The following is a 57,671-nucleotide window of genomic DNA, read 5'->3' as shown; positions in this document are numbered from 1 at the left end:
TGAGGCCAAACCCATAACAGGCGCACAACGTCGCATGCTTTCACGCTCAGCCACGCTCCAGTGACGTACAAGCTCCCAAGCATCATTGAGACTTTGCTCATCATATAATAAGCCAACCCAGAAGGCAGGCAGCGCACAAATTTGTCCCCAAGGACCAGAATCAGCGCCTCGCATTTCAAGAAATTGTTTCAGACGCACTTCTGGAAACAGTGTCGACATATGATCGTCAAAATCATCCATTGTTGGTTTGTCACCAGGAATTATGTCTAGATTTCCGTCTAGAAAATCACGGAAAGACTTTCCAGATGCATCCATATATTCACCATTTCGACGAACAAAATACATAGGTGTATCAAGGACGTAATCTACATATCGTTCAAATCCATAGCCTTCTTCAAAGGCAAATGGCAGCATGCCCGTGCGGTCAGGGTCAGTGTCTGTCCACACATGCGCGCGATAGGATTGAAACCCGTTTGTACGCCCTTCATTAAAAGGGGAATTAGCAAACAAAGCCGTCGCCACAGGTTGAAGCGCCAGCGATACCCGCATCTTCTTCACCATGTCGGCTTCTGATGAATAATCTAAATTTGTTTGCACAGTACAGGAACGAAACATCATTTGACGCCCAAGACGCCCGACTTTCATCATATAGTCACGCATAATTTTATAACGCCCTTTTGGCATCATAGGCGTTTCTTCTAATGACCATGTTGGTGAAAAACCAAGACCGAGAAATGCAACACCAATTTCATCTGCAATTTCACGCACTTCCTTTAAGTGAACACCAACTTCATTACATGTCTGATGAATGTGCTCTAGCGGTGCACCCGACAGCTCAAATTGACCACCCGGCTCTAAACTTACCGAAGCACCATCTTTTTTAAGGCCGATAATGCGACCATCTTCTTCAATTGGCTCCCAATTAAAGCGATCTCTAAGCCCTTCAAGCATTGAGCGCACTGAAGCATGACCGTCATAAGGAACAGGCTGATTACCATCTTTCAGAAAGCCGAATTTCTCGTGTTCCGTTCCAATCCGCCATTCTTCGCGGGGCTTACATCCTTTCGCAAGATGCGCGATCAGCTCATCCTTTGACTCAATTCGAGGCGCATTTGAATCGATTGGTTTAGTCGGCGTAGACATGGAAACTGCCCCTGCATGAATCGCCACAAAATTTGTGCAGCTATTGATATTAAACTTAGTCGCAAATAGGTGCTTGTGTGTCTCTAGCCAAGACCTGAACGTTGAAATAACGATAATTTTACTTCAAAATTCAAATGTCGGACATGTTTACCAAATTCTGACTGTATCTAAAAATGATTAGCCAGATTGCCAAAACACTCCAGTTATAGTGTGAATAAGCTCCAGCTATGATGCTCGCCAATCCCCACGTACGGCCTGCCACAAAGTCAGCGCCGACACAGCAGCCGTCTCAGCGCGCAAGATACGCGGCCCCAAAGTAACGGGTATGACACAATCTTGCTGACGCAGATATTTGCGTTCTTCTGGTGAAAAACCACCCTCTGGCCCGATCAGTATTGCAGCCAAACCATCTTTCAGTTCAGATATCGCTTCCATCATAGGACGAGCGCGCCCAACATCGCCGCCCCAGTTTTCTGTTGGATCATCACCGGCTTCATCACAAAAGACCAACCGCCGATTCTTATCCCACTTCCCTAAAGCTTCCAGCAATTGAATTGGTTCCTGAACAAGTGGAATATCCAATCTTTCGGTTTGCTCGGCTGCTTCTTCAACAATTTTCTCGAGCCGAGACACACGCACTGTGCTGGTTTGTGTTCGCTTGGTAATCACTGGCTGAATCATTGTCACACCAAGCTCGGTAGCTTTCTCAACCACAAAGTCCGTGCAGGTCTTTTTCAAAGGAGCAAACAATAACTGTAAATCACCAATAACAGCTTGCGGGATAATCAACTCCTCCAAACACAAAAAACCAGCAGAGCGCATAACTTCTGTAACGCTCGCCCGCCATTCACCGTCACGTCCATTAAAAACGCGCACAGCGTCATTCTTTGACAAACGCAAAACGCGAAAAAGGTAATTGGCCTGCTCAGAGGTCAAAGCGATTGGGGCGCCAAGGGTTAAATCGGCCTTGACGAAAAGGCGTGGGATCGTGCTCATAGGGCAAGTTTATGGGCAAATTTGCGCAAAGGCTCAACACTCGAATGAAAGTCTTCTCCAGATATGAAGAAAAAATTCAGTTTCACCTCGTTATTTCTAGCATTGGCCTGTTCAAGCTTGATAGCTTGTGAGGCTCAAATAGAAAATTGCAAATCAGTTGGTGGTAAGTTTGATTATGAACTCAAAGAGTGTCGTTGCTATCAAGACAACCAATCCGGTGAATGTGATATTTTCATAGAACGCGCGCCTAACGCACGAACACACACAGCCTCTGACACAGAGATAGGCCAATGAACCAGAGCTCGCCTCTTATCCCTAAAGATGCCCAACCCACGTCTTGGGTCGATAAAATGCCAAATTGGTTTGAACCATATTGCCGTTTGTCACGCTATGATCGCCCTATTGGCATTTGGTTGCTCGCCATCCCAGGATGGGTCGCAATTGCATTTACGCGTTTAAATGAGCTGCCACACTGGAGCGATTTGCAATTAGCTATCCTTATTTTTATAGGTGCAATTGCCATGCGCGGAGCCGGTTGCACCTATAATGATATTCTCGATAAAGACTTTGATGCAAAAGTTGATCGCACGGCTGGACGCCCAATTCCTGCAGGCCGCGTCAGTGTCAAAAAGGCTTGGATCTGGACATTAATTCAATGCTCCATCGGATTATGTGTTTTGCTCACCTTGCCAAGAACCGCACAAATTGTCTCCCTTTTATCAATCCCGCTCATTGCAGCCTATCCGCTCATGAAGCGGATCACATGGTGGCCGCAAGCATGGTTAGGTTTCACTTTTAATTGGGCAATTCTGGTCGCTATTGCTGCAGTGAACCAGCGCATTGAAATGCCTGACATGATTTTATATCTAGGATTCGTCTTCTGGACGATTGGGTATGATACAATATACGCGCTTCAAGACATTGAAGATGACGCTATGATTGGCGTAAAATCGACCGCCCGCCGCTTTGGCGCAAAAGTGCAATCAGCAACCTTCATCCTTTATGGCCTGTCTGTGATTTTAATCTCAACAGCCTGCCTTTTAAAGCAAGCGCCTATTGGCCTGCTCGGTGTTGCAATTTTCGGTGGCCATTTAATGTTACAGGCGATAAAGACATCTCCAGAAATGGGTGATAGAGCGCTGATTTTGTTTAAATCAAACAGAGAAGCTTCTTTATTGCTTTTAGCCGGGTTTGGATTGTCGTCTATATTTCTAATCTAAACGGACGTGCACACTACAAACTGCAAAAGCAGATCTATAGGAATAAAAAATGGCTGTGAAAAAATCCAAAGGCTTGTTCGGCGATGAAGCTCTGTCCATAACGATTGCAATCTCGACAGCTTTAATCACAGCTCTGTTTACAATTATTGGCGGTGCTTCTAACGGTGCTCATCAGCTGCACACCGGCCCCACTATTGAAACTGATAAAGACAGCACGATAGCGACTTCCGGCAAGACAAACACGCAAACAACACCCGAAAAGCCGGTGCAAAACGTCACGCCTTCATCGGTTGTTCCCAAAACAGACGATAAAGATGCTGCAGAAGCAACACCTTCAATAGAAGCCACCCCTATTGCACCCCGCCCCGGAGCAAACCGATATGCGGAAAATATGCGGCTGGATTTACCCGAAATTGAATTTGAAGCACGGTTTCCAACAGGAAGCAGTGAAGAACCAGCCTATCTTCCTATAATGAAAAAAATAGGAAGCTATCGCGATCGCCTCAAAGCCGATGCAATCGAAGCAAAAGAAACGGCACTTGCAAATGACCTGACATTTCACCCTTGGGATGTCGATATTCAATTTGCTGAAATTCAGCGCAGCGGCAATATCGTCTCAGCCAAAGGGCGCGAATATAGCTATACTGGCGGTGCCCACCCCAATTTGAATTGGCAAGGACTTATCGCTGAAATAGATACCGGAAAATCAATAAATCTGGAAAATCTGTTTCATCCACGAATCGGTATTTCACCCGCATTGGCTATTGCCGCTTGTGAGCAATTGAAACAAGCTAAAATTGAACGCATAGGCGAAACCACCATTGATGGAGAGCCAATTGAATGTGCTTCCAACAGAATGAAAGAACGCATTTTTGGTGCTGAAATCGCACTGACAAGTTCAGATATTGATCAAAAATTTGGCGGTATATTATTCATGTTCGCCCCCTACACGCTTGGACCATATGTTGAGGGGCCATATACAATCATTGTTGAACAGGAAATTTTCCATCTCGATCTACGTCCTGAGTATCAAGAATTATTCGGCGGCAACGCCTTAAGGCTGCACGTAGAATAAGCGCAATTGGATCACTTTAGCCCATTCACAATCAATTGTTTGGAAGTTTACCAATAGATAAGTCATCATATTGGCATGACACATTCAGACAAAAATAAAGCCTTTTGGCTTTCCAGACGTAGTGCTTTTGTCTTTTTAGGCGGCGGCGCAGTCTTCACAAGCGGTGCACTCGTTGCAAACGGTTTTGGCAAAGACCCACAAACGACAGATGCAGATACCAGTCACGTAACGAGCGATGCTCCAGAAACCGCTCCAGGTTTTGACACACTTAGTCAAAATCAATGGCAAAATCTAACAAAAGCCGATTGGCGCGATAGACTTAGTGAAGACGCATACAAAATATTGCGCAATGAAGCCACCGAGCGCCCTTTCTCAAGCTCTTTAAACGACGAGAAACGGGATGGTTGGTTTGCTTGTGCAGGATGCGGGCAAATATTGTTCACCTCTGACCAAAAATATAATTCAGGCACAGGATGGCCAAGTTTCTCAGATGCCATTCCTGGCCGTTTAAAGACCAAAGCAGATCGCAAATTATTCTATACACGAACAGAATACCATTGCTCTCGCTGCGGCGGCCACCAAGGACATGTCTTTGATGACGGACCCAAGCCAACCGGCAAACGTTGGTGCAATAATGGTGACGCGCTTGTGTTTGTACCCGAAGCTGACCTTTCTTGATCGCCTCTATATTTGTGCGCTTATTCAACGGCGCACAAATACTCATCATTGCTAACTTCACGGCCGGCTTCACAGCCGATAGCACTAAGATTATTAGCCGCTTCTCCTAACCATTGAGAGCGCGCTTCATATTCTATGAGTGAGGTGACAGTATTTGGCGGAGTTGCGGCCCATTCAGGAATTTCAATCGCCACACATGTCTCAATTGGCTTTTCATTTGCCAAACATAGTGCATCACGCAACTCTAACAGGTCGCGCACCCCTGCACGAAGCGCCAAATCAATTCGAACCAAATCATCCTCAGAAGGAGTAGAATGTTTTAGCTCAAGCGCAGATCTCGCTTTACCGATAATGACATTCCAACGCTCAGCACCTATCGCCACAGTAAAAGGATCCAAATTGCTTCTTAGACCGACAGCGCGCACTTTTTCGGGCTTATCTTGAAACATGACACGTTCGGATTGCTTCGCCTCAGTGCCGCAAGCAATAAGCGATGTTAGACAAATAGTACTCAAAAAAGCCAATAAAAACGACCGCATGACTAATCCTCTCTTGGAAATAGGCTTCAGAACGCTATATCTTTTCTTGATACGCTACGCGTCAAATTCTCTTTCGGAGGAAGCATTTTAACCATTCCTCTTGCTTGTTCGAATTTTACTTTTCTACGGAAAAACCAAAGAAAAGTCCCCCAATCCGCTCGTTTATAGTTAACATGAAACGCTGAAATCCCCAATTTGTCTATCCTAGAAGGCCAAGAAATATGACAATTAATTTAGATATGGTGTCCGATGTCGTATGCCCATGGTGCTGGCTGGGACTGCGCCGCGTAGAGGCCGCGATTGAGATTTTTGGAAGTGATAAAGTCACGTTAAATATGCGTCCTTTCCAGCTCGATGCCAATGTTGCGCCAGAAGGTGTCGATTATGAGGAGTATATGCGCAACAAGTTTGGAGACACATCATCCGACAATAAATGGACCCAAATGCGCGAACACTTGGAAGCTGCAGGCCAAGCTGAAAACATCCCCTTTCGTTTTGATGGAATCCCCAAACGCGCAAACACATTTAACGCTCACCGCATTATCCGCTGGGCACAAGGTCAAAGTGTAGATGGGAAATCATTAGGCCCCAAAGCCGCCGAAGCATTTTTTCATGCATACTTCAAGCGCCACAAAGATCTCAACGACACGCAGACATTATTAAGCCTGTCAGAGCAAATCGGCCTCATTCCTGAAGTGATTGAAAAACTCCTTGGCGAAGACGCAGATGTAAAATCTCTGCAGGAAGAAGAAGCATTCTTCCGCAATCTTGGTGTTTCAGGTGTTCCAACCTTTATCGCAAATGGCAAATATGCGATCCAAGGCGCACAAGAAGTGTCCGCGCTCGTAATTTTCTTGGAGCAAGTTGAAGCAGGGCCAAATATTCCCGAAGAGCCTGCGTAATCTAGGATAATTGCAGTTTGACCAGCTCAGCATAAACTGCATTTTTCTGCATGAGGGTTTCGTGATCCCCCTCTTCGACCACACGGCCCTTATCAAGTACGAATATTTTATCGGCCGATCTCACCGTTGATAACCGGTGCGCAATAATCAGCGTTGTGCGCCCATGAGATAATGTTTCCAGTGCTTTTTGCACTTTGGCTTCTGATGAAGCATCCAATGCGCTCGTTGCTTCATCCAATAATAAAATAGGCGCGTCTTTTAACATAGCACGGGCTATTGCGATACGCTGTCTTTGGCCGCCGGAAAGATTACGACCACCTTCACCTGCGCGTGTATCTAATCCATCGGGCAAATCATGCACAAAGTCACAAGCGGCCCCCTCCATCGCAGCAATGATTTCAGCCTCACTTGCATCCATCTTCCCTAGCTTAATATTTGTTCTCAGCGTGTCATCAAACAAAAACGCATCTTGAGACACAAGCGACATATGAGACCGTAAATTATGCCGCTCTAAATGGCGCACATCGATATCATCCAGTAAAACATGACCATTGGCCGCATCATACAAACGAAGCGCCATATTAAAAACAGTCGATTTACCTGCCCCGGATGGGCCAACCAAAGCAATCGTCTGCCCCTTCTCAGCTGAAAAGCTCAAACCATTTAGAACTGGCTGATCACCATAAGAGAAAAATACATTGTCAAAAGCTATTCTGCCTTCAATGTTTTCAAGCTTTGTCGCATCGGCTTTATCTGCAACTTCATCGGGGGCGTCCAGCACAGCATAGATACGATCTAGTGCCGCCAACCCCTCATTTGTCACAGAATTTAGTGTCCCAAGTGCACGCACCTCAGGAGAAGCGGCACCAATAGCTGCGATAAATCCACCAAAATCACCTACTGTGGCTTCACCATTCATGATGCGCCAACCTGTAAAAGCAAACACTCCCGCTAATGCTGCCCCGCCAACGACCTCTAATAATGGATCAACAAGCGCTTTAGAGCGCAGCACTTTAAGGTATAATCTAGCTCGCTCAAGAAAGCCTGCATGAGCACGCGCATTCTGATAACCTTCAAGATTAAAAGCTTTAGAGGTTCGTCCCCCCTGAAAACCTTCATTGAGCAAAGCCGTCATTTCACCCGTTTGCTGCTGCGCAGCCTTGGAAACTTTACGAAGCCTATTACCAATCTGCACGACAGGCGCAAATGCAATCGGGTAGACCACCAAGACCATCAAAGCCAAAGCCCAATCATACCAAAACATGGTCGCAACACACGCCAGAACGGTAAGAATGCCCTTAATCAAGTTTGTCGCCACACGTAAAGACGCTTCACGAACAAGATTCATGTCATTGATAAATTGAGAAACAAATTCACCCGATGCAGCTGCGGTTAAGCGCTGATAATCACCTTCAATCAAACGACTGAACAGCGCATCCTGCACACTTACTAAGCCTTTTTGAACAGCGGAATTATTCAATATAGTTTGCGTGTACAATGAAATAGAACGTATCGTTGCAAAGCCCACAACAGCACACGGCAAAAGCCAGATCATTTTTCCAGATGGTACGGACAGATTGAGCAATGGAATTTTGACCATGCCCTGACCATGCTCACTTGCACTGAGCCAATCAAGCCCCGTCTTCACCATCAAACCATAACTGGCAACGGCAAGCGCTGTTATAGCCGAAAATAAAGCCCCTAAAGCGAACAAACGCCAATGCTTCGCCATCCAATCAGAGGCGAAGCGACGTAAGAGTTTATTGTCTGGTTTAGCCATAATAAGGCCCTTCAATTATAGGGCCGCACATCCTAAACGTCGTGTGAATGACCAGTTTCTGGGTCCATCAAACGGTGAGCATGCAGAATAAAGAAACGCATCTCGGCATTATCAACAGTACGTTGAGCTGCTGCTTTCCATGCATTGTAAGCCTCTTCATGCGACCCGAATGCACCCACAAATTCTACAGCTTTGAGATCTTCAAACTCGATACCGGTGACATCTTTTAATTCTCCACCGATGACCAGGTGCAATAATTGGGAACTGGATTTTGGTGCTGATGTGTTCATAGGATCCAACTTCGTTTTTGCTCGATTTATGTTTTGATGTGCCGTACCGACAAGCTTTTCCTCTTTAGGATCAGGTATCGGGGCGACTCGTACTTTGTCTATTAGCAATGGATGCAAGTTTTTGCCAGCGCCAACTACGCTTCTCTGGACCGGTATACGACCATTGAATACAAATTCGCGCCCTTTATGGTCAGTACACTGCCCACCTGCCTCTTTGAGTATCAATGTTGCCGCCGCTAAATCCCAATCACACTTATTGCTCAAAGCCACCACAGCATCCCATTGCCCACTTGCAACCAACGCTATTCTATAGGCGACGGCGTTTGGAATAGGATCGGCTAATTGCAATTTGGGCCAAAGCCAATCTGGATATTCAGGGTAAGGCTGAAACTGCGTTGGATGTCCAATCATCTTGCAATCAACAATTTCCTGTGCACCAGAAGCATAAATAGGCTCACCATTCAAAAATGCGCCGCCGCCCTTGCTAGCTTCAAACATTTCATCTGTGGAAGGATTGTAAATGACACCCGCAACGGATTCATCATTGTAAAGCAGCGCGATAGACACACAAAAATATGGCTGACCTGCAATGAACGCTTTTGTGCCATCAATAGGGTCGACAACGAACACGCGCCCCATATCACGATTATCAGAATCATCTTTCGTTTCTTCAGATAGCCATCCATAAGTTGGCCGTTGAGAAAGCAACCTAAGAGCTATGCGATCATTGACCTCAATATCCGCTTGCGTAACCGGATTATTGGGTGATTTGTCCCATTTTTTAGCGCCTTTTTGAAACCAAGTTAACGCCAACTCACCTGCTTCCTTCGCAACATCGCGCAAAAGATTGAGATCATCTTCTAAGGAAGCAGCAGTGTTTTTAGAGTCCGGCAAGCGACATCCCATCAATGAGAATACTTGGCGCATTTGTCGACCCACGGTTTTCAAGGTCTGAGCCAGGAATTAGTCTTTTAAACATGGATGGCAAATCACCCGCTATGGTTACTTCAGATACAGGATGAACAATATCACCACCTTCAAACCAGAAACCAGATACCCCAACAGAATAATCACCTGTATTTGAGTTGATCGAAGGACCAAACATATCTGTCACAAGCAAACCGCTTCCAGCTTGTTTCATTAATCCTGCCTGATCTAATTCACCAGCCGCAAGGTTTAAATTGGTTGTGGTCACACCCGGAGGGTCACCAAATCCAGAAGAAGCCATTCCATTGGGTTTCAATCCCAACTGTTTAGCTGATGGACCAGATAAGAGCCACTGGGTGAGCACACCATCATCAATTAATTTCTTTTTTGATACAGGTCGCCCTTCACCATCAAACCAACGAGACCCCCAACCAGAAATTTCCAGCGGATTATCAATGATATCAACCCCTGCAGCAAAAACCTGCTCGCCCATTTTATCTTTCAAGAAAGACACACCGCGTGCGACAGCAGGCCCAGATATAGCACTGACAAAAGATGATATTAGCCGACTGGAGAGACGGTTATCGTAAATAATTGCTGCGGTCTGAGACTTTATTTTTTGCGCACCCAATCGCGCAACAGCGCGCTGCCCTGCTGACAATCCCACAGAAGCTGGCGTTGGCATATCTGCATATTTACGTTTTGCCCAACTGTCATAATCACGTTCCATCGCTCCATCTTTTTGAGCGATAGCCATCACAGCAACAGATGTTGATCCACCAACTTTCTTTGCCGAAAAACCGTTGGAAGCCGCAACATACCCTGTCGATGCGCTCCATGTTGCGCCAGCATGACCAGTTTGTTGAACACCAGACACTTCAAGCGCAGCAGCTTCAGCTTCCAACGCTCGTTCCTTTAGCAAATCAGCTGAGGGACATTCATCGCCTTCAAGCATAAGATTCACATATTCAGTCGCGATTTCATCTGCAGGCGTAATACCACAATATTTATCTTCAGGTGCCGCTTTGGCCATTGCCACAACGCGCTCCACCATAGCCTTTAAGCCATCTGGAGACATATCTGAACCCGACACATGCGCCTGACGTTGACCAACCAACGCACGCAGAGATACGCCGCCTGCTTCTTCACGCTCCACCCCCTCAAGGGCACCATTGCGAACCTCAACGCTCAAGCTTTCGCTCGTTGCCAAGCTAGCATCTGCCGCATCAGCGCCGGCTTTGATGGTTGCTTCAATGAGGGATGATAAAATGTCTGCTTTATTTTCTTGTGTCATGATTAACGGTATGGACCGGACAGCTAAAAACTACAACGCGCCAAATAAATTTGAATGCATTTTTTTTGATCTACAATTGCATTTCTTTGATCATTCTCCGTCCATTCACTGTGCGCTAATTGCGAGATTGGTTAGGACTATGAAAATGTAGAAATGACAATTTATCCCAATACCCACGCTGAAACACGATTTTCTCGTCCTTGATCTCAAAATACCCATGCCCTTTGAGACCATTGGGATCTTTCCATTCAAGCGTTGCCCAGTGATTTTCGCCTTCTATTTTCTCGATAATACAAAACATCTGCGCTTCTTCAAACTCTTGTTGAAAAGCTTCTCTTATGTTCGAACGCCCGATAACAGGCTGCTGCATCATTAAATGGTTTGTTGCGCCTTCCGCGTATAGCGAAGCTAGCAATTGCGCATCGGCCCTATTGAAAGCATCCACCCAAGCTTCAATCAATTGTTTTGATGCGGTCGCGATCATCTTTGCATATATCCTATTTGGTGCCTTATCCAGATAGAGATTCGTCTGCGCAAACAATAAAAAAGCCTGCCACAATCAATTGTAGCAGGCTCGGATCTCAGCAATCTACCGGAATAAATTAATTATCGCGCGCGTCTGGCAAGCGATCATTAATGTCGTCGCGAATATCGAGCAATGTCACGATCAATCCACACAAGATTGTTGCAACAAACCATCCGACAGCCAAACCAGACAACACGGCAACCAAACCTTCGCCTGTTTCAGTTAGACGACGACCTACCAGATCAAAAAATGTCTGATTTACAGTTTGTCGTTCAATGTAAGTACCGAGTGCAAACACAATGATTACCGCAAAATATGCGATGTAAACAAGGCTGCGAAAGCTGTTAATGATGAAGAACTTCATAGCGAACCTTTTATCCTAATTCTGCGCCTGAGCATACTTTTGGCTGATTGCAGATCATTTTCAAGTGTTTTCCCCCATATCGGGTAATTAATAAACACCTTACTCCCGGCGGAGTATGCGATCTACCATCATTTTGGCTTTCCAAGTAGCTAAAAACTCAGCTTTCACTGCTTCTCGATCATAAGGACCGTCAATCCACTCAAGGAAAGTCAGCGGTGTTTCACCTTCTGGAGTCTGCTCGACGAGGTCGATGTATTGCTGAAAGAAAAAATCCAGCATTCCGGTTTTACCTTGTTTAACGTGAAGATATTTAAACGATAGCTGCTCTACCGCTTCTGCTATTGGCAGGCCCTGCCGAAAATGCATGTATAATACTGACATAATACCAGCGCGATCCGCACCCGATTTACAATGCATGAATGCAGGATAAGCAATATTATCGAATAGATACTTTGCATCGTGTATCTTCTTGGGCGTCGGCGTATCTCTAGAAAACATCTGAAAATCGATCAGATCAATACGGTTTTCTTCGCAAGCTTCTTTCTCCAATACATAATAACCTTTGGGGCTTTCTCCGCGCAGGTTAATAATGGTTTTAATGCCCAGCTCTTTTGCATAAGCCGCCACCTGTTTGGGCGAGGGCTGATTCCCGCGATACATTTCATCAGATATTTGATGCAAATTGCGAAATCTGAGCCGTAAAAACCCGTGATCTCCCCACATTAGATCATGATTTGCCAATTTGCGGCCTTCAGGGGTCGAAATATCACGTGGTTCTTTTAGTTTCTTGCCCAAGATTCTAGCTCTCTGTCTGATAATTTAGGATCGTATTGGCAAATACGCGTACACGTCAGCAGAGTAAAGGCTTGTATCTCATGACAAACTGGCAGATGTTCTGCTCCACTCACGCCAACCCGCAGTGACGAGTAGATGTAAAACTGATGATAAAGTCCATTTTCCGATCCCAAATCCTGCAATCCATTCTTGGTTGGATATTGTGGGCTTACATGGCGCTCATGGTCCGCACGAGCAAATGGACGATTGAAGGAGAAGAAATTCTTCAAGACCATTTTGAAAACAATAAAGGCGCAATCCTCGCAGCATGGCATTCACGTATTTTTGTCATGTCTGTACTGCCTGCAAAAATCACATCCCGCTGGAAAAAAGCAGAGAACCCGATCTCAATGATTATCTCTCAATCAAGGGATGGCGCTTTTATCACTCAAGCGGCTATCCATTTGAACCTCAACCCGATTAGAGGCTCTGCTGCCAATAAAAAGAAAAAGAATAAAGACAAGGGCGGCACTGAAGCCCTCCGCCTTGCCACCAAAGCGCTTAAAAAAGGCGGCGTAGTTTGTATGACACCGGATGGTCCACGTGGCCCACGTGAAGAAGCGGGTCTAGGACCAATCCGCATTGCCCAACTCACGAACACGCCTATCATTTTATGGGGTGTTTCCGCCGCTCCATCTAAACGTCTAAAAACATGGGACCGCCTTGTTCTTCCGGGATTGTTCTCGAAAGGTAGTGTTGTGTTTGCTGGCCCAATGGAAGTGCCGCGTTCAGCGGATGCTGAGGAATTGCGGGCCGAACTAGAAGCCCGCCTACGAGAGGTTACACGTCGCGCGGATAAACTTGCTGGCCTCGAAGCTTTGCCCTATCCAGAAAAAGCCTCTTCTCCACAATCTCAAGATGGCAATACATCCACGCAAGCGGCTAACGACTAAATGACATTCAGTCTATTTGCATATTCCATTATCACTCGACTACTAGAACCCTTCGCAGGGGTTATGCTCAACAAACGCGTTAAATCCGGTAAAGAGCGACAAGAGCGTCTCGCAGAACGATTTGGAAAAACAAACAAATCTCGACCATCGGGCAAGCTCATCTGGATGCATGGGGCAAGCGTTGGCGAAACAGCCATGCTATTGAGCATATTCAACAAATTACAAACATCCTACCAAGACTATCATCTTCTTGTCACAAGTCAGACTTTAACTTCTGCAGATATGATAGCTTCAAAAGCCAATCCCAATATCACCCATCAAATGGCACCAATTGATACGCCCAAAGCGATTGAAAATTTCCTATCCCATTGGCAGCCTGATATTGCTGTTTTTGCAGAAGGTGAAATCTGGCCAAATCTCATACGCAGAACACGCAAAAAAAACATCCCCCTCAATTTCATCAATGCGCGTATGACAACAAAGACATTGAACGGGTGGAAAAAACGCAAGAATGCAGCAAAAGCAATTTTCAATTGCTTCAACTTTATCGGTGCGGCAGACACACAAACGGCCAATGGATTGGGTAAAATTCTCAACAAGCCCATTGATACGATTGGCAACCTAAAACGTGCAATCGAAGCCCCCTCTTGCGACCCACAAGAATTGACAAACTGGCAAACCTCAATTGCAGGCCGTCAGTGTTTTCTTGCCGCTTCCACCCATTCGGGTGAAGACGCAATTGTAATAAATGCTTTCAAAAAGCTTAGTGCAAAAACCAGTAATGCTTTCCTTATCCTTGCACCTAGACATCCTGACCGCGCACCTGAAATTGAAAAACTGCTCACCGATTCCAGATTAAATTTTGAAAAGCGCTCCATAATCAATCAGACAGCCTGTGCAGCCCCTGTTTTGCTTGCAGACACGATTGGTGAAATGGGGTTATGGATGCATTTAGCGAAAGCCATATATCTTGGCGGTGCTAACAAGCCAGACGTTGGTGGGCACAACCCGATAGAACCACTCAAACTGCGCAAACCAGTTTTCACCGGCCCGCATTCTTTTAATTTTGCTGACTTGATACAAGCTTTGCAACCATGCAAAGCAATCTCCATCGGCAATGATGCAGAAGCTTTGTTTGCGTTTTGGGATGATATTTTATCTGAGAACGCTGACTACAACCCAGATTGGGCATGCGTTGATTCAGTCTTTTCAGCAGTTGATGAACCGCTCACTCTGACGTTACATACACTCAGAGCACAGTTAGAGGAGTAGAGTATGCAAGAACCAGCTTTCTGGCGCGAAAGAGATAGAACCAGCCGCTATGCAGCTCCCTTGATCAGATCACTTCTGACCCCTTTCTCTATGGCTTATTCTTTTGCCGGCAAATATCGCCTCGATAAAACACAACCAGAAACAGTGGGTATACCTGTCATCTGCATCGGCAATTTAACTGTTGGAGGAACAGGAAAAACGCCGCTCACCACATATATTCGTGATGTCTTGCTTGCTGACGAAAACATTCGGGTCGCAACACTCTCTCGCGGTTATGGCGGCAGTATGAAAGACCCTGTCCGCGTCGATGTTGATCAACATACTGCAGCAGATGTAGGTGATGAGCCATTAATGATGGCGCGCACCGGCGAAAACTGGGTCGGAAAAGACAGAGTCGCCGCTGCAGAAGCGATGGAACATGCCGGCGTTGACCTTATCTTGCTCGACGATGGCTTTCAAAACCCAACTTTGGCCAAATCAGCATCCATTCTGGTGATCGATTCTTCTGCTCCATTTGGCAATGCATTCGTATTTCCCAAAGGCCCATTACGCGAACCAATTGAACAAGGCATTCAACGTGCCGATATCATTATTTTGCTAGGCGATGGCCCTGTCCCCACCGAAATTGGCGGTTTCGCAGGACAAATAATGCGCGCACGCATCGTACCTCATGAAGCGCCTCATCCAGGAAAATATATAGCATTTGCAGGAATTGGACGTCCAGAAAAATTCTTTGATACACTCGCCTCTTTCCCAGACGTTGAAGTGGTTGAAGGCATTCCTTTTCCTGACCACCATGTCTATTCTGAGGGCGATTTATCCTATCTAAGGCAATTGGCCCGCACACGCGTTGCCACCTTAATCACCACAGAAAAAGACTATATTCGCCTACCTGAAAAACAGCGCGGTAAAATCCATACACTACCAGTGACAATTTCATTCGACTCCTCAGAAGATGAAGCTCGTTTAAAAGCAGCTCTTCTAGCGCAATTGCCATCCCCCAAATGACGCAGAATGAAAACTCCTCCAGCTCAGGAAACGAGACTGAAGCAGCCTATAAACGCCGCACTTTCATAGATAGCCGCGCCACCTTCCGTGAGCGCGCGCAATGGCGTGTGGAAGCTTTTGCGTGGGATCACATATACTGGAACCGCTTCTCCAAAAAAACGATCGACCAAGCTTCAGATGACGGCGCAAAGCTCATCCGCAAGCTTGGCCCCATTTTCGGTAAAAGCGCCCACCGCACCGCCACACGTAACCTTGCCATGGCCTTTCCCGAATGGAGCAAAGAACAAGTAGAAGAATGCGCTCTCAAATCATGGGAAAATTTTGGCCGCATTGCAGGCGAACTGCCCCATGTCCACAAAATCCGCGTCGATGGCGATGACCCACGCCTTACCGTTGAAGGCGCACACCATGTCGACGCCATCAACGCATTGGGCAAGCCATGTGTCATTATCTCCTGCCATATGGCAAATTGGGAGGTTATGGCCCAACCGATCACATCGCGTTTAAAAGACTGCGTGATCACTTATCGTTCTGCCAATAATCCCCACATTGATAAGCGCATTGCCGATGCGCGTTTGCAAAATTCAGTCGGCACACTCGCCGCCAAGGGCAATGGCACACGCGACCTTATGCGTGCTCTCGCGAGTAAGCGTTCTGTGGCGTTGATGAATGATCAAAAATACAATGAAGGCGTGCCAATTCCTTTCTTTGGGCATGATGCCATGACTGCCCCCGGCCCCACACGCATGGCGCACCGCTATAAGATTCCGCTTCTGCCTATTTCAACGCGCCGCACAGCCCCCGCACGCTACACCGTCACATTCCACGCCCCGATCTGGACCGACCAGGCCATGAGCGCTGAGGAGGCCGTTGCAGACACACTCCCAAAAATCACAGCTTGGACGGAATCCCAAATCCGCGCCGCGCCCGACCAATGGTTCTGGCAACACAATCGCTGGCCAAAAGAAGCGTGGAAACAGGCTGGGGTGATGTAGGTTCAGATAACAGAATTATAATAATTAGTTACCAGAAGCTCACTTTCAAAATACATTTATTGACCGCAGAATACTCAAGTTTCATAACGCCCCGCCTCCACGGATCGAATAAAAACAAGCATTGCTCTAATTTGTTCAAAAACGTATCGTGCCTCTACATTTGTAAGTATTTGGTTGTCGTGAGCTAATGACTTATTGTTTCTAATTTCATTGAAACTTTCAAACAAGCTAATAGCTGATTTCATAGATCTTTCAGTAAATTCGGATAATTCTTGCTCTTTAGCTAGTTCCTTACGGTATTTCCCAAATCGAGAATGCAATGCTTCTTCTGTTCCACACGAGACTTTCCTCACATCAAGTAAATGGTTAAATTTTTTCATGCAATACGTGTGCAGATGGTCCATAGCCACTTCTGGCTTTTTGACAATTAGGCTTCGCTCTATGTCATGAATCAGCTCGTCCAAAGTTCGATCGGGTTTAAAAGCATCTATTCCATCTGTTTTGATAATATCCGCACCGTTTTCAATGGAAGAAATTACAGCTAAAAAATCTTTGGTGGTAACAGGGGTATTAATACCTGCATCCGGCTGCATAGAAAGCAATGCTTCCCTTCTATCCCACAAACCTCGAAGTACTTTAACTGCTGTGTACGCATCTTCTATTTCTAACAATGCAATTAGCCGGTTACCTTTTGAGGTTCCGTTAGATTTGTATTTGCTTTGATCAAAATCTATCCTGAACTCATCTTCAAAAAACTCTAAAATAGTTCTGTCGCTAAAATCCAACACGTAACCCAATCCGTTTGGAAAGGCCATTACATCCCTAATAAGTCTTTTCTGAGCGTGAGAAAGTTTCGCCATTGCAACTACTGCTTTTCTTTAAAACGAAATCTAATTTAATACTAAAACATTGCATTGAGTGTTTCTAAAATACAGCATTTTATTTCAGACTTAAAAAAGCTCTTGCTTTCAATTCTCTCAGAAGCTCACCCGAACCTCCCCCAACGTCAACGCGAAACTATTGCTCATTTACCAACCGACACAACATAGACGCGCCTCAAATTCGATCAAAAACAGCAAAAACGCCTATTTTTATGCGTTTTCCCAAATATTTTCTATTTACATCTGCCTCCATTTTCCACAACATGCGCCCACGCCGACAGCCTAACGCCTTTGTGCGTTCGCCTGTTAGCATTGGTGATGACATGTAATTGTCCGAGGGGTCAGACAATTGCAAACGATATCATCGGGCAAATGTTGAGGTGTGTGTCATAACGACCTTCAGCGACAAGCGAGAAGTTTGGCTGGGCTGGCCAGACTTCTCGCGCCACTTTCAAAATCATTTCCGATAGAAACAGCAATAACCGACATGCATGCGTGTCGGATAAGTTTGCACATATCCATATAAAGCAGCGCAGCATTCCGGCGATTTAAGCTTGATAAATAACGCTTATTGCGCGTCTAAGTCGGCCAATTCCAACACGATTGCCGGATCAATATAAAAATCACCATTGCGATCATCTCGTGCCGTGTTGCGCCATTTTACGGCCCAGTGCAAATGCGGCCCTGTTGTGCGGCCTGTATTCCCAGTCGCCCCTAAACGTTCGCCGGTTTGCACACTTTGCCCCGCAGCAACATCCACTTGTGATAAATGCATGAACACAGAAACCAGACCATACCCATGATCTAGGAAAATTGAGCCACCTTCATAATAAAGGTCAGGATCGCCTAAAATCACAGTTCCACTCATTGGCGCGATTAAATCTGTTCCCACAGGCACAGCCATATCTAGGCCGCGATGCACGCTTGTGGACTCACATTTTTTGCCAGTTATTTCTGACACACCTGTATAATGGCGGGTTGGTCCAAATGGACTGCTATAGGGACCATCAGCCGGCTTTAAAAAAGATATTTGCTTAGACACAGGCGCATTGAGACTGGCAAAAGCATCCACTTTTTTAACCCACGACTCACCAGCATGTTTCTTCTGTTTTGGTGTGCGCGCATCGACTTTATCGCAATTCATACCCGTCAATTCACGAAAATCATCCTTACGCGCCGCAACAGGGATTTCAAACTTTTCAAAAGCCTCAACGCCATCAATTGACCAAGACACAATCGCAGGTGAAGCGGCATTTTGCTTCAATCCAATCGTTGCCAGACCACTTTCCCCAACAATCGCCATAGCTTGGCCGTTTAAGGCAACACGCGCTCCAATCGGCAGCTGACAAACTATCAAACCACCTTGCTTCGCATTTTTAGAGCATTTGCTTTCAACCGGTGGCGTGATCGCTTGATCATCGACAATCTTTTCATTGCTGACTTCCTCCGCAAGCGGAACAGCATCTTCAACATCAGGCTCCGTCACAGCAATTTCAGGTGCACTTTGCACTATCGCTTCATCCGCATCAGAAACCGGCGCACAGGCTATCATCACGCTCAGGCCAATTGCACAGGAAGAAATCAAAAGGCGTTTCATATCGGTCAAATCGCTTCTCGCATTTGCTCTAAAAAAGGTGGCGAACTTCAAACCTAAATTTGTGTCATGAACCCAGCATTAAGCCTCACCACGACTGTCCAATTTACGCAGTTGGTTGCATTTCTTTCCAGCGCTTTACAGCAGCTTCTGCATCCACATAAGGTTCTTGCAGATCAACGCTCCAATATTTCAAATCCTCAAGCAAAATCTGTTCATTCGTCACAGCACAAATGACGAATTTTCCCATTTTTAGGATTTCAAAATCAGCATCAAGATACTTTATTTTCGCTTCTCCGGGGAGACCTGAAGGCAACATATTCATTTCCTTTTAGACCTCACAAAGATGGAGGCATCAATTTTAAGTCCAGCATTTTGCATGATCGCGAAGATCATAACTGATTATTCTTTTTAAAACAGATCACCCTGCCCACCGGACCCAGATGGAGGTTTAACTATTTTTTTTGTCGGTGCACTCGCAATCCCGCCCAATTGCGTGGTCTGAGGCTCCGTTTCGCGCACAATACGCGGCGCTTCTTGCGGCGTCTTCGGATCAGATGTCACCCGCACTTCGTCATCAATAAACTGCAAGCGCAATCTCTCAGATGAATCAACATCGCTTGCATGACGCACCAATTCACCATTCATGCGCTGAACCAACACAAACCCTCGAGCCAACACATTCTCATGTGATACGGACGACAAGAGACGGTTCACCGTTTCTAAATTCTCATATTTCTTGCCAATCAAGCGCTCCATAGCCACAGTTGATCGATGAAATGTCGCCTCAACCAAATCTTGCTTACGCCCAAAAGTATTGCGCGGATCCCGTGCTAGGAAGCGGCCATATATGCCATGCAAAAGCTTAGAGCGGTCGCCCGCATCTCTGCGAAGCGCAAAACTTGCTCGCATATACAAGGTGTCTAGCGCTGTTTTACGTCGCACCATTTCTCTTTGCAAAGCTAATGGCTGAAGCCCGCTTGATGCCTGCTGCAAGCGGCTACGCATACGCACGACAATATCCTTAAGCGCAAACCCAAGTTTTTCAGATGCATAGTCCAGTCGCTGACGCACACCTTGCACCAACATTTCAGGCCGAGGCATCCGCGCAGTCACAGCTCTCAACTCAACCTTACTTGTATCAACACCGCGTTGCAGCGCTCTTTTCCCACGCGCCCCCAATGCATCAGTGGTCGCAATCAGTTCAGCACGCACAGGCAGCGCAATTTCAGCTGCCCCTGTCGGTGTTGGTGCACGTCGGTCTGAAACAAAATCAATGAGTGTCGTATCTGTCTCATGGCCAACAGCAGAAATGATCGGAATTTCGCTTTCAAAAACAGCGCGAACAACGTCCTCATCATTGAACGGCCATAAATCCTCAACAGATCCACCGCCCCGCGCAACAATAATCAAATCGGGCCGCTTTATTTTCCGCGCCGCTGGTCCAATCGCATTAAACCCGCGAATTCCTCCTGCCACTTGAGCAGCCGCATGCTCACCCTGCACCAATGCCGGCCAGATCAAAACGTGCGTAGGAAAGCGTTCTTTCACACGATGCAGAATATCACGGATCACAGCCCCCGTCGGGCTGGTAACAACACCTATGGTTTCTGGCAAAAACGGCAGTTCTTTTTTGTGCTCAGGATTAAACAACCCTTCAGCCGCCAATTTTTTCTTGCGTTCTTCAAGCAATTGCATCAACGCGCCAACGCCAGCTGGTCGCATAGATTCCGCGATCATCTGATAATTAGAGCGGCCAGGATATGTTGATAAACGTCCCTCAGCGATCACTTCCAATCCCTCTTCAGGTTTGAATGGAAGTTTGGATACCTGCCCTTTCCACATAATCGTGTTGAGCACTGCTTTATCATCTTTTAAATCGACATAGAGATGGCCCGACTTTGCCAGCGTCACACGTCCCAATTCACCACGCACCCGTACATAGGAATAAGCATCCTCCACGGTTCGCTTTAAACGATTGGAAAGTTCAGAAACTGACATTTCTGGTGAATTGGAGTGAACCTCCCCGACACCTGATTTTTCAAGTTCATTTTCTGTGGTGTTTTTTTGTGCATCAAAAAGATCAGACATATCCTTTAAATAAAGAATCCCAGCCAACGGGTCAAACCAAGATTTACCATATTCACAGCTCAATCAGTGTGTTTTGCAATAAAATCCATTGTAGACACACGGTTTTGCTTTCAATCAAGTCTTGACGGCGGGGCATTCAAGCGCCAATGACTTTTTCCCATGAAAATACTTATCGTCGGCGGCGGTGGCCGCGAACATGCGCTGGCTTGGCGGCTTAACAAAAGCCCTAAAGTCACTTCAATCCTATGTGCCCCGGGAAACCCCGGAATGGCGAATGTCGCTCGGTGCATCCCGATTAAAGCTGAAGACATTGATGGTCAGGTTCGCCTCGCAAAAGACGAACGCCCTCATCTAGTCATCATCGGGCCTGAAGTGCCCCTTGCCATGGGATTGGCCGACAAACTGCGAATGGCTGATATTCCAGTATTTGGCCCATCTAAAGCTGCTGCTCAATTGGAAAGCTCAAAAGGTTTTTCGAAGGACTTAATGAAAGCATGCGGTGTACCCACAGCTGAATATGGCCGATTTACAGATGCAGCTGAAGCTAAAGCATTTCTCGATAAATTCTCAGCTCCCTATGTGCTCAAAGCAGATGGCCTTGCAGCTGGTAAAGGCGTTGTCATCGCAGAAACACGCGAAGAAGCGGAGAGCTCTATTGACGACATGCTCGCCGGTCAATTTGGCGAATCTTCCGCTGAACTCGTCATCGAAGAATTCATGCATGGTGAAGAAGCTTCTTTCTTTGCATTAACAGACGGGAACACCGCCGTCGCGCTCGCTGGTGCTCAAGACCACAAACGTGTTGGTGATGGCGATACAGGCGTGAATACAGGCGGTATGGGTGCCTATTCGCCCGCCCCAATTCTTGATGCAGACATGCAAGAACGTGTCATGACAGAAATCGTTAATCCGACGATAAAAGGCATGCGCGATATGGGTATTCCATATACAGGCGTTCTATATGTTGGATTGATGATCGGCCCTGACGGCAATCCGCGCGTCGTTGAATATAATTGCCGCTTTGGTGATCCTGAATGTCAGGTCATCATGGCACGTCTTAAAGGCGAAATTCTGCCGTTAATGCTAGCATGTGCAACCGGCTTTGACCTAGCTGATTGTCGTCGCCCCGAGCGTTTTGAAGATGCAGCCGTATGTGTCGTCATGGCGACAAACGGCTATCCTGCTGCCTATGAAAAAGGATCTGTCATCAAAGGGCTGGATGAGGCTGAAGCAAGCGCTGAAGGTGTCGTCGTCTTTCATGCTGGTACAGCTGAAAAGAATGGCGAAATTGTCGCCGCTGGTGGCCGTGTATTAGGTGTAACAGCACTTGCTGACACAATCACAGATGCAATCGACAAAGCGTATAAGGCTGTTGACAAAGTTGATTGGCCTGAAGGCTTTTATCGCAGTGATATCGGCTGGCGCGCCAAAGGTCGCGGATAAAATTAACAAAAATTAACCTTGTTTAGGCTTGTTCTTTCGCAACGTAAATATCGTTAATACTTCCGTAGGGGCGAATTGGGTCGCCTCTAAAAAAGCTTACATCAAAAATGATGGAGCAATTGGGAGGAAATCATGAAAAAATTTATCCTTGCGGCAGTATCTGCAATTTTTCTTGCTGCGCCAGCCTATGCTGGAAGCATGACAATTGAGTTTGCACCAGAAGACGGTGACAAAGTTACAATCATTCTAGATTCCACTGCACAAACAGCCACAATTGGTGACCAAACTTCACCCTATTCTTGGGACGAAACAGGCAAAACACTTTGCGGTGGTGAAGCAGAACAAAAAGTTTGTGTCACTTTTGATGAAGTTTCACATGATGTCGGTTTCACCACAGGCTATACAAGAAATGATGGCGTAACTGGAACTGCCACAGTGATTTCTGTAACGGAATAACTTCATAGACATTATTAATAAAAAAGGCTCTCAATTTTTGAGAGCCTTTTTCTTTGCTTTGTTTTTCAGCTATCTGCTATCTACGCCCTTTAGGTCCGCCCGATTTTCCGCCCTTATTGAAACGATCCGTTTTTGAACTAGACCCACCCCGTTTGGGAGCTGGTCTTACACCTGCTGGACGCGGTTTTCCGCGTGTCGCACCTGCACGCTCATTCCAAGGCAATCCACCATCACCGCGAGAGCCAATTTCACCGGAGCTTGTTTTACCCTTTTTCTCCTGACGACGTTCGCTTAAAGAACGTGGACGCACAACATCCTCTTTAGTTGGGTGCGCAGTATTCCCCTTAGCTCTTGCGCGATCGCGGCGAGACCCAGCTGTTTTAGGGCGTTGCGGCAACTCACGTCTTGTTCCGTCAGCTTCCGTTATCCAAACTGCATCTGCCTCTTTACGCGGTGCCGTCGTCTTACGCGTTTTAGCTAGACTGGCTGGCACAACGGCTTCGCCTGGTTTAGCCGGTTTGCTGAAATCACGCGGCTCAGGATTAGTCTCAACCCCCTCACGCAATGCTGCATACCGGTGCGGTGTTTGACGTTTGTGCGAACGCTGCGCTGGCTCTCTTCCTGAGCTTGGCTTTTCAAACTTTTCACCACGCAATGGTTTTATCGTTGCAGCAGGCTTCTTTGCAGGTGCTGTTTGTGAAGTATCTTCATCACGTCCCTTTGTGCGCCTACGCTTTGTATCTGGTTCCATGTAGGATTGAGGCACACTTGCAGGATCAGGGCGCCGTTTACGAGATATGCTATCACCAAATTCAGACAATAATTCGCCAGCTGGTATCTCTGCTACGCCGCCTTCAACAAGGTCACCCAATTCAAAGGGACCGTAAGATACACGGATCAAGCGGTTCACAATCAGGCCAACACTTTCCAAGGCACGACGCGCTTCGCGTTTCTTACCTTCAGTCAGTGTCATATCAATCCAGTTATTGTCACCTTTGGTTTTATCCAAAGTTGCAATGATAGAGCGATATACAACGCCTTCGAACAAAACACCTTCTTGAAGTTTATCTAATTCAGGCTGCGTAATTTTACCAAAAGCGCGCGCACGATAACACCGCTTCAAACCCGTTGTTGGCAATTCAAGCGTACGCGCCAATTCGCCATCATTTGTCAGCAATAAAAGACCTTCTGTATTCAGGTCCAATCGCCCAATCGTCATCACGCGCGGAAGCTTTTTCGGCAGATGTTCAAAAACAGTTGGCCGCCCTTCAGGGTCTGAATTCGTTGTCACAAGGCCTTTGGGTTTATGAAAGCGCCAGAGACGTGTTTTATCTGGACCACCTACACGCTTACCTTCAACCGTAATTTTTTCATTACCGGTTACCTTAAAAGCAGCGCTATCAAGCACCTGCCCATTTACAGCCACGAGCCCTTCTTCAATAAGGCGCTCAGCTTCTCGGCGTGAACACACACCAGCAGCAGCTAGCCACTTTGCAATGCGTTCGCCTTTGGACCAATCTGGTGATTGAACTGATTTTTCAGCAGGCTTGTTTGTTGATTGAGTAGATTTGGGCTTACGGCCCGTCTCGCGACGCTCCGACATATAATTCTCCAGTCATAATTCGAGCTTATGCTCGTCAAAGTAAGGGAGCAGCATGTATCAAACAATTGCAGACAACTCAAGCTGGAAAACCCTATCTCACCCAATCTGCATATTGGCAAACCAGACGCATTGCCGTTAAAGACGCTTCATGTCGTTACTCATCGCTTTTCTTATTCTCATAACCACAATTATCACCGCATTCATTTCTGGCATTTTTGGAATGGCAGGTGGATTAATTTTGATGGGTGTGCTTGCTGCTGTCGTTTCAATCCCGCAAGCGATGATTATTCACGGAGCTATACAATTTGTCGCCAATGGTTGGAGAGCATTTCTACTGCGCAGACACATAAACTGGACACTCATTCGACACTATATCGTAGGTGCTTTGATAGCGATTGCACTTCTTTGTTTTGTAAATTGGGTTCCAGACAAGCCTACACTCTATCTCATTCTAGGCTTACTTCCTCTGCTTATATGGCTACCCAAAAACCTGTTTCATGCTGATATCCTTAGAAAAACCGATAGTATAATAGCCGGCTTTCTTGTCTCTGGATTAAATACTTTAGCTGGTGTTGCAGGGCCAATGCTAGATATTTTCTTTGTCCGTTCAGACCTCACCCGCCAAGGCATTGTCGCCAATAAATCAACAACGCAGGCACTCGCCCACCTTATCAAAATTGGTTTCTGGACCGGTCCAGCAATTCAGGCTGCTGGCATGTCCGCACTGCCACCATGGTGGTTTTTAGTTGCAGCCATGCCCGTATCAATGACCGGTACATGGTTGGGCGGGCTCGTCTTGCACAGAATGAATGATGTTAATTTCAAACGCTGGATGAAATGGCTAGTCACAGCGATTGGCGTCGTCTTTCTGTTGCGCGCCGCTGGTATTTTTTAATATATTTCAACGCCTTGATTTAAAGAATGCTTTCAACATCTTACCAGCCTCACTCGCAAAACGTGTGTCCTGTTCCCATTGGGATCGCCAATGACATGTTGATTGCTCAAAAAATTTGGGCCCGTGTTTAATTGCACCACCTTTTGGATCATCTGCCGCAAAAACAACTTTCCCGATACGCGCAAAACTAATCGCGCCAGCACACATGGCACATGGCTCCAGCGTGACATATAGCTCCAAGTCAGGCAGGCGATAATTATCAACAGACGCGCATGCATTTCGAATAGCAACGATTTCAGCATGTGCAGTTGGGTCGTGTGCCCCAATAGGACCATTACGCCCCTCACCCACTATGTTTCCCGTGACCGGGTCGACAATAACAGCCCCAACAGGCACTTCGCCGGCCAGCGCGGCTTCTTCAGCCAACTTCATCGCGCGCGCCATATATGGCATTTGTTCAGCTTCTTTCATCAATTACCCATTCCCAAATCATATCTGACAGTGCTAACGCATTTCTTATGAGAATTGTAAGCGGAAAACTCAAAGGTCGTTCGATCATCACACCCGAAGGTCGCGACACTCGTCCCACGTCTGATAGAGCACGTGAAGCCATGTTCAATATATTGGCACATGCAGCATGGGCTCCGCCTATCGAAGACGCACGCGTGATAGACCTTTATGCTGGCTCAGGAGCGCTTGGGTTTGAAGCCCTTTCGCGGGGGGCAAGTTATTGTCTGTTTGTAGAAACACACGTTAAAGCGCGCGGCGTTATTCGTGAAAATATCGAAAAATTCCAGCAATTTGGCACTACACGTATCCACAGACGATCTGCTGTAGATTTAGGTAAACGCCCGGCAGGTGCCGGTGAAAAATTCGATATTGCATTTATGGACCCGCCCTATGGGTATGAACTTGTTGACCCTGCAATTACTGAGCTTGTCAAAGGTGATTGGCTAGCTGACGATGCTATTATCGTTGCCGAAGTATCCAAGGATGATCCAGAACCCAAATTCCCAGGTTTTGAAGTCCTGCATGAAAAAAGCTATGGCGCTGCCCGAGTGTATATGGCGAGGGTCGTTAAACCCGATGATGAAGAAACCAGCACCCCCAAAGAAGACACGACGCAAAACGAATAATTCGACAGGCCTTCTTCTATGCCCTTCCGCCTCAAAAGATCAGAAGCAGACATACGCCAGGCTTTAGCTGATAGAGATATTCCTGACGCCATCACTGATTATCTGATGGATGAACCAGAAGCACCTCAAGCCTATGAAATGCTCACTTGGTTTGTCGTGATGCTTTGGTTTGCTGGCATTTTTGTTGGTGTACAATATCTGTGGCCAATACTCGTCGATTTCTCCAAATCTGCTGCTCTTGCCCACGCAAAAACAACCAATGCGATTTTGTTTGACTATAGCTTTGGCCCCGCCCTTATGCTGGGTGCATTGGCGTGGGTATTTATCTGTTTATCAATTTTAGGAATAATCCTAGCGGTAAAACCCAATCTCAAAAAATCCGTTTTCACCGGATTAGTCACAGACAAGGTGAATGGATTTATAGTGCGTCATTTTTTTAAAAAGGCGCGCAGCGATAAATCGTTAGATATTACCAAACCCGAAAATTTCGTCTCATCCTTTTTCAACCACATGACCAGCTTCATGGAATGGCAAGCAATCCTGTTATCAGTTTTTACAGCTGGCATTATGTATCTGGAATTTCAATCTCACACTGTGGTGAGCAAACAAAGTGTTGAAAAACAACATATTATTCCGTTTATATCACCAGAAATACAACTCCTGTCTGAAGCTAAATATGTCGAACTTGGCTGCAATTACACCGACGAGAATATGAGCCATTTAAACTACACAATTCATTTTTTAGATGGCACAAAAATCGACCTTGGTGCGACTTTTCCTGTTGAAGGCCAATGGATAGATCAAGCAGAAATCATCGACAAAATTCTGGTTCAAAATGATGTTGAATTTCGCCGCTGGACATGGCCTGGGCGCACCTCGCTTCATCCAGAGTGTATCAATAAATACGTAACAAAATTTGAGCCCGACGGAAATGTTCGTGTGAACAATTTACTGCGCACCAATCAATTCTAACGCCCAATCGACTTACTAATTATAATTTAGAATCTTACACTCTTGAATATTTATATAACATGTTATATTTAAATCTCAAAGCTCGGTTTGGAAGAAAGATATGGTAAAAGATATATTGGAAAATGCTGGCTATTTGGCATTAGGCAGTCGGCTAAAACGCCTAGCAGAACGCCTTCAAGCAGATGCCGCAAGATTACACGAAGCACACGGATTTAGCATCCAACCTAGCCAATTCCCCCTATTGAAAGCCATCGACACACTTGGATCAATTACTGTTGCGCAAGCAGTTGAAGCTCTCGGTGTGAGCCAACCGGCAGTCACACGCACGTTGAATACGATTATTGAATCGGGCCTTGTCACCACTCGTGCTGACGACAAAGATCAACGTGTAAAATGGATAGAATTGACTCCCAAGGGCGAAGCAACGCTTGAGAGTTTGAGAGAAAATCTGTGGCCCCATGTGCAAGAAGCCGCCAAACAAGCAAGTTCGTTTCCTACTGGTGCTTCTCCTATGAATCTATTGGATGCCCTCTCCCGTTTAGAACAAAACCTCAATGAATCTTCCTTAGAAGAACGTGTCCTAAAAATAAGCAATCCTAATCCCGTCGAAATAGTTGATTTTACAGATGATCTTGCTCAGAATTTTCATGACATCACTGAACAATGGGTGTCTAGCATGTTCAAACTAGAGCAAAATGATCGTGAAATTATTGAAAATCCACGTAAGCTTATCATTGACCGTGGCGGCGTTATTCTTTTCGCTAAAACACCACAATTTGGTGTGGTTGGAACTTGTGCATTAATCAAAATAGAAGACGGAATATTCGAACTCACAAAAATGGGTGTAACAGATAATGCGCGCGGCTTGAAAATCGGTGAAAAATTGCTTCAAGCCACCATCAATCGTGCAAAAGAAATGAACCTGACATGCATGTACCTTCTAACGAATAAGAAATGTGAGGCAGCTATACACCTTTATGAAAAGAACGGCTTTATTCATGACCCATATATCATGGAACACTTTGGAGCACGATATGAACGCTGCAACGTAGCCATGTCTTACCCGTTATAAGTTTGCTGCAAGCTTCACCTACTAAAACACCAGTCTCTAGCAAAAGAAACTGGTGTTTTTACAATGGTCTTTTCAAAGATTAGACGCAGTGAACTATAAAGTTGGAATACGCAAAACCTGACCTGGGTAAATTTTATCTGGGTGAGATAGCATTGGCTTATTTGCTTCAAAAATCACAGGATATTTCATCGCATCCCCATACATCTCCTTAGCAATCTTGCTTAGAGTGTCTCCACTTTTCACAGTGTGGGTGCGAGTTGGTGAAATCTCCATTTTATCTTCAACAGAATCAACACCTTCTATATTTCCAGCAACAAGAATAAGCTTTTCACGTTCTTCTTGAGATAGAGCTTTTCCTGTTAGAACGACTTTATCGCCTTCTACAGCAACATCCACTTCATCTGTTTTGAAGCCGTGTTTTTCCATCTCATTTTTAAGGTTCTTCGCGTCTTCGTCTTTGTCTTTTCCAAAGCCGATTTTAGCACCAGCATCTTTTGCAAACTTGATCAGATTTCCAAACATTTAACGCCCCTCTTCTTATTGGCATACCTATCTCTAACATGGTGAATATGAACCTACAAAAACAATCAAGCTTTCTTCAACTGGCGACTCATTCCATTTAAAGTACATGGCAGATAAAATCCTAATATGCGGCGTAGACGAAGCCGGTCGAGGTCCGTGGGCTGGCCCTGTATGCGCAGGTGCAGTTATTCTAAATCCTTTAAATCCGATTGCAGGCCTCAATGATTCTAAAAAACTCAGTGAGAAAAAACGCGATAAACTTGCATTGCTTATAAAAGAATACGCCCTTTGTTGGAGTATTGGCTGGGCAAGCCCTGAGGAAATAGACGAACTAAATATACGCCAAGCAAACCACCTCGCCATGCAGCGTGCTGTGCAAGGCCTAGCTGTCGCGCCAGACCTCGCGCTCATCGATGGCAATGATGCGCCCCCACTAGATTGCCGCGCCGAAACGCTCATTGGTGGTGATGGCATAGAGGCATGTATCTCAGCTGCATCTATTTTAGCCAAAACAGCTCGTGATGCCAAAATGGTAGAATATGACCTTCAATACCCAGATTATGGGTTTGCAAAACACAAAGGCTATGGCGTGAAAGCACACTCGGAAGCGCTAAAACGCATCGGTCCATGCCCTATTCATCGTATGACATTCAAACCAGTGCGAGCAGCCAAACAACAGCTAGATAATTAAGCTGGCATAATGCCCGGCTGCACAGGCACCCAGATGTCTATTTCGCCTTCACGGGTTTGTGGATTATAGCGCGCATCATACACCTCAAACTCAGGTGTCATTGCAAAAACCTCAATAATCTCTAGCCCCAAGCTCTTTGGAAATTCTACAAAAATCCAATCCCAAGTCTGTTGAATGTTTGAGACATCGCCCTCATGCGTCACGACGAGATAATTCTGGTCAGGTATCACCATACGATCAAAATCTTTATCAAGGCCGTCAAAACTCGTCACTTTGATGCCCGCAAGATAATCTACATCTCCATCCGGATTGCTTGCACCAATGACACCATAACACGCATCCGTCACTGCATTGGCAACTTCTGCGATTTGCGGGCCAAATGCTTTCCATAAAGCAGGAATGCCATCAATTTTTTCATCTGCATCAAACTGTTTACGTAAACCAGCAACTGAAAATCCTTCACGGAATTCATATCTCGTTTTTGGTGTTTTGTATTCTTGATCAGCCATCAACGTCTTCCAAATAAGCGTTCAATATCAGCGAGTTTCAGCTCTACATATGTTGGACGACCATGATTACACTGTCCTGAATGAGGTGTATTTTCCATCTGTCGCAATAAAGAATTCATCTCTTCACCAGTGAGCCGCCGTCCAGCGCGTACAGAACCGCGACATGCCATATTGCCCATGACTTCTTCAAAACGTTCTTTTAGGGCAAGTCCGGCATCATATTCTGCAAAATCATCAGCAAGGTCTTTAATCAATCCGACCGCATCCATATCCCCAAATAATGCAGGCGTCGCTCGAACTGCAATGCATCCCACACCAAAAGGTTCGATTTCCAGCCCTAACTCTAGCAATTCTTCGGAACGTGATAGAACGCGCATTGCCTCGTCTTCGGTCAATTCAACAATTTCGGGAATCAATAATGCCTGACGTTTTACTCCGTCCAGCTCCATTTGACGTTTCATTCGCTCATAAACCAAACGCTCATGAGCTGCATGTTGATCGACAATGACAATACCGTCATCAGTCTGCGCTACGACATATGTTTCGTGTAATTGTGCGCGTGCCACACCTAGCGGAAACCGGCTTAACTCCTGTGCTCGCTGGCTTTCCATTTCATTTGGTTCAACACGAGCAGACATATCAGATGTGGCTTCAAAAGCGCCAGATTGGCCATTATACAGTGGTCGTGCATCTTCTCTAAAACCGCCACTTAATCCGGTCGCATCCAAATAAGTATTTATCTCATCAGATGACGGACTGGCCGAAGGTCGCCATTGCCCACCGCTTGCTGATCTTCCCATTGTCGATTGCAAAACACTTGTGCCGGGCTGATACGCAGATTGCATTGGCCCGTTTGGCCCCATTTGCAATTCAGCCTGACGCGCTTGCGTCTCTGTTATGACGCGCCCTAATGCATCGCCAGCAACTGTTGTAGAAGCACGATGCCCAGCAGCGGCAAGCGTGTGCCGAAGGGCACCGATTAATAACCCACGTACATTTCCTGCATCTCTAAAACGCACTTCTGTTTTGGCAGGATGCACATTTACATCGACAAGCTCTGGATGCAAATCAACAAAAAGGGCCGCCATAGGATGACGATCTCGCGCAAGAAAATCTTGATAGGCTGCACGTATAACGCCTGTCAGCAAACGGTCTTTAACAGGACGACCATTTACAAACAAATATTGATGCTGTGCGTTCCCTCGATTTAACGTTGGTAAACCAGCAAATCCGGTGACGAACACGCCTTCACGTTCAGCATCTATTTCGCAGGCATTTTCGCGAAACTCTTTGCCCATAATCGCACCAAGACGCTTCAGGCGTGCTTCTTCAAAAGCACCGTCTTCAGGGGCTAAGTTAATCACTTTGCGGCCATTGGATTCTAAAACCATGCCGACATCAGCATTCGCCATAGCCAAACGCTTAACTGTGTCAGTGAGTGCCATCGTTTCAGCGCGCTCAGACTTCATGAACTTTAGCCGCGCAGGCGTTGCATAAAACAAATCTCGAACTTCAATACGCGTTCCGCTGTCTGAAAGGCCTGTCCATGCAGCAGGCAAGGGTCCCTCAACAACACCGCCTTCAATACGCAGCTGATAGGCTTCATCCGCCCCTTTTGCACGAGAGGTTATCGTCATACGAGACACAGAACCAATGGATGGTAATGCTTCGCCGCGAAAACCGAGCGTGTGAATATTTAAAAGGTCTACCCGTCCTTCAGCATCGGCTTGAAGTTTAGATGTCGCATGACGCTCAATCGCGATCGGTAATTCTTCAGCCGACATCCCCTTGCCGTCATCTTCAATGACCATTCGGGATAAGCCGCCGCCTTCAATCAAAACTCGTATATGGCGCGCACCTGCATCTAGTGCGTTCTCAATCAGCTCTTTTGCAGCCGCAGCTGGGCGCTCAACAACTTCACCCGCTGCAATGCGATTTATAGCATCGGCAGGTAATCGGTGGATACATGAAGAGGGCGTGTGTTCAGATAAGGTATCAGGCATAGTTAAAGCTTACCGCGCAACGCGATTCGTACCTAGTCCACAACGCATTTTGATTGTGTAAAACTCAAAATGTAATCCAGATGGATTTAAAGCCCAGGAAGTTTGCTCTCGCCAGCTTTGCGTTCAATCACAACATCACCGCCGCCAGTGGCATTATCAATCAATTCACGCTCAAGACGCTGTGCTTCATTGGCAGGCTCGATAATCGTTGCATCATTACCATCACCCTTGAAGAACAATATCTTGTCAGAAAGACTTTTGCTTTTGCGCAAAGTTCCTGTGGCGTCATAATCAACTTGTGCACGGATTTTAGGGTCAATCGCATCAGCATCAGCTTTTTGAACAAGCAAACGCTCACCTTCAGAAGCCTGAGACCCGACACGATCTCCAAACAAAATTGCGCGCGCACTATCGTCCGATTGCAGTTCAGCTGGAACCGCTTCACCAACAGCTGGTGGACGCAAATTATATTCAGGTGGAACACTCAAAGGCGCTTTACGAACCACACGAAACTCATCAGGGCCATTTGTACCATTAGAAGAACATCCGGATGCGACCATCGCTGCAACCGCTGCCGCAGTTAAACCCAATACTGATTTTTTCATCTGTCACGCCTTTTAATACACGTCGTTTTTGAATGCAGAAACCAAATAATCGATTTCGAAATTCAAGCCTGTAAAACACTTATATGCAGGTTAGCGATAAAGCTAGCCCGATCAGTCCTCTTTCGCCAACAGTTGATCTGCAATCAATATGATTGCACCCACTGAAATAGCCATATCTGCAACATTGAACACATATGGAAAACCTAAACCTAAAATTCCATCGCCATTATAAATAGCTTTATCTATCCAAGCAAAAGGCCCGCTTGTCGCATTAAATTTTATTCCGAACCAAGGTCCAGAAAAATCCATAAAATCAACGACAGCGCCAAAGCGTGCTCGATCTATCATATTCCCAATCGCACCGCCAATGACAAATGCCAGTGCTAGTGCTGTCATTTTGCGTTCTGCTTTCAACAACCAAGCAGTAAAAGCAATTACAATGATGAATGTGACAGCAAACAAAATCCAGCGGCCAATGCCATCAGATTGCATCATGCCAAAACTCATGCCGTAATTCCAAACCATGGAAAGGTCAAAGCTTTGAGAAATTTCTATTTTTCCGCAATTAGGTGTCGGTGAAAACAAACACCCCCTTGCATTAAACACATCATTTCCAAGCACAAGTGCTTTTGTAAATTGGTCCAAAATCAAAGAGAAAAGAGCAATTGGACCTGCCCAAATCCAATAACGGTTTGTTACCTGTATCATGCTCTTCCCTCTTTCGCTTTTGGCAAAGCCTAAGCGCTTTTATTCACTTTATCCCAAGCCATGACAGCCTTGGCATCACGCGGTGTAATGCCCGGAAATTCGGGCAAGGCTGTGGCAGGATCAAAAATCTTCCATGACCGCGCACATTTCACACCTTCGGCTTTAGCTGAAACGACTGCAACGCCTTCTATATCATCCATAGAAAACGCCGTTTCTGGAGCTGTTTCAGATTTCAAATTCACATCAGACGTGATGAAGATATCTGCAGCGACTTCACCGTCAAACGCTGCTAAAAGTTCAGCATCTGAGATATATACATCCGGTGCCGCCTCTAAGGATGAACCGATCCGCTTTTCACGACGTTCGATTTCCAACGCCCCGAGGACGACACGACGCACTTTAAACAGTTTAGACCATTTGCTCGCAACTGCTTCGTTTTTCCATTCCGCTGGCACTTGCGGGAACTGACGCAGGTGAACTGAACCAGCTTCAGGGAAGCGCAAACGCCATGCTTCTTCACATGTAAACACCATAACAGGTGCAAACCATGCTGTGAGGCATTTGAACAATTCATCCATCACTGTGCGGCATGACCGACGACGGATATCATCGGGTGCATCACAATAAAGGCTGTCTTTGCGGATATCGAAATAAACCGCTGAGACATCATTATTGGTAAAGACTTGCAGCTCTTTGAATGCCGCTTGGAAATCATAAGCTTCAAAAGCTGCACGCACTTTTGCGTCAACTTCTGTTAAGCGGTGCAACATCCACTGCTCTAGGCTTGGCATATCTTGAACGGCGACGCGTTCGCTGTCGTCAAAACCATGCAGAGCACCAAGCAAATAGCGCATTGTGTTGCGGAGCTTACGATAGCTATCCACATTCGCTGCGATAATGTCTTTTCCAAATGCTGGATCATCTGTGTAATCAGTTGATCCAACCCAGATACGCATGATTTCAGCACCAAATTGCTTACACACTTCATCTGGTTCAATACCATTGCCCAAAGATTTGGACATTTTGCGACCATCTTGAGCCACAACAAAACCATGCGTCAGCACGCCTTCATATGGGGCGCGGCCGCGTGTGGCACAGCTTTCCAGCAAGCTAGACTGGAACCAACCACGGTGCTGATCTGACCCTTCAAGATACAAGTCAGCTGGCCATTTCAAACCGCGTTTTTCGAGTGTGAATGCGTGTGTTGTTCCAGAGTCAAACCACACATCGAGAATGTCCGTGACTTTTTCAAAATCTTCAGCGTTGTATTGATCGCCCAAGAAGATGTCTGAAGATGTCACAAACCACGCATCAGCACCGCCCTGCTCAACGGCAGCAACAATGCGATCATTCACGTCGCTATCATTGAGTATATCACCGGTTTGCTTGTTGACGAATAAAGTCAGCGGCACACCCCATGCGCGCTGGCGAGAGATGAGCCAATCAGGACGCCCCTCAACCATGGAGCTTAGGCGTGCACGACCTCGTTCGGGAGTGAATTTCGTTTCAGCTATCGCTGCCATTGCTTTTTCACGCAATGTTTTGCCGCTTTCATCTGCTACATCCATAGAGATGAACCATTGCGGCGTTGCGCGCCTGATTACGGGTGCTTTTGAGCGCCAAGAGTGTGCATCGCGCAGTGTGGTCATGCCGCGCGCGAGCAAATTACCAGCGCCCATCAATGCATCCATGACAGCTTTATTGGCTTTCCCATCTTGGCCGCGCTTTTTGCCATCAATGCGGATAACATCTAAGCCTTCAAAACCCGGACATTCTTTTGTGTAACATCCAAAATCATCGAGTGTTTCAGGGATATCTGCTGTAGAACGCCCTGATGAGAGCCAGACATTATAGTCATCCTCACCATGGCTTGGCGCTGTGTGAACAAAACCTGTACCCGCATCATCAGTGACATGATCACCTGAGAGCATTGGCACATCAAATTGATATCCGCCAAGGTCTGCGTCACGCAATGGGTGCGCGAGCGTCAATTTAGATAGAGTATCCGTAGAAACACTACCAACTTTTTTCCATTTCGCTGCCTTGGCTGCACCCATGACCGTTTCAACACGTGCATCTGCAACAACAAGCCTGTCACCGGGCTTAATCCAAGGCTCAAATGGCAAGTCAGCCTCAAGTTCAGTACATTCATACAGGCTGTATGCAATGCTGGGACTATAAGAGACAGCGCGGTTAGCTGGTATTGTCCAAGGCGTCGTCGTCCAGATGACTATTGCAGCACCGCTTGCCAATCCTTTTAAAACTTCATCATGCTCTTCAAGTCCACCGCGCACGAGCGTTGGGCCGATGCTGGCGATTGGAAACTTCACCCAGATCACATTGGCTTTGCGATCTTCATATTCCACTTCTGCTTCAGCAAGGGCTGTTTGCTCCACTGGAGACCACATGACAGGCTTAGACCCGCGACGCATTTGGCCAGACATTCCAACTTTCAGGAATTCTTCAACGATTGTCGCTTCAGAAGCATAATCCATCGTTAGATATGGATCATCCCAATTTCCTACCACACCAAGACGTTTAAATTCTTCGCGTTGGATACCGACCCATTCGGTGGCGTATTCACGGCAAGCTTTGCGAAATTCTGACGGATCGACATCGCGCTTGGCTTTGCCCTTTTGGCGAAATTGTTCTTCAACTTTCCATTCAATCGGAAGACCATGACAATCCCAGCCCGGGATATAGTCGGCATCAAAACCAGACATTTGTTTTGTACGCACAACAAGGTCTTTCAAGATCTTGTTCATGGCATGACCAATGTGAAGATGACCATTAGCATAAGGCGGGCCATCATGGATCATGAATTCAGGACGCCCTTTTGCATCTTCACGCAAAGCTTCGTAGAGGTTTTCCTCATCCCATTTTTCAAGCCAAACCGGCTCAACCTTTGGCAGACCCGCGCGCATTGGGAAATCTGTCGTCGGCAAGAAGAGCGTTTCGCGATAATCGCGGCCTTCAGGAGTATTCGTGTCGTTGGACATATTTTTTATCTTTTGATGATTTTTTGCAGAAACTGGTTAGCGAGATAACCCGGAACCGCCGAGTCGCAATTTGAGTTGCGCCTTCTAGCGGACCGGGCCAGTAATTCGCCCGAGAATTGCGCCGCCTATTTGGGCACGTATATATATGCGTATGATATTCTGCATTTTCATGGCTCAGTCCATATCAGGCTAAAAGCCTAGTGAAAAGAGACAGGAAAAAGTTTCACACGATTTCCGCCTCCTGTTTCACCAAACCTAATCAAACGACTGGCTGGCTTACCCCTGCCAACACTTGTTTTGCATTTTCAGTGTCTTTTTGTATTTGGGCGATTAAAGGCTCTAACCCGTCATACTTTTCTTCTGGACGTAGAAATTTCACAAACGCCACTTCTAATTCTTTGTCGTATAGATCACCCTCAAAATCAAAAAGGTACACCTCTAATAAGGGATCACGGTCACCTGTTGTGGGGGTTCTGCCAAAATTGGCTACGCCCTGACGCCAATTTTTCTCACCCTCAATTCTCGTCCAAACTGCATAAATACCGAATTTGGGCTGCTGATAATCAGAAAGCTTCATGTTTGCGGTCGGAAAACCAATAGTGCGGCCACGTTTTTCACCATGCTCTACTTTAGCTTCGGTGACCCAATAGTCTTTCATCATCAATTTCGCGGATTCCATATCTCCATCAGAAATAAGTTCGCGAATTTGAGTTGAAGAAATCTTCAGCGCCTCGCCATGTGCACCAATTTCCATATTATTGGGCGTAATTTTATCTGTTACCAAGACATCAAAACCCATTTCATCACCAAATTTCTTTAGGGTGGTGACATTTCCCATACGTTTTTTGCCATAACAAAAATCATAGCCAACCGAGACAGCTGAAACACCTAACCCATCGCTCAAAACATCTTTTGCAAACTCAAAATCTGAGCGCCCAGCCATTTCTGCGTCGAAAGGTAGCGCAAAAGCGACGTCCAAACCGCCTTGTTTTAGCACTTTGACACGCCGTTTGAGACTCATGATTCGTTTTGATGGTGAATCTGGATTAAAAAAAATAAATGGTGTCGGATCAAACATTAACACACCAAGGGGTATATTTCTTTCCGTACACAGATCACGCAGTGTCGAAATTACACCCCGATGCCCCAAATGCAGGCCATCAAAATTACCAATTGCAACACCTGCTCCCCGAACAGATTCAGGTGCATTTTCAAATGTGTGAAACAGCTTCATTTAGATGGCCAATCCTCGACAGAAAAATTCTTGGCGAATTTTATTTTTTTGCAGAACTCGGGACCATGACTTTTGCTTCGCCCTGAATAACGATTTTATCATCCACTGAACATTTCACAGCCAATGTGACACGGTTCAGCCTGTCTTGTTTTTCAGAAACTTCAGCTCTTACCAATACCTTAGAGCCAATTTTCACTGGACGTTTGAAACGCATATTCATTTCTGTAAAGATCGCGCCAGGGCCTGGCAAATCATTTCCGAGGATTGCAGAAATGAATGATGCCGTCAGTGCACCATGCGCAATACGTGTTCCAAAAACTGTCGTTTTTGCATATTCTTCATCCACATGGAGTGGATTAAAATCACCAGATACACGCGCAAAATCCATAACATCTTGTTCTGTTACAAGGTGCTCGTTTTCGTGGCTCATGCCAATTTCTAGTTCTTCGTACGTCTTGCCTGGTTTCATTCTCATTACTCCAAATCACACCGTCAACGCGTCGTGCAATACGTTAACGTTAATACGTGAAATCTCTATTTCCCTTCACGGTTTATTTGCCTTGTTTGGTTATGACTAGTCCAAACAGACAAACTTTAGCCGCCCTAAGGAGATTTCCCATGGCTGTCGATATGTCGATGCCCGTTCTAGTCGTGGACGACTACAAAACGATGATTCGCATCATCACTAACCTTCTCAAGCAACTTGGCTTCGAGAATATCGAAGACGCTGCAGATGGCAAAGAAGCTTTCGCCAAGATGCAAGGCAATAATTATGGTCTTGTCATTTCAGACTGGAACATGGAACCGATGACCGGCTATGAGCTGCTACGCGAAGTTCGTGCAGACGACAAGCTAAAAGCGACACCATTTATCATGGTAACTGCCGAATCTAAGACGGAAAACGTGATTGCCGCTAAAAAAGCTGGTGTGAACAACTATATTGTAAAACCGTTCAACGCTGCGACACTTAAAGGCAAAATTACTGCCGTACTTGGTGAATTTTAATTTCCCTAGCTGGGCCACATCCGATCTGGGAGGATTAAATGACAGCCGCACCAAACGAAGTAGCCGACAGAGTCAAGGGAGCGATCAGCTCCCTGAAGAAAAGTAATGTACGCGATCGTCCATTGGTAGAAGTTCTTGAACTATCTCACCAATTGGCCGACGCAATGAAATTTTTCTTTGGATCGCTAGATCAAACGATTCATGGTGAATTTAAATATATTGCTGACTTCATTCACAAGGCAAAAGATGAAATCTCTGATCTATGCCCGAATGAAATCAGTGGTGAACGCATCCCTGGTGCCTCATTGGAACTTGACGCAGTTGTCAGGGACACTGAAGCAGCAACTGAAACGATTATGACTGAAGCTGAAACACTAATGTGTGCAGATATCAGCGATCCAGCCGCATACAAAGAGCAAGTTGATGCTGCAATGATGCGCATGATCGAAGCATGTTCATTCCAAGACCTGACAGGTCAACGCGTCAACAAAGTTGTGACAACGCTGCGCCACATTGAAGAACGCGTTACCGCATTCTCAACAGCGCTTGGTGTGACCGATTCTGCGCGTGAAGAAACAAAAGAAGAAATTCGTGATCGTGAACAGCTTCTCAATGGGCCTGCTATTGATGGACCAGAAGTCGCACAAGATGACATTGATGCGATGTTTGCAGAAGCACCTGATGCAAGTCAGGACGATATAGACGCCCTCTTTGACTAAGAATATTTAGTCAAAGCTGATTTTCCAATTCACACCTATTGCGGCGGTGAGCCGATAGGGTTTTGGAGGATTCCCCAAATGACCAGACCTCACCAAACGAGTGCAGGCGCGGCATAGGCAGCGTCTGCATCGTCGTTTTCAAGCAATTGAGCAGCATCTTCTAAAAAGCTCTCGCTCTCATCCATGAAATCTCCGTGGATACCGCCGCCAATAAACAAGCAATCAAGCCCCTCACGCACTGCACCGCGCGCATCTGTAGCAGGGCCATCACCAATTGCGAGAATGGTGTCAGCAGACGGTCTGTAGCCAAGCAATTCTTCTAGCTTCTTATAAGCGAGATTATATATCGGAGCCCCTGGCTTACCAGGACGTATCACACGGCCACCGACTTCCTCATAGATTTTAGCCAATGCACCCGCTGACGGGATTAATTCATCGCCATAGCGAAAAACCAGATCAGGATTGGCGCACAACATTTCGATTTCGCGTGCGGCCAGTTTGGTCAATTCATCGCGGTAATTTTCTGGCAAATCCTTGGGAATTTCACGCAGCCCCGTACAAGAAACAAAAGCAGCTTCCTCTATCTTGGTTGTGTATTCCATTGCGAGGCCTTGATAGAGCGGATCATCATAGTCAGGACCGATACAATATGCAGGACCGGGCATACGTTTTTCCAGTTCGGCACGCGTTGCATCCCCTGACGTGATGACTGCGTCATAACAATCTGGTTCAACCCCCAAACGTTCAAGGCTCATCAATACACGCTCAGCAGGCACAGGCGCATTCGTAATCAAAACGACAGGTCCACGTATGTCACGATAGCGCCGAAGCGCCTCTACAGCATCAGGAAACACTTCCCGTCCATTGTGGATGACGCCCCAGACATCACATAATATAGCTTCATACTCATCTGCGATCTGATTTAAATGGATGAGACGCGGAAGTGTAGACATATCAGGATGCTCTTCAAATTTGGGATCAGACTATAAAATACTGGCACAGCAAGCTGCTATGTCGGATCAAAACCCGTTTATAAAATCAGATATAGTGCGATAATGTAGTTTGGCCTTTTGGTCCAGATATAGAGACCCGAACCCTCAAAACTCAAACAATTATGCGTTGATATTATTAGCAGCGTTTACGCGACGAATAAACTCTGGAGGCGGTGCTGTTTCTTCCAATAAAGATCCTTTAATTGGACGCGGCGCTCCAAACACATGGCCCTGCCCAAACGGGATTTCAAAATCGAGAAGTTCAATCACAGATTTCTCATCTTCAACTTTCTCGGCAACCAAATCCACACCATACCGCATAAAGACAGCAGATACGTCCTCAGGCGCAATTGAACGCACAATCCCAGATACGGGGCGTTGTCCACCCGGCACAAGTTCAGATAACAGGCGATCACCCGTCACTTTAACAAAGCGCACACCAGAAGATTGGAGTTCGGGCAGATCAAAATCCAGCCCCTCACCTTTATCTAGTGAGAAACGAAACCCTAATTCGGCCAAACGTCCCATATTGCGTGCAGCTATATTGGAACGATTATTGAAATTGCGGACACCTATTTCAAAGATCATCGCACCCGCGAGATCTTGGTTTTCACGCATAAATTCTAAAAATTGTGGGAAGTAGGTTTCATCTTCCAGAGATGACATCGCCACATTGCAAAACACACCCACACGTCGGTCACGCTCTGAGAGACGGCGCACAATCTGCACACAACGAAATAAAAGCATGTTGTCGACAACGCCAAGCAAGCCTGCGCTTTCAGCCTCTGCCAAAAATTCACCCGGCATAATGACTTCACCATCAGCACGACGAAGGCGCGTAAATCCTTCATAAAAACGTACGCGTCTTTGCGGCAGCGTCACAATAGGTTGCAAATGTAGGTCTACACGGTTTTGACGCAGCGCATCTCTGACTGCTTCAAGCGCAGAAGAACCAGCAACGCTCGCTTGCGTTCCATTTTCCCGTACGCTGCTTAAGCGTGTCTCAAAACTGTCTGACATACGCGAAATCATGGTCTCAAGGCCACGCATTTCAGTGACAAGCGATTCGCGTCTATCTGCGATCTCACGTTCAAATTCGTCACGCAATTCATCAGCACGGCGCTCTGTCTCATCAACCCGTTGTACGAGTTTTTTAAGTTCGTTTCTCAGTGATTGAAATTTGTCGTCGCCTTCTTTAGCAGCACCACTGCGAGAAAGAATCACATGAAATTGAGTCACCGCTAACCCAATAGCCGCCGCAATCAGTCCAGCTATAGTGAGATCAACCCCTAAATAACGATGCAGGGCTGCGCCCCCTACAATGCAGGCGGTTATATAGGTCAATGCAAGCATGACATGCGCAAATATCGGCATGAGTGCGTCCTGATTCTTTATTTGACGGCGTTAACGAAAATCAACATGAAGCTGATGCGTTTACAATCCGCTAACTGTACAACATTGAGACTATTCACCCAAAAATGAAAAGCCCTTTGTCTATTGAAGACAAGACTTTGGCACATTTTGATAGCCCCTAGCTACATAAGGTTAGCACTCAGACACATGAATGTGCTTTGAACGCAACACTATGAAAGCGAAATAGCATTGAAGCCGCTCTAGGGCTAGACTCTCAATTGTGACCTAAGCTTAACTCTCCAAAGCTGTTTGCAGGGGTGCATGACAGCGAACCTTGTAGGCTTGATAGAGAATATCGCCTGCAAGCTTTTGCGGGGGCAAAAGGGGAGCGCGGGGACTGTCGGTGGGGATCGACATGTCCCCGCCGCACTTTTCACGTAACAATTGTCCAAACTTCAAACCATAATCATCATGGCGATCTAAGAATGTGACCCAAAGTATTTTGTGGATAATTCAGTTTGCGACAGATCTAGATTCCCAGATTTGTCCCAGAAACATATCAATATTGCTGTTTTTCGTTTCTGACTGAAATTCAGATTTCCAAATCTTCTGCTCAGCTATTGAGTTCGGCGCTGGATATAATGGCGAAGCCACAACCCCACTCACCTGCGTCGCTCCAGCAAGATTGCCAAGTCCACTTGGTGTTAGGCAATGTTCGACAGGGGCCGTTGCGAACCGGCTCTCACGATTAAGACCAGCCTTTTTCGCCTGTTCGCGGATAATTTCAAGCTGGGCTTTGGATGCAACTGGCAAAACCAACATTGGCTGTTCAGCCCCCTCCTCTTTGGCTGTATTCACATCAACCAATCGCGCACCACATCCACCAATGATGAGAGATTTCCCTTCATAATCGAAGCGATATAAAACTTCAGCTCCCATTAATGTAGATTGCACCGGATAGGCATTTATCTGAAGCACGCCAGAATCGAAAATATTATGATTTTCAGGGTTAACATCCACAATAATAGCTTCAGCCTGTGCGACATCAAATGGTAAAATGCCCTGCCCATAGCGAACAGATCTATCAACGTCAGACGTTTCTAGCATAGCGTTCAGCCCCTCAATGACACGCTCTACGCCCGAAGGGCCATATACTTTCAGCATGCTTTTGCGGCCAGCTTCCAAAGATCTATCGCGTATGCCAATCAGCCCCTCGATTTGAGAAGAGCTCAAATCCGTTAGGATGACACCGTCCAGATTTTCCGTGAGTAGGCCTTGTTGCAACAATCCATCGGCAGCGCCACTAGAGGCACCAACAATAAATTCACGCCCACCAGCCTGCACCAGCAAACATGCACCTTGAGCACATGGCGTAACAACAATTTCGTCCAATGGTGGTGCTTCTCTTTTGGCATTTGCAAAATGACTTGCCTGCGCTTGCTCAAATTTAGACAAGCGAATGCCAGCTTGTCCGACAAGCAAATACCCCAAAGCCAAGAAAACCACGGCTATCAATGCGCTTATTATAACAAATCGACCCACAAATTGACTCACAGTCTAATCCTTCGCCAATGCCTGTTAAGCATGTTTTCAAGATGAGATAACACACTCTCCAGATTCGGGCATTATTTCTGCTGACATTGACCCAATTTGATCTATTTCAACACGAACTCTATCCCCAACTTTTAAGTATTTTGGCGGTTTAAAGCCCTGCCCGACACCGGCTGGCGTTCCTGTAAATATCAAATCACCCGGCTCTAGAGTCATAGCTGCACTCAGATGGGCAATTTGTTCAGATATTGAAAACATCATGTCTGCAACTTTGCCATCTTGGCGTTTTTCATCGTTCACATAACAGCGGATACGCAGCGCATCCACATCTTCAATCTCATCTGGTGTGACAACAAACGGCCCAATTGGCGCGTGCGTATCAAAACCTTTTCCCATTGTGAAATTGGATACTGCTTTTTGCCAATCTCTAATCGTGTAATCACACCCACACATATAACCACCGATAATTTCATGCGCGCGCTCGGCTGGAACATGTCTGCCATATTTTCCAATCACGACAACAAGTTCGGCTTCATAATCTAGCTGATCAGACACCACCGGCATCATCACAGGAGCAAAAGGATCATTGATTGACGTGACCTGTTTACAGAACCAATTTTGCACGGGACTGACTTCACCATTCATTTCAGCTGCATGAGCTGCATAATTTTTGGCAATTGCAATAACTTTAGATGGTCTAGGCACTGGCGAATGCAACCTAACCGTGCTCAACTCATATTCAGGTGCATCATTTAAGGCACGCTCTAAAATTGTCCGCGTCTCTTCCCAGTTTCTGATGTTATCAACAATTGACGTAGACAAAAAAGGAGCGTTTTGTCTGACGTCTAAAACCATATTTTTAACCACAACACCTAATCGAGGCGCGTGTGTCGTGGACGAAGGAATGGAAAACAGAGCCAGCTTCATGAGGAGCCCTCTTATAGAAGTTTTTAGTTGTTAAGATAAACCTCCCAAATGAGGTCTATCTGCTGAGTTTGAGTCGCGTGCGTTACGAGGTGAATATATGTCTCTTGGATTTAAAGCACAGGAAATAACTGTGCGGGAGTTATTTTCTGAAACAGACAGCCTTTTAATGCCGCCTTATCAGCGCGGATATTCTTGGACTGAAAAAGAAGCATTAGAACTTGTCGCCGACCTTCAAGACGCAATGGAAAGAGGTCGACCTTATTTTTTAGGTGCGATTGTTGTTGTTCAAAACTCTCCCAAAGATCCTGTTGAAGTTGTTGATGGTCAGCAAAGACTTGCGACATTATCCATTCTTTTTGCGATCTTGCGTGATCTTTCTCCCATAAGGGATGAAGCAAACCGCCTGCACGATATGCTAGAAGCCAAAGGCTCGCTAATGCGGCCTTCCTATTGGAGGCTGACCTTAAATAATGTCGACACTCCAATCTTTAGGGAAGTTATCCAAAAACGCGGTGCGACACCTGAAGCAGAACAATATATCACATCAAGCGCAACACCTCAGCACATACTGAGCAATACCCAAGCAATGCGGGAAATGCTGACGGAAATGTCCGATAAAGAGCGCTCAAATCTTTCAAATTACATTCTGCGCAGATGTGGTCTTGTGCGCGTAAAAGTGGAAGACCGCGACATGGGATACACAGTATTTCGTGTTTTAAACACACGCGGCAAACAGCCAAGCGCAAACGATATTCTCAAATCAGAGCTTTTTGAACTCGCTGGTTTTTCCCTTGATGAAGCAGCTACTCATTCCATCGCATGGAATAAATTTGGTCGCCGGCTGAATGCGACTGGTTTTGACGAATTGCTCAAATTCATATGGACACTGCACGGCAAGCCTGGTGATGATATCCTGTCAGGATATCGCGACCATATCGTACCGGAAATGTCGGCCCGCGTATTCCTCGAAGATATGCTTCCCCGCTATGTTGATGCTTTTGAGTTGATATTGGGGCTAAGACAACCTGGTCAGGGATTTCCGCAGCAAGCTTGGAATCACATGTTGCATCTACGCAGTTTGGAGCATTCCAGCTGGCGCATACCTGTGCTCAGATACATGATTTCCGGTGATCTTTCTCCAGACGTTTTGACCAAATTTTTCAGAGAAATGGAACGTGTTGCATTTGCTATGCAGCTGACTCGTCCTGACGGAAACTTCCGTTTACGTCGATATAATCGCATATCAAACGCAATTGAAAATGGCGATGATCTATTTGCGGAAGACTCCGACCTTATTTTAAAACCTGAAGAGAAGAAAATGCTCAGCGAGCGCCTTGAAGGCCGTTTCGCAACTTACCGACAGCGACGCTCTTTAAGCTTGCGGATCAATTCGATAATCAATGACGGCGTGGCCACACCGCCAGACTGGGACGCAACGCTAGAACACATATTGCCGCGTAATATGCCTGCCAAATCCAATTGGACAAAGATGTGGCCCTCAACAAACCAACATCGTGAATTGGTGGATAGTATCGGTAATTTCACCCTACTCAACAATGCTGAAAACCAAGAGGCTGACCGCCAAGATTTTGAAGCGAAGAAAAAGCTCTTCTTCAAAAATGGTGATCCCAGTTTTGCTTTGAGCCGCGATATTCAAAACATTACCGAGTGGACGCCTGAAACTGTCCGAGAACGTGGCCGCAGGCTCGCCGACCTGCTTCGCGCAGAGTGGGAGCTGTAGAGAAATGCATAAAGTAGATGATCCAACGCAAGGGCCAGAAGAAGAAACAAGTTTTGATGTTTTCCGCCAAATAGATATCCGCGTCGGCACGGTTATAGAAGCAGCTCCTTTAGAAGGCGCGCGTAAACCTGCATACAAACTCATCATTGATTTTGGTGAAGGTGTTGGCGTCAAGAAAACGTCAGCCCAGATTACGCATAATTACACACCGGAAGACCTTATTGGTCGTCAAATTATGGCTGTCGTGAACTTTCCGCCTCGTCAGATTGGAAAATTTATGTCTGAAGTGCTGACATTAGGCTTTCCTGATAAGAATGGCGAGATTGTCCTTGGACACCCCGCCACCTCAGTGCCCAATGGTGCTAGATTGGTGTAGCGCCGATAGGTGCCCAAGCCGCATCATTTTACAAACTGAACTTTCATAGTGCGGTAAGTTGCGGCCCGCCAGAGCCATTCCATCGGGCCATAGTAAAAATGCCGAAACCAAACATGTGCTGCCACGATCTGAAGTGCGAAAAAGACGATTGCCAACGACACAGCAACAGGCTGAGACATCGTGGCATGCAGATTTAGACCGAAACTGTAAAACACTGGTACGAATATCAATGACTGCAACAAATAGAGTGTTAAAGTCATGCGGCCTACAGGAGCAAGAAGATTCAGATATCGTTGTGCAATTCCGTGATAGAGCGTGATAAAACTTAGAACCCAAAATGACATCAGACTAACATTGAACCAACCTGAAAGTATGGAATTCCACAATGTGCGTGGCATAATCATTTCAGAAGTAGCTGGCACAAAATTGACCAATGCACCATCCGTCATATTCAATCCAAAATACAAGATCAAACACGCAAAAGCAGAGACTAACACACCTATCTGACGTAATTTCCGGTATTTTTCTGGTTCGCTGAAAAAGCCAATTTTACCAAGCACAAGACCAATAACAGACAATCCCGCTATCTGACTCATACGCCCAGATTCAAACATAAACAGCCATTTAAAACTTCGACCTTCTGTCCAATTTGCTTGGACAGTGGCCAATAGCGTACCATTATTTGTGTACACTTCCGGCATGCTACCTGACCAATATCCAAAGGGCTGATTTGCCCATGTCTGCCCCTGAAGACCACTAAACATCTGGATGAACATATAAGGCTGCAGCAACATGAATACACCAATGGCAAGCAGAAGCGGCACGGATTTCACAAAATAAAACGGGATAACAAATAGCCCCATTAGAGCCAACACCTCCAGAATATCACCGCGATAAATCAGGCAATGGCACATGCCGATAAGACCAAGTACAATCAGCCTCCAAATGAATCTGATTGTAAAATTCTGCCCTTTCTTAGCTGCCCTATCCATAATGATAAAAAAGCTAACCCCGAAGGTTAGTGCCAACATAGCAAAAGCTTTTCCACCAAACAGGGTAAAAATCAGCTCATGCCAAAAGAGTTCATTGGGATCACTGGAGGGATGCGCCCACCACAACTCAAACAATTCCGGCATGTGGACGATGAATATTCCAAACAAAGCAAATCCGCGCAATGCATCCAGATTTTCCATCCGCTTTGAATATGAGATTGTTGTTTCACTCATCAGCCCTATCACCCCCTTCGGTTCATTGTTCTTTATTTTATTTGTTCATATCGCATACCAATGACAACGTTATCAAATATTTTAGAATAATACAATTCATCCTGATTCCAACTTAAGAGTCTGAACAAAGCTCTTTTCATTTTTAAAAATTGGTATTACCAATTATTTAGATACTATCTTACAATATATACCAACCTACAGGACAAAATATGGCACACTGGCGTTTGGCAATCACTTCACAAATTCTTGGTCTTTGCTTGTTTGTCGGCAATGCATCTGCTGAACTTCCCCAACTTGTCAGCCATAACGGTGTTGAACAATTGCATGTGGAAGGTGCCCCTTTTTTAATATTAGGGGGAGAATTGGGCAATTCATCTGCATCCAATCGCCAACAACTCCAGCCCCATTGGGAGACTTTTCAAACGCTGGGAATAAACACAATCTTAGCCCCGATTAACTGGGAAATGATTGAACCTAGTGAGGGAAATTTCGATTTTTCAAGCCTAGACTGGCTCATTGAAGATGCGCGAGAGCATGACATAAAACTGGTCATTTTATGGTTTGGTAGCTGGAAAAACTCAATGTCCAGTTATGTCCCAGCATGGGTAAAACGTGACTGGAAACGCTTTCCCCGCGTACAAACGGCCGACGGGAACGCCACTGAAATTCTTTCCGCGTTTAGTGACACCAACGTTAACACTGATGCGAATGCATATGCAGCGATGATGAAGCATTTAAAAATGGTCGATGCTGAACAAAACACCGTCATTATGGTTCAAGTGGAAAATGAAATTGGCATGCTTCCCGATGCACGCGAGCATGGCCCCATTGCTGAGAAAACATGGGCAGGCAATGTTCCCCAACAACTAATCGAACACCTCATTGCCAACGAAGATGCACTCACACCTGAAGTTCGTAAGATATGGACAACGCATGGTAAAAAAACAGCCGGCAGTTGGGCCGACGTTTTTGGAAAAACACCAGCAGCAGAGGAAATTTTTACTGCGTGGCATTATGCAATATACGCTGACAAAGTCGCAAAAGCGGGAAAGTCAGAATATAATCTGCCAATGTATGTCAACGCTGCGCTGGATCGCCCTAATGTTCTTCCGGGGAAATACCCATCCGGCGGCCCTCTCCCTCATCTTTTGGACATATGGAAAGCGGGCGCACCGAATATAGATTTTCTAGCACCCGACATTTATTATCCCAATTATGTAGAACGCGTGTCTGAATACGTTCGCCCCGGCAATGCGCTTTTCATTCCTGAAGCCAATCGCGCGGGACGTATAGAATCTGGACCTGATTTATTGTATTCAATCGGTGAATTGGACGCGATAGGCTATAGTCCTTTCGCAATCGACTCTATAGAAGACTCAGAAAATGAGCCGCTAGGACAAGCATACAAAATGCTGTCAGATCTTGCACCTCACATATTGGAATTGCAAGGAACAGATCACCTTCGCGCTTTTCGCCCAACATCAAATTATGAAGGGGAATTAGACCTATCTGACCGCACAGCCATATTCGGCGATTATGAGTTTACGATATCATTTGGTTCACCTTGGAGAGACAAATCTGAACAATCACCCTCAGCATATGGCGTTATGATCATTCAAACGGACGACGAAGAATTCTATATCGCAGGCCGAGGCGTCACAGTGAAATTTAAATCACTCAACACAGATGGCAGTATTGCCGGCATAGAAAGCGCAATTGACGGGGAATTTATCGAAGGTGAATGGAAAGCTGGTCGATGGTTTAATGGCGACCAAACCCATCAGGGACGCCACATTCTTCTGGATACGGAGAAATACTCCATTCAGAAAGTCAAACTATACACTTACCAGTAAAAATAAGGCCAGCCCATGAAAATGCGCTGGCCTTATCCTCTATATCAGATCGCAGGTTTTAGCCGCCAAATTTCACCCTCACCCCGCCATTGAGAATAAAACCGTCATTTCGTGACCAAATATCAGTTGTCCACTGACCATCAGCAGCGCGATTTGGCAGCACTAATGGGTGCTCATCGGTCTGCTTCACATCTAGAAGATTTTCAGCATTGATAAACCAACTCACATTCCCAAATATCACTTCGGCCAACAAGCCTAAATGCACATAAGGTTTGCTTTCAGATAGATAGGGATTGCCTTCTAGTTTTTGCTTGCCTGTATAATAGGCCTCAAAACCAATACGTCCGCGATCATGTTGCTCCCACATTGCGACAAAACCTGCCGAATGCTTAGGCGTCAGCTCTATTTCCTTGCGTAGCCCTGACGAAACATCGGATTCGGTTGCATCCAAATAGAGATAACTCCCCGTCAGTTTGAAATCACCCAAATAATAGCGCAGCAAGAACTCAGACCCACGAATGCGAGATGTCCCGTCAGCATTAACCAGACGCACGCGATCACTCATCCCAGAATTAGTAGAATCATAATCGACAAGCTGCACACTATTTTCAACATCTGATGCAAATAGATTCACATTTGCTTCAACAGATCCAAGCTTATAACCGATGTCCAGCGATGCCGTCTGAGCTGTCTCTTCCTCCAATTCATTCAAACTATCAAGGCGGGAGAGACCTGCTGCTTCAATTGCTTCAACGAATGGCGTCGGGGCAAAGAAACCCTGCCCAACCGAACCACGAATTGTCCAATCACCAGGACGATAAAGCACAGAGACACGTGGGCTAAATTGCGTGCCATATTCACTATGCTCATCCACGCGGGCACTCGCAGATACAGATAGATTATCCAAGATATCTTGGTCTATTTGTGCAAAAAGACCAGGCACCTCATAAGAATAATCAAACGCATTGAAAGTATCAGAGCTGAAGATATCAGTTTGATTTGCAACACCTGCTATCCATCCAGTGTTACCGGCTTTACCAGACACAGACGCCTCAACCAGATAGCTTTCGTGTTTATCATCTTCGCGAAGGTCACCAAATAGATGCTCATGATCTTGCACCATACCAGAGGCCCGCATATTCACGCTGATTGTCTCGTTGAGCGGAATTTCTGCGATTAAACCACTATCATAACGCGTGCTATTCTGGTTTTGCGCAAAAAAACTGCCATCTGGCATTGTGCGACCAGTTAGGTTTCCGCCTTGACGTTCTTCCTTCATAGCACCTGCTGTCAAATAGACATTGGCACCATTATCACCTTCCCAGAATAATCGTGGCCGCGCAGTCCAACGTTCATATCCTGAGAGATCAATCCAACCGTCAGAATCAAGATCTTGCTCATTTTGGCGGTGTGCACCTGCTGTGATTGAAGCACCAAAGCCTTCCCCGAGCGGGGTCGAATAATAAGTTGTAAGATCTTGGCCGTCTTGGGTCGTCGCGTTGAAAAGCACCTCTCCTTCAGCAATTTCTATAGGGCGTCGCGAGACGAGATTGATAACCCCGCCAAGTGCAGATCCACCATATAGAGACGATGCTGATCCTTTAATCACCTCAACCTGTCGCAAATCAGTTGGAGGTATTTGCAACAAACCGATAGACGCAGCCTGCCCACCATAAAGCGGCAAACCATCAGCGAGGAGCTGGGTATAGCGCCCTGCCAATCCCTGCATCCGAATGTTCGCAGCGCCCAATGCAGGCGAAGTCACCTGCACACGTACACCGCCGGTTTCAGCAACCAAAGTTGCAATATTGCCCGGGCGCATGATCGCTTTTTCTTCGATTTCCTCGCGGTTGATAACTTCAACGCGCATAGGCTCATCTTGAACGCGACGTCCTAGCCTTGTCGCTTCGACAATAATCGTTTCTTGCTTGCCGTCATCATGACCATGACCATCATCGTCATGATGCGTTTCGCTCACATTATCTAGATTGTTCTCTGTCGTTAAATTTTCTGGCTCAGTTTGAACTGCATTTATATCCGCAGCATAACTTATTCCGGTGCCCATGCAGCCGAAAGTTAGGACACCCAGTGCCCCTATTGATTTTTTTAACATAATTTTCTCTTAGAAATAACAATTGAAAAGAGCATAAATTGCTCAATACGCTGTCAATTTCTAAGCGCGTGGCGGCCTAAATTGATGACTGGGATACCCAGACATTTCAGCCCAATCTAAATCAATCACATGCGCACGCTCAAAAGCAAAAACGTCATTTAATTTCATCAATGACGTTGCATAGCCATGCATGTGGCACATGCCACATGAATGCACATGATGCTGGGAATTTGTTTGATGCTGAAGATCTGATTCAAGCTCTACAGTCACTAACTCAGCGTGCTCTGATACAGTCTCACCTGAATGCTGATGCTTCTCGATAAAAGTAGGCGCAGCGAAAAACGATGTTATCAACATGAATAACACTAAAAATCGATAGCCTAGAATTGGAAGCACCTTTTTCATAATCAAAGCACTACCGTCAAATTCTACTATATGAAAGCGTATTTTTTGTCACACATTACACAGCAAACGCGTGTTGAACTCTTCAATGCAATATTTCACGCCTGACATGAGATTTGAACCTGACTCCGCCTCAGTGCGAAAGGATGCAATTCTTGCTTTTGATTTTTCGATATAATCATTGCGTACATTCTCATCATTCATAACTAAAATAGCTAAAGCCTGAAGCTCTTCTAGGGTTTTAACTGCCGCACCTTCTCGAATAGTCATTTGCACATCGCAATCATCCAAGGTTAGAATTGGTAACCCCTCCAACATCGCCCAATATGCAGAATTGCCTCCGCCCTGCCGAGGTGGATTTAAGAATGCATCACAATTTGACATAGCCGACCGCAAATCATCAATAAAACGAACCCATCGTATTCGCTCCTGATACAGTGCAAACTCAAGCTTCAATGGTTGAGATACTGGACCAACAATCACCAAATATGCATTGGGAGACGCTTCGAGAATAGCAAAGAGCAGCTTTCTAAATTCTGGAGTTATTTCTTGCTCAATGCGCCCACCAACAAGCACAAATGCAAAAGCATCCTCTGGTAATTTCAAATCATCACGAGATAGGCTAGCTAGGTTTTCACCTTCAGTGAGTAAATCAAAGTCTTGTTTAAGCATTTTGGGCGGTTCGTGTTTCAACCGCTTCCAATCTATCTGCTGCATTGGCTCCATTTCAGAGCGATAATAATGCGTATGAGCGAGCGACGCGGAAAGCGTCTGCGATATTGGCCAACACACTGTTGGCAAAAACTTAGCACACACATCGCCTAGAATAATATTGTCACCAACCAGCAAGACTGCATCCGGTGCATATTCCTCTATGTAAGCAATATTATCTTGTATCGATTGATTCGAAATGCCTTGTTTAGGGTGACTATGAATTGATATTTGATCGCCTTTAAAATCATAGTTTTCGTCACCGATTACGGTCGATTGAACAGCCCACATACTTTCATGAAATGTCGATGCTGGTTTCTCGGGATATTCATTCGTAATAAATAATTTAATGTCTTCAAAACCACCTATTCGAGCAATACGCGCAAATTCCAGCATACACATTGTTATAGAATATGGTGGACGTAAAAATTGCTGTCCTATTATTAGCAGGCGTTTGGGCGTCGTATTGGCTTTATTCGCTTCAGGTATGTTCAATTCATGGCCGAGGTAATCTATGAATCGAAAATACTTCAGCGCCAATTTTTTGTAGAGTATTTTGTCGTGCTCTTTTACTGAGAGCGATGCACCACGCGTATGAACCAATCGCTTTATGGTCCAAAGCAATGAGTGGAAAAATTCTATATCTTCATGAAATAAGTGCATGATATCAATGCACGCAATAAGGTATTCTATCTGCCCGCCATTAGCATAACGATTAGATAAATAGGAAATGGCTTGTTTGGGGTTTCGCTTTTTCAACGCATCTTGCGCCAGCTTATCTGGTTGTGACTTGCCCACCTTAGCCCCAATTCAAACGTCAATATCTACTTTAAACACGAAGTATAAATATAAATATTTACTTTAAAAATCAGAAAAAGACAGGTCAGTAATTAAAGGAGCACTCTATCACACAAAAAATGGGCGTTGTGGTCGAACTTTAGACACACCCCGCCCATTCATATACTCTGACTAAAATTTAAGCTGCTCGTATTTTTTGAATAAAGCCTTGCATTTGAGTGCGCAGAAATTCACTTTGTTTAGAAAGTTCTGCAGCCGCAACTAATACTTGAGCAGCACCTTCCCCAGCTTCTTCTGCTGTTTTGGCAACATCCACAATGTTTACATTAACTTCGGCCGACCCGGCAGAGGCTTGCCCCACAGCATGCACAATTTCCTGTGTGGCTGTGCCTTGTTCTTCAACGGCTGAAGCAATTGCCCCAGCTGAATCATTCACCATCTTGACCGATTTACTAATTTCATCAATCGCAAGGACAGCTCTGTTAGTTGTCGATTGAATTTCCGAGATCTGCTTGTTGATATCACTTGTTGCCCGCGCTGTTTGTTCGGCAAGGCTTTTAACTTCTGAAGCAACAACAGCAAAACCTTTACCCGCGTCTCCTGCACGTGCAGCCTCAATCGTCGCATTCAAAGCCAGAAGGTTTGTTTGCTCGGCAATACCTGAAATAATCTCCAAGATCGTACCGATATGGTTTGCAGACTCGCGTAGCTCACCAACAATCACACCTGTGGCTTCTGCTTCTTCAACAGCAGACTTTGTTTGCTCGGCAGATCTTTGAACTTGCTTGGATATTTCATTCACTGAAGCGCCAAGCTCTCTAGCGGATGCAGCCACAGTTGCAACATTCGATCCTGCCTCTTCTGAAGCTGACGCAACTGAAGTCGCACGTGAAGAAGACATCTCAGAAGCCGACCTCAATTGAGAGGCTGTCGCTTGCATTTCTGTTGAAGCAGAAGCTACTGTATCGACAACAGCTCCGACTGAACTCTCCATTTCATCTGCAAGCGCCAACATAATGCGGCGCTGCTGTTCTTCTTCTTCTTTTTTCGTCCGGCTAACTTGCTCTTCAAGCTTTTTAACAGCAATTGCGTTGTCCTTAAACACTTGGACAGCATTCGCCATTTGGCCAATTTCATCCTTACGTTTTGCGCCGTAAACCACAGCGGACAGATCACCCTTAGCCAGGCGATCCATCACGTTTGTGATAAGCATAGTCGGTCCAGAAATCATTCTGGAAATAAACCAAGCAGCCGCTACAGCAAACACAACACCGCCCAATGTGACCATCGCAGAAACAGCAACAGAGCGCTCAACTTTTGCTTCGGCAATAGGTCCAAGCTCATCCTGCAATTGTTTGTAATTGAGTTTCATATCCTCAATTATTGCCGCAGCTTCAGGCCCAATTTTATCCAACCCATTTTGAATTAAATCATTACGTGCCTCAATAATTGTTGCTGATCGCTCAAATGCCTGCAAATAAATTGTGCTATCAGCTATAACTTGTTTGGTTAATTGACGGCGCGTCGAGTTTTCCAATTTAGACAGCAACAAATTTGTCGCCTTATTCATATCCGAAAATGACTTTTCCATATGTTCTAAAGATGACTTTTGGTTGTCCAGCAAAAATTTCTGAACATGTAAACGTCCCAATAAAAGATGTTTTTGAGCATACCCAGCATAATAGGCTGCTTCAATGTCATTAGCTGAATATGCAGATTGCATTACATCAGACAGCGCCTTCTCCATTGCTGGACCACGCACATCTAGTATGTTGTTTACAATATCATCGCGCTCGGCCTGCAATCTTGTAACTTCTTCGAAAGTGGACTGATAACTTTTGACGTCATTCTCAAAACCAGCAAGAAGCTTTAATTGGTCGGGGTGCTTAATCAGCGTTTTTGTTTCATTCAATAATTTGATTGTCGCTGCAAGACGCTCATTAACAGTATTAATCTCTTTTTGATTGGCACTAATAACAAAGTCTTTTACGCCCAACCGAGCAGAAAGCAGATTAGCTTGAACACGGCCAACCGCATTCGTATTGCGAGCATAGCTTCTATAGGTGGATAGATTTTCTTTTGAACTTAGCAAGCCCGCACCAGAAACAACGGATGTCAAAATTAGCAAGCAAACTAACACTGTAAATCCGACACTTATTTTAGTGCCGATTTTCAAATTTTCGAACCAAGACACGATCAATATTCCTTAGTATAAAAGTCGATTCCATATTGGCTCACTAAGACCGTTTTGACCTAACAAGATATTAACCATAAGGGTCACGGGCCAAATTCTGGGCCATTTCATTTATAAACCGGCGTTTTTTCTCAATACATTGGGCAATAAAGTCATATAATTGTGCATTTTGCGCTTTATCATGCAGCAAAACCATCACTCAGCTCACGGCCTCACATTTCATTATTTCAAAAAAATACGATGCCTCCTGTTGACGATGGTCACTTGTGATCTTAGATGCCATACATCGTTAGCAGCCAAGGCAGGAGAGTGCTAAAACTCATTTGCCTCAGCGTTTGACGATTTTAGAATTTGCAACCTTAATTGAAAGAGGTCTCATTATGGCATTTCGTCCACTTCATGACCGCGTACTCGTTCGTCGCGTAGAAGAAGTCGCTAAAACTAAAGGCGGGATCATCATCCCTGATACTGCGAAAGAAAAGCCTCAAGAAGGCGAAATCGTAGCAGTTGGTAACGGTGCAATCGGTGACGACAATGAGCGTATTGCTCTTGAAGTTAAACCGGGTGACCGCGTTCTTTTCGCAAAATGGGGCGGTACAGAAGTGACTGTCGATGGCGAAGAGCTCATCATCATGAAAGAATCTGACATCATGGGTATCGTTGAGTAAGACGCGCAGCTCTTTATTTCAAAGAGCGCCCTACTCAATTTCCCTTTTCAGATTTTCAATTTTTCAAATTAAAGGAATACGAACATGGCTGCTAAGCTAGTACACTTCGGTTCAGAAGCTCGCAACGAAATGCTCGAAGGTGTCGACATTCTTGCAAACGCTGTAAAAGTAACACTTGGTCCTAAAGGCCGTAACGTTGTTATCGACAAATCTTTTGGCGCACCGCGCACAACAAAAGATGGTGTGACAGTTGCTAAAGAAATCGAACTAGAAAACAAGTTCCAAAACATGGGCGCCCAAATGGTGCGCGAAGTTGCTTCTAAAGCAAACGATGTTGCTGGTGACGGTACAACAACTGCAACAGTTCTTGCTCAAGCAATCGTTCGCGAAGGCATGAAGCGCGTTGCTGCTGGCATGAACCCAATGGACCTTAAGCGCGGTATCGATAAAGCCGTTGCTGAAGTTGTTGCAACTTTGGAATCAAACTCCAAAAAAGTAAAAACAAACGAAGAAATCGCTCAAGTTGGTGCGATCTCTGCGAATGGTGAGCGCGAAATCGGTGACATGATCGCTAAGGCGATGGAAAAAGTCGGTAATGAAGGCGTTATCACTGTTGAAGAAGCTAAGTCTTTGGAAACAGAACTTGATGTCGTTGAAGGTATGCAGTTTGACCGTGGTTACCTATCACCATATTTCATCACTGATGCTGAAAAAATGACTGTGGCTCTTGATGACCCATACATTCTTCTTCACGAGTCAAAACTAACATCTCTACAGCCAATGCTTCCAATCCTAGAAGCTGTTGTTCAGTCTGGTAAGCCTCTTCTTATTATCGCTGAAGACATTGAAGGTGAAGCACTTGCAACTCTTGTTGTAAACAAACTTCGCGGTG

General features: G+C 45.7%; 54 protein-coding genes (1 of these 54 only partly in view). 22 read left to right on the top strand and 32 right to left on the bottom strand.

Features of this window, described 5'->3' with window-relative positions; translation table 11 throughout:
* Positions 1–1,143, bottom strand: partial view of a glutamate--cysteine ligase gene (locus AC5EF3_RS12300; protein WP_493548253.1) — the 5' portion only. The gene continues 234 nt to the left of window position 1, outside the view; only the first 1,143 of its 1,377 coding nucleotides appear in the window; it begins with the start codon at positions 1,141–1,143; its stop codon lies beyond the left edge, outside the window.
* A gap of 225 nt (positions 1,144–1,368) precedes the next feature.
* Positions 1,369–2,139 carry a 16S rRNA (uracil(1498)-N(3))-methyltransferase gene (locus tag AC5EF3_RS12295; protein WP_493548252.1) on the bottom strand — a complete coding sequence of 257 codons (771 nt, stop codon included), beginning with the start codon at positions 2,137–2,139 and terminating at the stop codon, positions 1,369–1,371.
* Positions 2,140–2,429: 290 nt separating this feature from the next.
* Between AC5EF3_RS12295 and ubiA the strand changes: the two genes are divergently transcribed.
* From ubiA to msrB, 3 genes are all read left to right on the top strand, one after another.
* A complete protein-coding gene (ubiA, locus tag AC5EF3_RS12290; RefSeq protein WP_493548251.1) occupies positions 2,430–3,359 on the top strand; it encodes a 4-hydroxybenzoate octaprenyltransferase in 930 nt (309 codons plus the stop codon).
* Between the two features lie 49 nt (positions 3,360–3,408).
* Complete coding sequence (locus tag AC5EF3_RS12285) at positions 3,409–4,434, top strand: DUF3298 and DUF4163 domain-containing protein (RefSeq protein ID WP_493548250.1); 1,026 nt, start codon at positions 3,409–3,411, stop codon at positions 4,432–4,434.
* Positions 4,435–4,509: 75 nt separating this feature from the next.
* The gene (gene msrB, locus AC5EF3_RS12280; protein WP_493548249.1) at positions 4,510–5,112 is read left to right on the top strand and encodes a peptide-methionine (R)-S-oxide reductase MsrB; all 603 of its coding nucleotides are present in this window, start codon (positions 4,510–4,512) and stop codon (positions 5,110–5,112) included.
* Between the two features lie 20 nt (positions 5,113–5,132).
* Here the strand turns inward: msrB and AC5EF3_RS12275 are convergent, their stop codons facing one another.
* Positions 5,133–5,651 carry a hypothetical protein gene (locus AC5EF3_RS12275; RefSeq protein WP_015826858.1) on the bottom strand — a complete coding sequence of 173 codons (519 nt, stop codon included), beginning with the start codon at positions 5,649–5,651 and terminating at the stop codon, positions 5,133–5,135.
* A 221-nt stretch (positions 5,652–5,872) separates the two neighbouring features.
* On the opposite strand from AC5EF3_RS12275, the gene AC5EF3_RS12270 reads away from it, so the two are divergent.
* Complete coding sequence (locus AC5EF3_RS12270) at positions 5,873–6,553, top strand: DsbA family oxidoreductase (protein WP_493548248.1); 681 nt, start codon at positions 5,873–5,875, stop codon at positions 6,551–6,553.
* A gap of 1 nt (position 6,554) precedes the next feature.
* On the opposite strand, the gene AC5EF3_RS12265 is transcribed toward AC5EF3_RS12270, so the two are convergent.
* The 6 genes from AC5EF3_RS12265 to AC5EF3_RS12240 all read right to left on the bottom strand — a co-directional run bounded on the left by AC5EF3_RS12265 (position 6,555) and on the right by AC5EF3_RS12240 (position 12,529).
* The gene (locus tag AC5EF3_RS12265) at positions 6,555–8,333 is read right to left on the bottom strand and encodes an ABC transporter ATP-binding protein (RefSeq protein WP_493548247.1); all 1,779 of its coding nucleotides are present in this window, start codon (positions 8,331–8,333) and stop codon (positions 6,555–6,557) included.
* Between the two features lie 32 nt (positions 8,334–8,365).
* A complete protein-coding gene (locus AC5EF3_RS12260; RefSeq protein WP_493548246.1) occupies positions 8,366–9,550 on the bottom strand; it encodes an inositol monophosphatase family protein in 1,185 nt (394 codons plus the stop codon).
* Positions 9,504–10,844, bottom strand: coding sequence for a TldD/PmbA family protein (locus AC5EF3_RS12255; RefSeq protein WP_493548245.1), 1,341 nt, complete (start codon positions 10,842–10,844; stop codon positions 9,504–9,506). Before AC5EF3_RS12255 ends, AC5EF3_RS12260 begins: the two co-directional genes overlap by 47 nt.
* Positions 10,845–10,959: 115 nt before the next feature.
* Positions 10,960–11,328, bottom strand: a complete 369-nt coding sequence (locus AC5EF3_RS12250; RefSeq protein WP_493548244.1) for a YybH family protein — start codon at positions 11,326–11,328, stop codon at positions 10,960–10,962.
* Between the two features lie 118 nt (positions 11,329–11,446).
* On the bottom strand, positions 11,447–11,734 hold the full coding sequence (locus AC5EF3_RS12245; protein WP_015826851.1) for a hypothetical protein: 288 nt from the start codon (positions 11,732–11,734) through the stop codon (positions 11,447–11,449).
* A 99-nt stretch (positions 11,735–11,833) separates the two neighbouring features.
* The gene (locus tag AC5EF3_RS12240) at positions 11,834–12,529 is read right to left on the bottom strand and encodes a fused DSP-PTPase phosphatase/NAD kinase-like protein (protein WP_015826850.1); all 696 of its coding nucleotides are present in this window, start codon (positions 12,527–12,529) and stop codon (positions 11,834–11,836) included.
* Positions 12,530–12,675: 146 nt separating this feature from the next.
* Between AC5EF3_RS12240 and AC5EF3_RS12235 the strand changes: the two genes are divergently transcribed.
* From AC5EF3_RS12235 to AC5EF3_RS12220, 4 genes are read left to right on the top strand one after another with little or no spacing between them, the layout of a single operon-like run.
* Entirely contained in the window at positions 12,676–13,461 is a 786-nt protein-coding gene (locus AC5EF3_RS12235) for a lysophospholipid acyltransferase family protein (RefSeq protein ID WP_493548243.1), read from the top strand.
* Entirely contained in the window at positions 13,462–14,733 is a 1,272-nt protein-coding gene (locus tag AC5EF3_RS12230; RefSeq protein WP_493548242.1) for a 3-deoxy-D-manno-octulosonic acid transferase, read from the top strand.
* Positions 14,734–14,736: 3 nt separating this feature from the next.
* Entirely contained in the window at positions 14,737–15,741 is a 1,005-nt protein-coding gene (lpxK, locus tag AC5EF3_RS12225) for a tetraacyldisaccharide 4'-kinase (protein ID WP_493548241.1), read from the top strand.
* Positions 15,738–16,736 (top strand): lysophospholipid acyltransferase family protein, encoded by a 999-nt coding sequence (locus AC5EF3_RS12220; protein WP_493548240.1) that lies wholly within the window; start codon positions 15,738–15,740, stop codon positions 16,734–16,736. The genes lpxK and AC5EF3_RS12220 overlap by 4 nt, the downstream gene beginning before the upstream one ends.
* A gap of 74 nt (positions 16,737–16,810) precedes the next feature.
* Here AC5EF3_RS12220 and AC5EF3_RS12215 read toward each other — a convergent pair whose 3' ends face one another.
* The 4 genes from AC5EF3_RS12215 to xseA all read right to left on the bottom strand — a co-directional run bounded on the left by AC5EF3_RS12215 (position 16,811) and on the right by xseA (position 21,302).
* Entirely contained in the window at positions 16,811–17,596 is a 786-nt protein-coding gene (locus tag AC5EF3_RS12215) for an abortive infection family protein (RefSeq protein ID WP_493548239.1), read from the bottom strand.
* A 589-nt stretch (positions 17,597–18,185) separates the two neighbouring features.
* Positions 18,186–19,214: a M23 family metallopeptidase gene (locus tag AC5EF3_RS12210; protein WP_493548309.1), complete on the bottom strand. Its 1,029-nt coding sequence runs from the start codon at positions 19,212–19,214 to the stop codon at positions 18,186–18,188.
* Between the two features lie 103 nt (positions 19,215–19,317).
* Complete coding sequence (locus tag AC5EF3_RS12205; protein WP_015826842.1) at positions 19,318–19,530, bottom strand: DUF2093 domain-containing protein; 213 nt, start codon at positions 19,528–19,530, stop codon at positions 19,318–19,320.
* 92 nt (positions 19,531–19,622) lie between these two features.
* Complete coding sequence (gene xseA, locus AC5EF3_RS12200) at positions 19,623–21,302, bottom strand: exodeoxyribonuclease VII large subunit (protein ID WP_015826841.1); 1,680 nt, start codon at positions 21,300–21,302, stop codon at positions 19,623–19,625.
* Between the two features lie 159 nt (positions 21,303–21,461).
* Between xseA and purD the strand changes: the two genes are divergently transcribed.
* Both purD and AC5EF3_RS12190 read left to right on the top strand, forming a co-directional pair.
* On the top strand, positions 21,462–22,745 hold the full coding sequence (gene purD, locus AC5EF3_RS12195) for a phosphoribosylamine--glycine ligase (protein ID WP_493548238.1): 1,284 nt from the start codon (positions 21,462–21,464) through the stop codon (positions 22,743–22,745).
* A gap of 132 nt (positions 22,746–22,877) precedes the next feature.
* Positions 22,878–23,201, top strand: coding sequence for a hypothetical protein (locus AC5EF3_RS12190; RefSeq protein ID WP_493548237.1), 324 nt, complete (start codon positions 22,878–22,880; stop codon positions 23,199–23,201).
* Positions 23,202–23,277: 76 nt separating this feature from the next.
* Here AC5EF3_RS12190 and AC5EF3_RS12185 read toward each other — a convergent pair whose 3' ends face one another.
* Positions 23,278–24,804: a pseudouridine synthase gene (locus tag AC5EF3_RS12185; protein WP_493548236.1), complete on the bottom strand. Its 1,527-nt coding sequence runs from the start codon at positions 24,802–24,804 to the stop codon at positions 23,278–23,280.
* 148 nt (positions 24,805–24,952) lie between these two features.
* On the opposite strand from AC5EF3_RS12185, the gene AC5EF3_RS12180 reads away from it, so the two are divergent.
* Complete coding sequence (locus AC5EF3_RS12180) at positions 24,953–25,699, top strand: TSUP family transporter (RefSeq protein ID WP_493548235.1); 747 nt, start codon at positions 24,953–24,955, stop codon at positions 25,697–25,699.
* Between the two features lie 6 nt (positions 25,700–25,705).
* Here AC5EF3_RS12180 and AC5EF3_RS12175 read toward each other — a convergent pair whose 3' ends face one another.
* Positions 25,706–26,170 (bottom strand): nucleoside deaminase, encoded by a 465-nt coding sequence (locus AC5EF3_RS12175; protein ID WP_493548234.1) that lies wholly within the window; start codon positions 26,168–26,170, stop codon positions 25,706–25,708.
* Between the two features lie 47 nt (positions 26,171–26,217).
* On the opposite strand from AC5EF3_RS12175, the gene rsmD reads away from it, so the two are divergent.
* The 3 genes from rsmD to AC5EF3_RS12160 all read left to right on the top strand — a co-directional run bounded on the left by rsmD (position 26,218) and on the right by AC5EF3_RS12160 (position 28,879).
* Positions 26,218–26,835 carry a 16S rRNA (guanine(966)-N(2))-methyltransferase RsmD gene (gene rsmD, locus AC5EF3_RS12170; protein WP_493548233.1) on the top strand — a complete coding sequence of 206 codons (618 nt, stop codon included), beginning with the start codon at positions 26,218–26,220 and terminating at the stop codon, positions 26,833–26,835.
* Positions 26,836–26,853: 18 nt separating this feature from the next.
* Positions 26,854–27,807, top strand: a complete 954-nt coding sequence (locus AC5EF3_RS12165) for a hypothetical protein (RefSeq protein WP_493548232.1) — start codon at positions 26,854–26,856, stop codon at positions 27,805–27,807.
* 100 nt (positions 27,808–27,907) lie between these two features.
* The gene (locus AC5EF3_RS12160; RefSeq protein ID WP_493548231.1) at positions 27,908–28,879 is read left to right on the top strand and encodes a bifunctional helix-turn-helix transcriptional regulator/GNAT family N-acetyltransferase; all 972 of its coding nucleotides are present in this window, start codon (positions 27,908–27,910) and stop codon (positions 28,877–28,879) included.
* 93 nt (positions 28,880–28,972) lie between these two features.
* Here the strand turns inward: AC5EF3_RS12160 and lysM are convergent, their stop codons facing one another.
* Positions 28,973–29,401, bottom strand: a complete 429-nt coding sequence (gene lysM / locus AC5EF3_RS12155) for a peptidoglycan-binding protein LysM (RefSeq protein ID WP_493548230.1) — start codon at positions 29,399–29,401, stop codon at positions 28,973–28,975.
* A 64-nt stretch (positions 29,402–29,465) separates the two neighbouring features.
* Here lysM and rnhB point away from each other — a divergent pair, with 64 nt between their 5' ends.
* Positions 29,466–30,092, top strand: a complete 627-nt coding sequence (gene rnhB, locus AC5EF3_RS12150) for a ribonuclease HII (protein WP_493548308.1) — start codon at positions 29,466–29,468, stop codon at positions 30,090–30,092.
* Here the strand turns inward: rnhB and AC5EF3_RS12145 are convergent.
* From AC5EF3_RS12145 to AC5EF3_RS12115, 7 genes are all read right to left on the bottom strand, one after another.
* Positions 30,089–30,601 (bottom strand): GyrI-like domain-containing protein, encoded by a 513-nt coding sequence (locus AC5EF3_RS12145; protein WP_493548229.1) that lies wholly within the window; start codon positions 30,599–30,601, stop codon positions 30,089–30,091. The two genes, rnhB and AC5EF3_RS12145, sit on opposite strands and share 4 nt — an antisense overlap.
* Positions 30,601–32,604, bottom strand: a complete 2,004-nt coding sequence (gene mutL, locus AC5EF3_RS12140; RefSeq protein ID WP_493548228.1) for a DNA mismatch repair endonuclease MutL — start codon at positions 32,602–32,604, stop codon at positions 30,601–30,603. Before mutL ends, AC5EF3_RS12145 begins: the two co-directional genes overlap by 1 nt.
* 86 nt (positions 32,605–32,690) lie before the next feature.
* A complete protein-coding gene (locus AC5EF3_RS12135) occupies positions 32,691–33,209 on the bottom strand; it encodes a DUF3035 domain-containing protein (RefSeq protein ID WP_015826828.1) in 519 nt (172 codons plus the stop codon).
* Positions 33,210–33,320: 111 nt separating this feature from the next.
* A complete protein-coding gene (locus AC5EF3_RS12130; protein WP_493548227.1) occupies positions 33,321–33,917 on the bottom strand; it encodes a signal peptidase II in 597 nt (198 codons plus the stop codon).
* 29 nt (positions 33,918–33,946) lie between these two features.
* A complete protein-coding gene (gene ileS / locus AC5EF3_RS12125; protein WP_493548226.1) occupies positions 33,947–36,916 on the bottom strand; it encodes an isoleucine--tRNA ligase in 2,970 nt (989 codons plus the stop codon).
* A gap of 259 nt (positions 36,917–37,175) precedes the next feature.
* Entirely contained in the window at positions 37,176–38,150 is a 975-nt protein-coding gene (locus tag AC5EF3_RS12120; protein WP_493548225.1) for a bifunctional riboflavin kinase/FAD synthetase, read from the bottom strand.
* 40 nt (positions 38,151–38,190) lie between these two features.
* On the bottom strand, positions 38,191–38,619 hold the full coding sequence (locus tag AC5EF3_RS12115; protein WP_015826824.1) for a MaoC family dehydratase: 429 nt from the start codon (positions 38,617–38,619) through the stop codon (positions 38,191–38,193).
* Positions 38,620–38,768: 149 nt separating this feature from the next.
* Between AC5EF3_RS12115 and AC5EF3_RS12110 the strand changes: the two genes are divergently transcribed.
* The gene (locus AC5EF3_RS12110; RefSeq protein WP_015826823.1) at positions 38,769–39,155 is read left to right on the top strand and encodes a response regulator; all 387 of its coding nucleotides are present in this window, start codon (positions 38,769–38,771) and stop codon (positions 39,153–39,155) included.
* 38 nt (positions 39,156–39,193) lie between these two features.
* Positions 39,194–39,874, top strand: a complete 681-nt coding sequence (locus AC5EF3_RS12105) for a protein phosphatase CheZ (protein WP_493548224.1) — start codon at positions 39,194–39,196, stop codon at positions 39,872–39,874.
* A gap of 89 nt (positions 39,875–39,963) precedes the next feature.
* Here AC5EF3_RS12105 and AC5EF3_RS12100 read toward each other — a convergent pair whose 3' ends face one another.
* The 4 genes from AC5EF3_RS12100 to AC5EF3_RS12085 form a co-directional block, all read right to left on the bottom strand.
* Positions 39,964–40,827 (bottom strand): TIGR01459 family HAD-type hydrolase, encoded by an 864-nt coding sequence (locus AC5EF3_RS12100; protein ID WP_493548223.1) that lies wholly within the window; start codon positions 40,825–40,827, stop codon positions 39,964–39,966.
* 159 nt (positions 40,828–40,986) lie between these two features.
* Positions 40,987–42,240, bottom strand: a complete 1,254-nt coding sequence (locus AC5EF3_RS12095) for an EAL domain-containing protein (RefSeq protein WP_015826820.1) — start codon at positions 42,238–42,240, stop codon at positions 40,987–40,989.
* Positions 42,241–42,732: 492 nt separating this feature from the next.
* Positions 42,733–43,773 (bottom strand): MBL fold metallo-hydrolase, encoded by a 1,041-nt coding sequence (locus AC5EF3_RS12090; protein WP_493548222.1) that lies wholly within the window; start codon positions 43,771–43,773, stop codon positions 42,733–42,735.
* 36 nt (positions 43,774–43,809) lie between these two features.
* Positions 43,810–44,697, bottom strand: a complete 888-nt coding sequence (locus tag AC5EF3_RS12085; protein ID WP_493548221.1) for a fumarylacetoacetate hydrolase family protein — start codon at positions 44,695–44,697, stop codon at positions 43,810–43,812.
* A gap of 97 nt (positions 44,698–44,794) precedes the next feature.
* On the opposite strand from AC5EF3_RS12085, the gene AC5EF3_RS12080 reads away from it, so the two are divergent.
* Positions 44,795–46,438: a DUF262 domain-containing protein gene (locus tag AC5EF3_RS12080; protein WP_493548220.1), complete on the top strand. Its 1,644-nt coding sequence runs from the start codon at positions 44,795–44,797 to the stop codon at positions 46,436–46,438.
* Between the two features lie 4 nt (positions 46,439–46,442).
* A complete protein-coding gene (locus AC5EF3_RS12075) occupies positions 46,443–46,814 on the top strand; it encodes a tRNA-binding protein (RefSeq protein WP_493548219.1) in 372 nt (123 codons plus the stop codon).
* A 23-nt stretch (positions 46,815–46,837) separates the two neighbouring features.
* Here the strand turns inward: AC5EF3_RS12075 and AC5EF3_RS12070 are convergent, their stop codons facing one another.
* Positions 46,838–48,040 carry a DUF418 domain-containing protein gene (locus tag AC5EF3_RS12070; protein ID WP_493548218.1) on the bottom strand — a complete coding sequence of 401 codons (1,203 nt, stop codon included), beginning with the start codon at positions 48,038–48,040 and terminating at the stop codon, positions 46,838–46,840.
* Between the two features lie 209 nt (positions 48,041–48,249).
* On the opposite strand from AC5EF3_RS12070, the gene AC5EF3_RS12065 reads away from it, so the two are divergent.
* Complete coding sequence (locus AC5EF3_RS12065) at positions 48,250–49,893, top strand: GH35 family beta-galactosidase (RefSeq protein WP_493548217.1); 1,644 nt, start codon at positions 48,250–48,252, stop codon at positions 49,891–49,893.
* Positions 49,894–49,951: 58 nt separating this feature from the next.
* On the opposite strand, the gene AC5EF3_RS12060 is transcribed toward AC5EF3_RS12065, so the two are convergent.
* The 4 genes from AC5EF3_RS12060 to AC5EF3_RS12045 form a co-directional block, all read right to left on the bottom strand.
* Complete coding sequence (locus tag AC5EF3_RS12060; protein ID WP_493548216.1) at positions 49,952–52,006, bottom strand: TonB-dependent receptor plug domain-containing protein; 2,055 nt, start codon at positions 52,004–52,006, stop codon at positions 49,952–49,954.
* 60 nt (positions 52,007–52,066) lie between these two features.
* The gene (locus AC5EF3_RS12055; RefSeq protein WP_149037365.1) at positions 52,067–52,363 is read right to left on the bottom strand and encodes a hypothetical protein; all 297 of its coding nucleotides are present in this window, start codon (positions 52,361–52,363) and stop codon (positions 52,067–52,069) included.
* 96 nt (positions 52,364–52,459) lie between these two features.
* Complete coding sequence (locus AC5EF3_RS12050) at positions 52,460–53,917, bottom strand: glycosyltransferase (protein ID WP_493548215.1); 1,458 nt, start codon at positions 53,915–53,917, stop codon at positions 52,460–52,462.
* A 178-nt stretch (positions 53,918–54,095) separates the two neighbouring features.
* Positions 54,096–56,111, bottom strand: coding sequence for a HAMP domain-containing methyl-accepting chemotaxis protein (locus AC5EF3_RS12045; RefSeq protein ID WP_493548214.1), 2,016 nt, complete (start codon positions 56,109–56,111; stop codon positions 54,096–54,098).
* 380 nt (positions 56,112–56,491) lie between these two features.
* Between AC5EF3_RS12045 and groES the strand changes: the two genes are divergently transcribed.
* Positions 56,492–56,779 (top strand): co-chaperone GroES, encoded by a 288-nt coding sequence (gene groES / locus AC5EF3_RS12040; protein WP_015826808.1) that lies wholly within the window; start codon positions 56,492–56,494, stop codon positions 56,777–56,779.
* A gap of 84 nt (positions 56,780–56,863) precedes the next feature.
* On the top strand, positions 56,864–57,671 hold an 808-nt coding region (gene groEL / locus AC5EF3_RS12035; RefSeq protein WP_493548213.1), incomplete at its 3' end, for a chaperonin GroEL.

The sequence above is a fragment of the Hirschia sp. genome (assembly GCF_058892565.1).
This window is presented reverse-complemented; position numbering and strand designations above follow the sequence as displayed.

Excerpts from the sequence above, each read along its gene's own strand:
- AC5EF3_RS12180 (WP_493548235.1), top strand. The coding sequence starts at position 24,953 with ATGTCGTTACTCATCGCTTTTCTTATTCTCATAACCACAATTATCACC.
- AC5EF3_RS12295 (WP_493548252.1), bottom strand. The coding sequence starts at position 2,139 with ATGAGCACGATCCCACGCCTTTTCGTCAAGGCCGATTTAACCCTTGGC.
- AC5EF3_RS12285 (WP_493548250.1), top strand. The coding sequence starts at position 3,409 with ATGGCTGTGAAAAAATCCAAAGGCTTGTTCGGCGATGAAGCTCTGTCC.
- AC5EF3_RS12120 (WP_493548225.1), bottom strand. The coding sequence starts at position 38,150 with ATGAAGCTGTTTCACACATTTGAAAATGCACCTGAATCTGTTCGGGGA.
- AC5EF3_RS12070 (WP_493548218.1), bottom strand. The coding sequence starts at position 48,040 with ATGAGTGAAACAACAATCTCATATTCAAAGCGGATGGAAAATCTGGAT.
- AC5EF3_RS12145 (WP_493548229.1), bottom strand. The coding sequence starts at position 30,601 with ATGGCTGATCAAGAATACAAAACACCAAAAACGAGATATGAATTCCGT.
- AC5EF3_RS12080 (WP_493548220.1), top strand. The coding sequence starts at position 44,795 with ATGTCTCTTGGATTTAAAGCACAGGAAATAACTGTGCGGGAGTTATTT.
- AC5EF3_RS12115 (WP_015826824.1), bottom strand. The coding sequence starts at position 38,619 with ATGAAACCAGGCAAGACGTACGAAGAACTAGAAATTGGCATGAGCCAC.
- AC5EF3_RS12215 (WP_493548239.1), bottom strand. The coding sequence starts at position 17,596 with ATGGCGAAACTTTCTCACGCTCAGAAAAGACTTATTAGGGATGTAATG.
- AC5EF3_RS12130 (WP_493548227.1), bottom strand. The coding sequence starts at position 33,917 with ATGATACAGGTAACAAACCGTTATTGGATTTGGGCAGGTCCAATTGCT.
- AC5EF3_RS12075 (WP_493548219.1), top strand. The coding sequence starts at position 46,443 with ATGCATAAAGTAGATGATCCAACGCAAGGGCCAGAAGAAGAAACAAGT.
- purD (WP_493548238.1), top strand. The coding sequence starts at position 21,462 with ATGAAAATACTTATCGTCGGCGGCGGTGGCCGCGAACATGCGCTGGCT.
- AC5EF3_RS12100 (WP_493548223.1), bottom strand. The coding sequence starts at position 40,827 with ATGTCTACACTTCCGCGTCTCATCCATTTAAATCAGATCGCAGATGAG.
- lysM (WP_493548230.1), bottom strand. The coding sequence starts at position 29,401 with ATGTTTGGAAATCTGATCAAGTTTGCAAAAGATGCTGGTGCTAAAATC.
- AC5EF3_RS12270 (WP_493548248.1), top strand. The coding sequence starts at position 5,873 with ATGACAATTAATTTAGATATGGTGTCCGATGTCGTATGCCCATGGTGC.
- AC5EF3_RS12085 (WP_493548221.1), bottom strand. The coding sequence starts at position 44,697 with ATGAAGCTGGCTCTGTTTTCCATTCCTTCGTCCACGACACACGCGCCT.
- AC5EF3_RS12105 (WP_493548224.1), top strand. The coding sequence starts at position 39,194 with ATGACAGCCGCACCAAACGAAGTAGCCGACAGAGTCAAGGGAGCGATC.
- AC5EF3_RS12135 (WP_015826828.1), bottom strand. The coding sequence starts at position 33,209 with ATGAAAAAATCAGTATTGGGTTTAACTGCGGCAGCGGTTGCAGCGATG.
- rsmD (WP_493548233.1), top strand. The coding sequence starts at position 26,218 with ATGAGAATTGTAAGCGGAAAACTCAAAGGTCGTTCGATCATCACACCC.
- AC5EF3_RS12175 (WP_493548234.1), bottom strand. The coding sequence starts at position 26,170 with ATGAAAGAAGCTGAACAAATGCCATATATGGCGCGCGCGATGAAGTTG.
- AC5EF3_RS12210 (WP_493548309.1), bottom strand. The coding sequence starts at position 19,214 with ATGAAACGCCTTTTGATTTCTTCCTGTGCAATTGGCCTGAGCGTGATG.
- AC5EF3_RS12055 (WP_149037365.1), bottom strand. The coding sequence starts at position 52,363 with ATGTTGATAACATCGTTTTTCGCTGCGCCTACTTTTATCGAGAAGCAT.
- AC5EF3_RS12205 (WP_015826842.1), bottom strand. The coding sequence starts at position 19,530 with ATGTTGCCTTCAGGTCTCCCCGGAGAAGCGAAAATAAAGTATCTTGAT.
- mutL (WP_493548228.1), bottom strand. The coding sequence starts at position 32,604 with ATGCCTGATACCTTATCTGAACACACGCCCTCTTCATGTATCCACCGA.
- AC5EF3_RS12160 (WP_493548231.1), top strand. The coding sequence starts at position 27,908 with ATGGTAAAAGATATATTGGAAAATGCTGGCTATTTGGCATTAGGCAGT.
- msrB (WP_493548249.1), top strand. The coding sequence starts at position 4,510 with ATGACACATTCAGACAAAAATAAAGCCTTTTGGCTTTCCAGACGTAGT.
- groES (WP_015826808.1), top strand. The coding sequence starts at position 56,492 with ATGGCATTTCGTCCACTTCATGACCGCGTACTCGTTCGTCGCGTAGAA.
- xseA (WP_015826841.1), bottom strand. The coding sequence starts at position 21,302 with ATGTCTGATCTTTTTGATGCACAAAAAAACACCACAGAAAATGAACTT.
- AC5EF3_RS12275 (WP_015826858.1), bottom strand. The coding sequence starts at position 5,651 with ATGCGGTCGTTTTTATTGGCTTTTTTGAGTACTATTTGTCTAACATCG.
- lpxK (WP_493548241.1), top strand. The coding sequence starts at position 14,737 with ATGCAAGAACCAGCTTTCTGGCGCGAAAGAGATAGAACCAGCCGCTAT.
- AC5EF3_RS12265 (WP_493548247.1), bottom strand. The coding sequence starts at position 8,333 with ATGGCTAAACCAGACAATAAACTCTTACGTCGCTTCGCCTCTGATTGG.
- AC5EF3_RS12095 (WP_015826820.1), bottom strand. The coding sequence starts at position 42,240 with ATGCCGATATTTGCGCATGTCATGCTTGCATTGACCTATATAACCGCC.
- AC5EF3_RS12220 (WP_493548240.1), top strand. The coding sequence starts at position 15,738 with ATGACGCAGAATGAAAACTCCTCCAGCTCAGGAAACGAGACTGAAGCA.
- AC5EF3_RS12260 (WP_493548246.1), bottom strand. The coding sequence starts at position 9,550 with ATGCGCCAAGTATTCTCATTGATGGGATGTCGCTTGCCGGACTCTAAA.
- AC5EF3_RS12185 (WP_493548236.1), bottom strand. The coding sequence starts at position 24,804 with ATGTCGGAGCGTCGCGAGACGGGCCGTAAGCCCAAATCTACTCAATCA.
- AC5EF3_RS12245 (WP_015826851.1), bottom strand. The coding sequence starts at position 11,734 with ATGAAGTTCTTCATCATTAACAGCTTTCGCAGCCTTGTTTACATCGCA.
- AC5EF3_RS12230 (WP_493548242.1), top strand. The coding sequence starts at position 13,462 with ATGACATTCAGTCTATTTGCATATTCCATTATCACTCGACTACTAGAA.
- ubiA (WP_493548251.1), top strand. The coding sequence starts at position 2,430 with ATGAACCAGAGCTCGCCTCTTATCCCTAAAGATGCCCAACCCACGTCT.
- ileS (WP_493548226.1), bottom strand. The coding sequence starts at position 36,916 with ATGTCCAACGACACGAATACTCCTGAAGGCCGCGATTATCGCGAAACG.
- AC5EF3_RS12190 (WP_493548237.1), top strand. The coding sequence starts at position 22,878 with ATGAAAAAATTTATCCTTGCGGCAGTATCTGCAATTTTTCTTGCTGCG.
- AC5EF3_RS12255 (WP_493548245.1), bottom strand. The coding sequence starts at position 10,844 with ATGACACAAGAAAATAAAGCAGACATTTTATCATCCCTCATTGAAGCA.
- AC5EF3_RS12065 (WP_493548217.1), top strand. The coding sequence starts at position 48,250 with ATGGCACACTGGCGTTTGGCAATCACTTCACAAATTCTTGGTCTTTGC.
- AC5EF3_RS12250 (WP_493548244.1), bottom strand. The coding sequence starts at position 11,328 with ATGATCGCGACCGCATCAAAACAATTGATTGAAGCTTGGGTGGATGCT.
- AC5EF3_RS12235 (WP_493548243.1), top strand. The coding sequence starts at position 12,676 with ATGATAAAGTCCATTTTCCGATCCCAAATCCTGCAATCCATTCTTGGT.
- AC5EF3_RS12060 (WP_493548216.1), bottom strand. The coding sequence starts at position 52,006 with ATGTTAAAAAAATCAATAGGGGCACTGGGTGTCCTAACTTTCGGCTGC.
- AC5EF3_RS12165 (WP_493548232.1), top strand. The coding sequence starts at position 26,854 with ATGCCCTTCCGCCTCAAAAGATCAGAAGCAGACATACGCCAGGCTTTA.
- AC5EF3_RS12110 (WP_015826823.1), top strand. The coding sequence starts at position 38,769 with ATGGCTGTCGATATGTCGATGCCCGTTCTAGTCGTGGACGACTACAAA.